This is a genomic window from Bradyrhizobium sp. (assembly GCF_030654605.1).
GTDB lineage: Bacteria > Pseudomonadota > Alphaproteobacteria > Rhizobiales > Xanthobacteraceae > Bradyrhizobium.
On record NZ_JAURXB010000295.1, the window covers coordinates 55,815 to 111,285 of the forward strand.

The 55,471-nt window shown below is 64.0% G+C and carries 58 protein-coding genes (2 of these 58 only partly in view); 28 read left to right on the forward strand and 30 right to left on the reverse strand.

Going from position 1 to position 55,471, the window contains the following annotated elements:
• From Q7U29_RS26995 to Q7U29_RS27010, 4 genes are all read right to left on the reverse strand, one after another.
• Positions 1–638, reverse strand: the 5' portion of a protein-coding gene (locus Q7U29_RS26995; RefSeq protein ID WP_304746568.1) for a MoxR family ATPase. Its footprint begins 271 nt before the window's first position; 638 of the gene's 909 nt are visible here — the first part of the coding sequence; its start codon is at positions 636–638; its stop codon lies off the left edge, out of view.
• Positions 639–674: 36 nt separating this feature from the next.
• Positions 675–1,496 (reverse strand): xanthine dehydrogenase family protein subunit M, encoded by an 822-nt coding sequence (locus Q7U29_RS27000; protein ID WP_304746570.1) that lies wholly within the window; start codon positions 1,494–1,496, stop codon positions 675–677.
• Between the two features lie 32 nt (positions 1,497–1,528).
• Entirely contained in the window at positions 1,529–2,014 is a 486-nt protein-coding gene (locus tag Q7U29_RS27005) for a (2Fe-2S)-binding protein (RefSeq protein ID WP_304746573.1), read from the reverse strand.
• A gap of 330 nt (positions 2,015–2,344) precedes the next feature.
• Positions 2,345–2,791, reverse strand: a complete 447-nt coding sequence (locus Q7U29_RS27010; protein ID WP_304746575.1) for a CoxG family protein — start codon at positions 2,789–2,791, stop codon at positions 2,345–2,347.
• Positions 2,792–2,985: 194 nt separating this feature from the next.
• On the opposite strand from Q7U29_RS27010, the gene pcaD reads away from it, so the two are divergent.
• Positions 2,986–3,768 carry a 3-oxoadipate enol-lactonase gene (gene pcaD / locus Q7U29_RS27015; protein WP_304746577.1) on the forward strand — a complete coding sequence of 261 codons (783 nt, stop codon included), beginning with the start codon at positions 2,986–2,988 and terminating at the stop codon, positions 3,766–3,768.
• 12 nt (positions 3,769–3,780) lie between these two features.
• On the opposite strand, the gene Q7U29_RS27020 is transcribed toward pcaD, so the two are convergent.
• A complete protein-coding gene (locus Q7U29_RS27020; protein WP_304746579.1) occupies positions 3,781–4,308 on the reverse strand; it encodes a hypothetical protein in 528 nt (175 codons plus the stop codon).
• 269 nt (positions 4,309–4,577) lie between these two features.
• Here Q7U29_RS27020 and Q7U29_RS27025 point away from each other — a divergent pair, with 269 nt between their 5' ends.
• The 6 genes from Q7U29_RS27025 (at position 4,578) to Q7U29_RS27050 (ending at position 10,251) form a co-directional block, all read left to right on the forward strand.
• Complete coding sequence (locus Q7U29_RS27025) at positions 4,578–4,769, forward strand: hypothetical protein (protein WP_304746678.1); 192 nt, start codon at positions 4,578–4,580, stop codon at positions 4,767–4,769.
• A gap of 251 nt (positions 4,770–5,020) precedes the next feature.
• Positions 5,021–5,938 carry a branched-chain amino acid ABC transporter permease LivH gene (locus Q7U29_RS27030; protein WP_304746581.1) on the forward strand — a complete coding sequence of 306 codons (918 nt, stop codon included), beginning with the start codon at positions 5,021–5,023 and terminating at the stop codon, positions 5,936–5,938.
• Positions 5,938–7,272 carry a high-affinity branched-chain amino acid ABC transporter permease LivM gene (gene livM, locus Q7U29_RS27035; RefSeq protein ID WP_304746583.1) on the forward strand — a complete coding sequence of 445 codons (1,335 nt, stop codon included), beginning with the start codon at positions 5,938–5,940 and terminating at the stop codon, positions 7,270–7,272. Before Q7U29_RS27030 ends, livM begins: the two co-directional genes overlap by 1 nt.
• Positions 7,269–8,102 carry an ABC transporter ATP-binding protein gene (locus tag Q7U29_RS27040; RefSeq protein ID WP_304746585.1) on the forward strand — a complete coding sequence of 278 codons (834 nt, stop codon included), beginning with the start codon at positions 7,269–7,271 and terminating at the stop codon, positions 8,100–8,102. The genes livM and Q7U29_RS27040 overlap by 4 nt, the downstream gene beginning before the upstream one ends.
• The gene (locus Q7U29_RS27045) at positions 8,102–8,845 is read left to right on the forward strand and encodes an ABC transporter ATP-binding protein (protein WP_304746673.1); all 744 of its coding nucleotides are present in this window, start codon (positions 8,102–8,104) and stop codon (positions 8,843–8,845) included. Before Q7U29_RS27040 ends, Q7U29_RS27045 begins: the two co-directional genes overlap by 1 nt.
• A 287-nt stretch (positions 8,846–9,132) precedes the next feature.
• Entirely contained in the window at positions 9,133–10,251 is a 1,119-nt protein-coding gene (locus Q7U29_RS27050) for a branched-chain amino acid ABC transporter substrate-binding protein (protein ID WP_304746587.1), read from the forward strand.
• Between the two features lie 221 nt (positions 10,252–10,472).
• On the opposite strand, the gene Q7U29_RS27055 is transcribed toward Q7U29_RS27050, so the two are convergent.
• Positions 10,473–10,868, reverse strand: coding sequence for a response regulator (locus Q7U29_RS27055; RefSeq protein WP_304746589.1), 396 nt, complete (start codon positions 10,866–10,868; stop codon positions 10,473–10,475).
• 415 nt (positions 10,869–11,283) lie between these two features.
• Here Q7U29_RS27055 and Q7U29_RS27060 point away from each other — a divergent pair, with 415 nt between their 5' ends.
• The gene (locus tag Q7U29_RS27060) at positions 11,284–12,279 is read left to right on the forward strand and encodes a P1 family peptidase (protein WP_304746591.1); all 996 of its coding nucleotides are present in this window, start codon (positions 11,284–11,286) and stop codon (positions 12,277–12,279) included.
• Between the two features lie 18 nt (positions 12,280–12,297).
• Here the strand turns inward: Q7U29_RS27060 and Q7U29_RS27065 are convergent, their stop codons facing one another.
• Together Q7U29_RS27065 and Q7U29_RS27070 are read right to left on the reverse strand one after the other, a co-directional pair.
• Positions 12,298–12,765, reverse strand: coding sequence for an EF-hand domain-containing protein (locus Q7U29_RS27065; protein ID WP_304746593.1), 468 nt, complete (start codon positions 12,763–12,765; stop codon positions 12,298–12,300).
• 76 nt (positions 12,766–12,841) lie between these two features.
• Positions 12,842–13,597: an EF-hand domain-containing protein gene (locus tag Q7U29_RS27070; protein WP_304746595.1), complete on the reverse strand. Its 756-nt coding sequence runs from the start codon at positions 13,595–13,597 to the stop codon at positions 12,842–12,844.
• A gap of 381 nt (positions 13,598–13,978) precedes the next feature.
• Here Q7U29_RS27070 and rpe point away from each other — a divergent pair, with 381 nt between their 5' ends.
• Positions 13,979–14,680 carry a ribulose-phosphate 3-epimerase gene (gene rpe, locus Q7U29_RS27075; protein WP_304746597.1) on the forward strand — a complete coding sequence of 234 codons (702 nt, stop codon included), beginning with the start codon at positions 13,979–13,981 and terminating at the stop codon, positions 14,678–14,680.
• Positions 14,681–14,744: 64 nt separating this feature from the next.
• On the forward strand, positions 14,745–15,323 hold the full coding sequence (locus Q7U29_RS27080; protein WP_304746599.1) for a hypothetical protein: 579 nt from the start codon (positions 14,745–14,747) through the stop codon (positions 15,321–15,323).
• Between the two features lie 100 nt (positions 15,324–15,423).
• On the opposite strand, the gene Q7U29_RS27085 is transcribed toward Q7U29_RS27080, so the two are convergent.
• The 3 genes from Q7U29_RS27085 to Q7U29_RS27095 form a co-directional block, all read right to left on the reverse strand.
• Positions 15,424–16,875: a bifunctional serine/threonine-protein kinase/universal stress protein gene (locus tag Q7U29_RS27085; RefSeq protein ID WP_304746601.1), complete on the reverse strand. Its 1,452-nt coding sequence runs from the start codon at positions 16,873–16,875 to the stop codon at positions 15,424–15,426.
• A gap of 3 nt (positions 16,876–16,878) precedes the next feature.
• Positions 16,879–17,619 (reverse strand): metallophosphoesterase, encoded by a 741-nt coding sequence (locus Q7U29_RS27090; RefSeq protein WP_304746603.1) that lies wholly within the window; start codon positions 17,617–17,619, stop codon positions 16,879–16,881.
• Between the two features lie 339 nt (positions 17,620–17,958).
• On the reverse strand, positions 17,959–18,555 hold the full coding sequence (locus Q7U29_RS27095; protein ID WP_304746605.1) for a TetR family transcriptional regulator: 597 nt from the start codon (positions 18,553–18,555) through the stop codon (positions 17,959–17,961).
• A gap of 443 nt (positions 18,556–18,998) precedes the next feature.
• Between Q7U29_RS27095 and purB the strand changes: the two genes are divergently transcribed.
• The 7 genes from purB to Q7U29_RS27130 all read left to right on the forward strand — a co-directional run bounded on the left by purB (position 18,999) and on the right by Q7U29_RS27130 (position 25,870).
• Positions 18,999–20,306 (forward strand): adenylosuccinate lyase, encoded by a 1,308-nt coding sequence (purB, locus tag Q7U29_RS27100; RefSeq protein WP_304746607.1) that lies wholly within the window; start codon positions 18,999–19,001, stop codon positions 20,304–20,306.
• Positions 20,307–20,320: 14 nt separating this feature from the next.
• Entirely contained in the window at positions 20,321–20,860 is a 540-nt protein-coding gene (locus tag Q7U29_RS27105; protein WP_304746609.1) for an MOSC domain-containing protein, read from the forward strand.
• 252 nt (positions 20,861–21,112) lie between these two features.
• Positions 21,113–21,910, forward strand: coding sequence for a glutamate racemase (gene murI / locus Q7U29_RS27110; RefSeq protein ID WP_304746611.1), 798 nt, complete (start codon positions 21,113–21,115; stop codon positions 21,908–21,910).
• Positions 21,911–21,935: 25 nt separating this feature from the next.
• A complete protein-coding gene (locus tag Q7U29_RS27115; RefSeq protein WP_304746613.1) occupies positions 21,936–22,715 on the forward strand; it encodes an HpcH/HpaI aldolase/citrate lyase family protein in 780 nt (259 codons plus the stop codon).
• Positions 22,716–22,930: 215 nt separating this feature from the next.
• Complete coding sequence (locus Q7U29_RS27120; protein WP_304746615.1) at positions 22,931–23,710, forward strand: acyltransferase; 780 nt, start codon at positions 22,931–22,933, stop codon at positions 23,708–23,710.
• Between the two features lie 297 nt (positions 23,711–24,007).
• The gene (gene rpsD / locus Q7U29_RS27125) at positions 24,008–24,625 is read left to right on the forward strand and encodes a 30S ribosomal protein S4 (RefSeq protein WP_304746616.1); all 618 of its coding nucleotides are present in this window, start codon (positions 24,008–24,010) and stop codon (positions 24,623–24,625) included.
• A gap of 174 nt (positions 24,626–24,799) precedes the next feature.
• Positions 24,800–25,870, forward strand: a complete 1,071-nt coding sequence (locus Q7U29_RS27130; protein WP_304746618.1) for a low specificity L-threonine aldolase — start codon at positions 24,800–24,802, stop codon at positions 25,868–25,870.
• Between the two features lie 160 nt (positions 25,871–26,030).
• On the opposite strand, the gene Q7U29_RS27135 is transcribed toward Q7U29_RS27130, so the two are convergent.
• The 4 genes from Q7U29_RS27135 to grxD all read right to left on the reverse strand — a co-directional run bounded on the left by Q7U29_RS27135 (position 26,031) and on the right by grxD (position 28,843).
• Positions 26,031–26,480 (reverse strand): cupin domain-containing protein, encoded by a 450-nt coding sequence (locus Q7U29_RS27135; RefSeq protein WP_304746620.1) that lies wholly within the window; start codon positions 26,478–26,480, stop codon positions 26,031–26,033.
• Between the two features lie 124 nt (positions 26,481–26,604).
• Positions 26,605–27,903, reverse strand: a complete 1,299-nt coding sequence (locus tag Q7U29_RS27140; protein WP_370691840.1) for a serine hydrolase domain-containing protein — start codon at positions 27,901–27,903, stop codon at positions 26,605–26,607.
• 50 nt (positions 27,904–27,953) lie between these two features.
• Entirely contained in the window at positions 27,954–28,508 is a 555-nt protein-coding gene (locus tag Q7U29_RS27145) for an O-acetyl-ADP-ribose deacetylase (protein ID WP_304746675.1), read from the reverse strand.
• Positions 28,505–28,843 (reverse strand): Grx4 family monothiol glutaredoxin, encoded by a 339-nt coding sequence (gene grxD, locus Q7U29_RS27150; RefSeq protein WP_304746624.1) that lies wholly within the window; start codon positions 28,841–28,843, stop codon positions 28,505–28,507. Before grxD ends, Q7U29_RS27145 begins: the two co-directional genes overlap by 4 nt.
• 288 nt (positions 28,844–29,131) lie before the next feature.
• Here grxD and egtB point away from each other — a divergent pair, with 288 nt between their 5' ends.
• Positions 29,132–30,436, forward strand: a complete 1,305-nt coding sequence (gene egtB, locus Q7U29_RS27155; RefSeq protein ID WP_304746626.1) for an ergothioneine biosynthesis protein EgtB — start codon at positions 29,132–29,134, stop codon at positions 30,434–30,436.
• A 45-nt stretch (positions 30,437–30,481) separates the two neighbouring features.
• Complete coding sequence (egtD, locus tag Q7U29_RS27160; protein WP_304746628.1) at positions 30,482–31,453, forward strand: L-histidine N(alpha)-methyltransferase; 972 nt, start codon at positions 30,482–30,484, stop codon at positions 31,451–31,453.
• On the opposite strand, the gene Q7U29_RS27165 is transcribed toward egtD, so the two are convergent.
• Entirely contained in the window at positions 31,429–32,634 is a 1,206-nt protein-coding gene (locus Q7U29_RS27165) for a low temperature requirement protein A (RefSeq protein ID WP_304746630.1), read from the reverse strand. The two genes, egtD and Q7U29_RS27165, sit on opposite strands and share 25 nt — an antisense overlap.
• Before the next feature lie 14 nt (positions 32,635–32,648).
• Entirely contained in the window at positions 32,649–32,885 is a 237-nt protein-coding gene (locus Q7U29_RS27170) for a BolA family protein (RefSeq protein WP_057838868.1), read from the reverse strand.
• Between the two features lie 197 nt (positions 32,886–33,082).
• Here Q7U29_RS27170 and Q7U29_RS27175 point away from each other — a divergent pair, with 197 nt between their 5' ends.
• Positions 33,083–33,442 carry a DUF427 domain-containing protein gene (locus tag Q7U29_RS27175; RefSeq protein WP_304746632.1) on the forward strand — a complete coding sequence of 120 codons (360 nt, stop codon included), beginning with the start codon at positions 33,083–33,085 and terminating at the stop codon, positions 33,440–33,442.
• 110 nt (positions 33,443–33,552) lie between these two features.
• Entirely contained in the window at positions 33,553–34,740 is a 1,188-nt protein-coding gene (locus tag Q7U29_RS27180) for an acyltransferase (RefSeq protein ID WP_304746633.1), read from the forward strand.
• A 100-nt stretch (positions 34,741–34,840) separates the two neighbouring features.
• On the opposite strand, the gene purL is transcribed toward Q7U29_RS27180, so the two are convergent.
• Positions 34,841–37,045, reverse strand: a complete 2,205-nt coding sequence (gene purL, locus Q7U29_RS27185) for a phosphoribosylformylglycinamidine synthase subunit PurL (RefSeq protein ID WP_304746635.1) — start codon at positions 37,043–37,045, stop codon at positions 34,841–34,843.
• A 180-nt stretch (positions 37,046–37,225) separates the two neighbouring features.
• On the opposite strand from purL, the gene Q7U29_RS27190 reads away from it, so the two are divergent.
• The 3 genes from Q7U29_RS27190 (at position 37,226) to Q7U29_RS27200 (ending at position 39,250) form a co-directional block, all read left to right on the forward strand.
• Positions 37,226–37,714 (forward strand): PaaI family thioesterase, encoded by a 489-nt coding sequence (locus Q7U29_RS27190; protein ID WP_304746637.1) that lies wholly within the window; start codon positions 37,226–37,228, stop codon positions 37,712–37,714.
• Between the two features lie 91 nt (positions 37,715–37,805).
• A complete protein-coding gene (locus Q7U29_RS27195; protein WP_304746677.1) occupies positions 37,806–38,693 on the forward strand; it encodes a DMT family transporter in 888 nt (295 codons plus the stop codon).
• A gap of 71 nt (positions 38,694–38,764) precedes the next feature.
• Positions 38,765–39,250 carry a GFA family protein gene (locus Q7U29_RS27200; RefSeq protein ID WP_304746639.1) on the forward strand — a complete coding sequence of 162 codons (486 nt, stop codon included), beginning with the start codon at positions 38,765–38,767 and terminating at the stop codon, positions 39,248–39,250.
• A 42-nt stretch (positions 39,251–39,292) separates the two neighbouring features.
• On the opposite strand, the gene purQ is transcribed toward Q7U29_RS27200, so the two are convergent.
• From purQ to purC, 3 genes are all read right to left on the reverse strand, one after another.
• On the reverse strand, positions 39,293–39,994 hold the full coding sequence (purQ, locus tag Q7U29_RS27205) for a phosphoribosylformylglycinamidine synthase subunit PurQ (protein WP_304746641.1): 702 nt from the start codon (positions 39,992–39,994) through the stop codon (positions 39,293–39,295).
• 7 nt (positions 39,995–40,001) lie between these two features.
• Positions 40,002–40,244 (reverse strand): phosphoribosylformylglycinamidine synthase subunit PurS, encoded by a 243-nt coding sequence (purS, locus tag Q7U29_RS27210; RefSeq protein ID WP_304746643.1) that lies wholly within the window; start codon positions 40,242–40,244, stop codon positions 40,002–40,004.
• 161 nt (positions 40,245–40,405) lie between these two features.
• Positions 40,406–41,173, reverse strand: coding sequence for a phosphoribosylaminoimidazolesuccinocarboxamide synthase (gene purC, locus Q7U29_RS27215; protein WP_291860075.1), 768 nt, complete (start codon positions 41,171–41,173; stop codon positions 40,406–40,408).
• A 308-nt stretch (positions 41,174–41,481) separates the two neighbouring features.
• Between purC and Q7U29_RS27220 the strand changes: the two genes are divergently transcribed.
• Positions 41,482–41,805: a DUF1476 domain-containing protein gene (locus tag Q7U29_RS27220; RefSeq protein ID WP_304746645.1), complete on the forward strand. Its 324-nt coding sequence runs from the start codon at positions 41,482–41,484 to the stop codon at positions 41,803–41,805.
• Positions 41,806–41,951: 146 nt separating this feature from the next.
• On the opposite strand, the gene cynS is transcribed toward Q7U29_RS27220, so the two are convergent.
• The 4 genes from cynS to Q7U29_RS27240 form a co-directional block, all read right to left on the reverse strand.
• Complete coding sequence (gene cynS, locus Q7U29_RS27225) at positions 41,952–42,440, reverse strand: cyanase (protein WP_304746647.1); 489 nt, start codon at positions 42,438–42,440, stop codon at positions 41,952–41,954.
• Positions 42,441–42,506: 66 nt separating this feature from the next.
• Positions 42,507–43,433 (reverse strand): ABC transporter ATP-binding protein, encoded by a 927-nt coding sequence (locus Q7U29_RS27230; protein WP_304746649.1) that lies wholly within the window; start codon positions 43,431–43,433, stop codon positions 42,507–42,509.
• A 4-nt stretch (positions 43,434–43,437) separates the two neighbouring features.
• Positions 43,438–44,277: a nitrate ABC transporter permease gene (gene ntrB, locus Q7U29_RS27235; protein WP_304746651.1), complete on the reverse strand. Its 840-nt coding sequence runs from the start codon at positions 44,275–44,277 to the stop codon at positions 43,438–43,440.
• 184 nt (positions 44,278–44,461) lie between these two features.
• Positions 44,462–45,850, reverse strand: a complete 1,389-nt coding sequence (locus Q7U29_RS27240) for a CmpA/NrtA family ABC transporter substrate-binding protein (RefSeq protein WP_304746653.1) — start codon at positions 45,848–45,850, stop codon at positions 44,462–44,464.
• A 167-nt stretch (positions 45,851–46,017) separates the two neighbouring features.
• Between Q7U29_RS27240 and Q7U29_RS27245 the strand changes: the two genes are divergently transcribed.
• Positions 46,018–47,970 carry a sigma 54-interacting transcriptional regulator gene (locus tag Q7U29_RS27245; RefSeq protein WP_304746655.1) on the forward strand — a complete coding sequence of 651 codons (1,953 nt, stop codon included), beginning with the start codon at positions 46,018–46,020 and terminating at the stop codon, positions 47,968–47,970.
• On the opposite strand, the gene Q7U29_RS27250 is transcribed toward Q7U29_RS27245, so the two are convergent.
• The 4 genes from Q7U29_RS27250 to Q7U29_RS27265 form a co-directional block, all read right to left on the reverse strand.
• Positions 47,948–49,333 carry a CmpA/NrtA family ABC transporter substrate-binding protein gene (locus tag Q7U29_RS27250; protein WP_304746657.1) on the reverse strand — a complete coding sequence of 462 codons (1,386 nt, stop codon included), beginning with the start codon at positions 49,331–49,333 and terminating at the stop codon, positions 47,948–47,950. The genes Q7U29_RS27245 and Q7U29_RS27250 overlap by 23 nt on opposite strands.
• A 110-nt stretch (positions 49,334–49,443) precedes the next feature.
• Positions 49,444–50,322, reverse strand: a complete 879-nt coding sequence (locus Q7U29_RS27255) for a sulfurtransferase (protein WP_304746659.1) — start codon at positions 50,320–50,322, stop codon at positions 49,444–49,446.
• Positions 50,323–50,435: 113 nt separating this feature from the next.
• A complete protein-coding gene (locus Q7U29_RS27260; protein WP_304746661.1) occupies positions 50,436–51,560 on the reverse strand; it encodes an acyl-CoA dehydrogenase family protein in 1,125 nt (374 codons plus the stop codon).
• Between the two features lie 48 nt (positions 51,561–51,608).
• Positions 51,609–52,151 (reverse strand): OsmC family protein, encoded by a 543-nt coding sequence (locus Q7U29_RS27265; protein WP_304746663.1) that lies wholly within the window; start codon positions 52,149–52,151, stop codon positions 51,609–51,611.
• Between the two features lie 229 nt (positions 52,152–52,380).
• On the opposite strand from Q7U29_RS27265, the gene Q7U29_RS27270 reads away from it, so the two are divergent.
• Positions 52,381–53,043, forward strand: coding sequence for a TetR/AcrR family transcriptional regulator (locus tag Q7U29_RS27270; RefSeq protein WP_304746665.1), 663 nt, complete (start codon positions 52,381–52,383; stop codon positions 53,041–53,043).
• A 97-nt stretch (positions 53,044–53,140) separates the two neighbouring features.
• Here the strand turns inward: Q7U29_RS27270 and Q7U29_RS27275 are convergent, their stop codons facing one another.
• The gene (locus Q7U29_RS27275) at positions 53,141–54,343 is read right to left on the reverse strand and encodes a TrmJ/YjtD family RNA methyltransferase (RefSeq protein WP_304746667.1); all 1,203 of its coding nucleotides are present in this window, start codon (positions 54,341–54,343) and stop codon (positions 53,141–53,143) included.
• Positions 54,344–54,619: 276 nt separating this feature from the next.
• Here Q7U29_RS27275 and Q7U29_RS27280 point away from each other — a divergent pair, with 276 nt between their 5' ends.
• A protein-coding gene (locus Q7U29_RS27280; protein ID WP_304746669.1) for a S9 family peptidase crosses the window boundary here: on the forward strand, positions 54,620–55,471 show its 5' end (the start). Its footprint extends 876 nt past the window's final position; the window shows 852 of its 1,728 coding nt (coding positions 1–852); its start codon is at positions 54,620–54,622; its stop codon lies off the right edge, out of view.

Here is a 55,471-nt window from a genome sequence, read left to right on the forward strand (position 1 = left end):
ACGATCGCGAGCTCCCGTTCGGCATTGGGATAATCCACCCAGTGATAGAGGCAGCGGCGCTTCAACGCGTCGTGAATTTCGCGGGTGCGGTTCGAGGTGATGATCACGATCGGCGGCTGCGGCGCCTTGATAGTGCCGAATTCGGGAATCGTCACCTGGAAGTCCGAGAGAATTTCCAGCAGATACGCCTCGAACGCCTCGTCGGCGCGGTCGAGCTCGTCGATCAGCAGCACCGGCGGGCCAGCCACGTCGGGCTCCAGCGCCTGCAACAGCGGCCGCTTGATCAGATAGCGTTCGGCGAAGATGTCGCTGGAAAGCTGGTCGCGGTCGGTATCCCCGGCCGCTTCGGCGAGCCGGATCGCGATCATCTGCGCGGCGCTGTTCCACTCATAGACCGAGGAAGCGACGTCGAGGCCTTCATAGCACTGCAGCCGGATCAGCTTGCGTCCCAGCGCCGAAGACAGCACTTTTGCGATTTCGGTCTTGCCGACGCCGGCCTCGCCTTCGAGGAACAGCGGCCGGCCCATCCGCAAGGACAGATAGGTCACCGTCGCCAGCGAACGCTCCGCGAGGTAGCCGCGCGAGGTCAGGAGTTCGAGCATCGCGTCGACGGAGGTTGGCAGCGCCGTTGCGGTCATGTGAGAACCAGCCTTTGCAAAGCCAGCCTGGATGCGTCAGGCAACGGAAACATCAGGCTTTGCGGTCGCGGCTTCGACAGCGCGACGCGCCAGCACCGCGATCAGATGGGCGCGATATTCGGCGCTGCCGTGCAGGTCGCTGTTCAAGCCGTCGGCCGGCACCGTCATGCCGTCGAGCGCCTTGTGCGAGAAGCGCTTCTTCAGGGCTTCCTCGAACGAGGTGACGCGGAACACGCCTTCGGAACCGGCGCCGGTGACGGCGACGCGGACATCCGACGGACGCTTGGCGACGAACACCCCGACCAGCGCGTAGCGCGAGGCCTGGTTGCGGAACTTGATGTAGGCGGCCTTCTTCGGCACCGGGAACATCACCTTGGTGATGATCTCGTCGCTCTCCAGCGAGGTCGTGAACAGGCCCTGGAAGAATTCTTCCGGCTTGAGCCGGCGCTTGTTGGTGACGATGGTGGCGCCGAGCGCGAGACACGCCGCGGGATAATCGGCGGTCGGATCGTTGTTGGCGAGCGATCCGCCGATGGTGCCCTTGTGACGCACCGCGGGATCGCCGATCAGGCCGGCCAGTTCGGCCAGCGCGGGGATCGCCTCCCCGACGATGGCGGACGTAGCCACCGTGTTGTGGGTGGCGGTGGCGCCGATCACCAGCGAGCGGCCCTTCATCTCGATGCCGTCAAGCCCCTCGATATGGCTGAGGTCGACCAGATGCGGCGGGCTGGCGAGCCGCTGCTTCATGACCGGCAGCAGCGTGTGGCCGCCGGCGATCACCTTGGCGTCTTCATTCTTCAGCAGCAGATTGGCGGCCTGCCGAACCGTCGCCGGACGATGATATCTAAATTCGTACATGAGAGTTTCCTGATCGCCGTGCGGGACGTGCGTTATGCGAGGTCGGACTTCGCCATCGCCTTGGCGCCGGCCGCGATCGACAGAACGATGTTCTGGTAACCGGTGCAGCGGCAGAGATTGCCTTCGAGTTCTTCGCGGATGGTGCGGTCGCTCAGGTCATTGCCCTTGCGGTGGACCAGGTCGACCGCGGTCATGATCATGCCGGGGGTACAGAAGCCGCATTGCAGGCCGTGGTGCTCGCGGAACGCCTCCTGCATCGGATGCAGCGGCGCGCCGTCGGCGGCAAGGCCCTCGATGGTCCTGACCTCATGGCCGTCGGCCATGACAGCCAGCGTGGTGCAGGCCTTCACCGCCTTGCCGTCGAGATGGACGACGCAGGCGCCGCATTGCGAGGTGTCGCAGCCGACATGGGTGCCGGTCAGGCGCAAATTCTCGCGCAGAAACTGCACCAGCAGGGTACGGGGGTCGATGTTGGCGTTGACGGGATTGCCGTTCACAACAAGGGAGATCTTGGCCATTCAGCACTCTCTTCATCTGCGCTGCTGCATTGCACAGCGGCGCAGTCATTAAAATCATTCCAAAACCATAATATGGGCCATCCCGGCAATGAGCAACCTCGGCAGTCCCTCATCTGAGACATGGCCGGATATGTCTTGAGGGGGCGCGTCGCGTGGCGATGCTCTCTGACTCCCCTCCTCCCGCGCGGCCCTTGCCGCGTGGTGGGGAGGGGTCGGGGGTGGGGGGTCTATCAGTGCATTCGACTGCCAGCGAGTTTGCTGAGGCACCCCCCACCCCCGACCCCTCCCCGCCACGCGCAAGGGCGCGTGGGAGGAGGGGAGAAGTAAGTTCTACCCCTGCACCGCCTTGGCGAAATTGACGAAAAATTCGTCCGCCAGCTTCTTGGCCGCACCATTGATCAGGCGCTGGCCGAGCTGGGCCAGCTTGCCGCCGATCTGCGCCTCGACATTATAGGTCAACAGCGTGCCGCCGTCCTTTTCGGTCAGCGCCACGGTGGCGCCACCCTTGGCGAAGCCGGCGACCCCGCCTTCGCCCTCGCCCGAGATCTTGTAGCCGTTCGGCGGGTCGAGATCGCTCAGCGTCACCCGGCCCTTGAAGCGGGCCGAGACCGGGCCGACCTTCATCTTGGCGACCGCCCGAAACCCGTTATCCTCGGTTTTCTCCAGTTCCTCGCAGCCGGGGATGCAGGCCTTCAGCACCTCCGGGTCGTTCAACTTGGTCCACACGGCCTCGCGCGGCGCCGCGAGCTGGACTTCGCCGTTCATCGTCATGGCCATGTGAGCCTCCCTGGATCGCTTCGTCCGTGATCCCCCAAGTAAAGCACGTCAGGCCCAAAAGGAAGGGCAGCTATCGACGACGGGCGATGCTTCGCAGCGCAGCACACCTGACACGGCGGACTTGCGCCAACGCTTTGGGATTGGCAGAGCAAGGCCGGAAATGGTTAGGTCGCGCAGGTGACGAGGAATTCAAGATGCCGATGATCGATGCCGATGGTTGCCTGCTCAACGTGTCCGTCGAGGGCCGCGATGGCGGTCCGACCCTGATGCTGTCGAATTCGCTGGGCTGTACCCTGCAGATGTGGGAGCCACAGATGAAGGCGCTCACCCAGCTGTTCCGGGTGATCCGCTATGACCGGCGCGGCCACGGCAAATCCGGCGTGCCGCCGGGCCCCTACTCCATCGAGCGTTTCGGCCGCGACGTGCTGGCAATCCTCGATGACCTCAACATCGACAAGGTGCACTGGTGCGGATTGTCGATGGGCGGCATGGTCGGACAATGGCTGGGCGCCAACGCCCCGGAGCGATTCGGCAAGATCATTCTCGCCAACACCGCCTGCTACTATCCCGATCCGACCAATTGGCTGAACCGCATCAAGGCCGTCCAGGAAGGCGGCATCGCAGGGATCGCCGACACCGTCATCGCGGCATGGCTGACCGCCGATTTCCGCGAGCGCGAGCCGCAGATTACCGCAAACCTGAAGGCCATGCTGATCGCGTCCCCGGTGCAGGGCTATATCGCCTGCTGCGAAGCGCTCAGCACGCTCGACCAGCGCGCGCTGTTGCCGAACATCAAGAGCCCGACGCTGGTCATCGCCGGGCGCCATGACACGTCGACTCCGATCGCGGCCGGCGAATTCATCCGCAGCCAGATTCCAGGCGCCAGCTTAACGATTCTCGACGCCGCGCATATTTCCAGCGTCGAACAGTCGCACGCCTTCACCGACGCCGTGGTCGGCTTCCTGACGCAACGCTAAGCTCCAACAACGTCAGGCATTGTCCAGAATTCGGGGATGCTGCAGCGACAGGTCCGCCGTCGTCGCGCTGCGCTCGACCTGCGGCAGAGCGGGACGTTCGACCACCAGCACGATGGCGGTGCCGAGCAGCAGCAACAGTTCGGTCGCATGCAGCCGAAGCGCCGCGCTCTCGCCGACCTGCGAGGCCAGCACCATGCTGGCGAAACTGATCAGGCTGCCGATCGCCAGCGCGATGCCGAGCGCCTCGTCGCAGCCGCCGGTCTTGCGGATCGAGGCGCGGGTGATGAGCACCACAAACAGCGCAAAAAAAGCAACCACGGTGAGCTTGCCCAGGGCCAGCAGCCAGGCGAAGCGAACCGTGTTCACCGCCGCCAGTTGCAGATAATCGCTGATGAACAGCGCGACCGAGATGTTCGGCCGCTCATAGAGGCCATGGATCGGCGAAATAATGATCTTGAAGGCGACGATGGTCCAGGTCGGGATGAAATAGGCCGCCAGCAGCGCGCCGTTGAATGAACTGATCCGCCAGTTTGTGGACATGTCGCTTCCCGCATTTCCGCATGCGCTCCGGGCCGGAGCGGCGGCTTGCGGCGAGGTAACCCCCTTAAACTGCGGCGGGCAATTTAAACCCTTTATTTACCTTAATGGCCGGATCGGCGGAGCCGGGTACCGGCGAGAACCGCAGCTTGTCGTCCCGGCGAACGCCGGGACGACAGCGGAGAATTTCTTCTCAAAAAAAGAAAAGTCCCGCCTTGCGGCGGGACCTTCCTGCTGCTCTCCCGAGCTCTCGCTTGATCAGGTCAGAACTAGTGACCCGCCCTTTGGTCCGGGTTCGGCTTCTGGCCCTGGCGGCCAGGATCCTGCTGCTGCTGGCCGGGCTTCTGGCCACCGCCCCGCTGTTGGCCGGGCTTCTGACCGGGGTTCTGATTCTGCTGACCCGGGGCCTGATTTTGCTGGCCCGGATTTGGGTTCTGTTTGGTCATCGGGATCTCCGTTGTTGACTCAACGGCGAGATAACCTGCAGAGCCCCGGTCCGGTTGCACGGGAAACCCGGTTCCGGCGGGATCATTACGTGGCGGAGGCTTGTCGCTGCCGTGGCGCAGGAACCCCGGCTTCAAAATGACCCATGTACAAGCCCCTTCAGCCCTTGCCCGCGCTGTTGCCGCACCCGGTTCCTTGCTGTTAGAAAATGCCACGACGCGGCGTACCGGCTGCCGGGGCCACCGCCGCGTCATCCAAACAACGGCAGCGCATGGATTATTTCGCCCAGCAACTGATCAACGGCCTCGTGCTCGGCTCGATCTATGGCCTGATCGCCATCGGCTACACCATGGTCTATGGCATCGTCGGCATGATCAATTTCGCCCATGGCGATATTTTCATGATCGGCGGCTTCATCGCGCTGATCTCGTTCCTGATCCTGGTCTCGTTCGGCCTCACCTTCGTTCCCGTCATCCTGCTGATCGTGCTGCTGGTCGCGATGCTGATCACGGCGCTGTACGGCTGGACGGTAGAGCGCATCGCCTACCGGCCGCTGCGGCACTCGTTCCGCCTCGCCCCGATGCTGTCGGCGATCGGCATGTCGTTCGTGCTGACCAATTATTCGCAGATCGCGCAGGGCGCGCGGGTCAAGCCGGTGCCGCCGATCATCACCGGCGGCTACACGCTGCATGAGGGCGTCGACGGCTTCGTGGTGCGGCTGTCCAATGTTCAGATCATCGTGGTGATCACCACCATCGTGCTGCTGGCGCTGTTCACCTGGCTGGTGGCGCGAACCCGGCTCGGCCGCGATATGCGCGCCTGCGAACAGGACCAGACCATGGCGTCGCTGCTCGGGGTCGATGTCGATCGCACCATCTCGATGACGTTCGTCATCGGCGCGGCGCTGGCCGCCGTCGCCGGCATGATGTACCTGCTCTATTACGGCCAGGTCGATTTCTTCATGGGCTTCGTCGCGGGCATCAAGGCCTTCACCGCCGCCGTGCTCGGCGGCATCGGCTCGTTGCCCGGCGCGATGCTCGGCGGACTATTGATCGGGCTGATCGAGACCCTGTGGTCGGCGTATTTCTCGGTCGAATACAAGGACGTCGCCGCATTCTCGATCCTGATCGTGGTGCTGATCTTCATGCCCACCGGCCTGCTCGGCCGTCCTGAAGTCGAAAAAGTCTGATGGCCGGCGTGAGCGCATCCGCGCGCGGTTCATCGGCCGCATCGCCCGCGCCCGGCGCAGCCTTCATCTTCAAGAAAGCCCTGATCAGCGCCCTGGTGGCGCTGGTGCTGTTTTCGCTGATGATCGGCGTCCGCACCGAAGCGGGCTCTGACGGCCAACTCACCTACATGACACGGTTCGGCGATCTCGCCGCCATGGTCGCCACCGTGTTCGGCGGCAGCATCGTGGTCGAGTTGCTGCGGCAGTGGTGGGGCCCGGTCGGCACCATCAGGATCGTGCCGCCGTCGGTGCAGAGCGGTCTCGCGCTCGCGCGGCGCGGCATCGCGCCGGTGCTGCTGGTGTTCACCTTTCTGGTGCCGGTGATCTTCTACAACGAACGCTACATTCTCGATCTCGGCATCCTGGTGCTGACCTATGTGATGCTGGGATGGGGACTGAACGTGGTGGTCGGTCTCGCCGGCCTGCTCGATCTCGGCTATGTCGCGTTCTATGCCGTCGGCGCCTATTCCTACGCGCTGCTGGCGACCAATTTCGGGTTTTCATTCTGGATCTGCCTGCCGCTGGCCGGGATTCTCGCGGCGTTCTGCGGCGTGCTGCTGGGATTTCCGGTGTTGCGGCTGCGCGGCGATTACCTCGCCATCGTCACGCTGGCGTTCGGCGAGATCATCCGGCTCGTCATCATCAACTGGCAAAGCCTGACCGGCGGCCCGAACGGCGTTACCGGAATTCCCCGGCCGTCCTTCTTCGGCATTCCCCTGACCCCTGGTGATGACGGGCTTGCGGCCAGGCTCGGCATCGAATTCTCCACCACCCACCGCATCGTGTTCCTGTTCTATCTCATCCTGGCGCTGGCGCTGCTCACCAACTGGGTGACGATCCGGCTGCGCCGCCTGCCGATCGGCCGCGCCTGGGAAGCCCTGCGCGAGGACGAGGTCGCCTGCCGCGCGCTCGGCATCAACACCACCACCACAAAACTCACGGCGTTCGCGACCGGCGCCATGTTCGGGGGTCTCGCCGGCGCGTTCTTCGCCACGCGGCAGGGTTTCATCAGCCCGGAATCATTCACCTTCCACGAATCGGCGCTGGTGCTGGCGATCGTCGTGCTCGGCGGCATGGGCTCGCAGCTCGGCGTCGCGCTCGCAGCACTCGTCATGATCGGCGGTTTTGAACTGTTTCGCGGGCTCGAACAGTTCCGCATGCTGGTATTCGGCCTCGCCATGGTGCTCCTGATGATCTGGCGGCCGCGCGGACTGATCGGTCACCGCGCCCCGACCGTATTCCTGCATCACAGCCAGGCGATCTCGTCCGACCTCGTCAAAGAGGGGCACGGATGAAAACGGATTGCATTCTCAACGTCGATCATCTGTCGATGCGCTTCGGCGGCATCGTCGCCGTCAACGACCTCACCTTCGGCGCCGAACGGCGCAAGATCACCGCCCTGATCGGACCGAACGGCGCCGGCAAGACCACGGTGTTCAACTGCATCACCGGCTTCTACAAGCCGAGCGGCGGCAGCCTGAAGATCACGCACGACAACGGCCGGCAAATCCAGCTCGAACGTCTGAACGATTTCCGGATCTCCAAGCAGGCACGGGTCGCGCGCACCTTCCAGAATATCCGGCTGTTTCCCGGCATGACCGCGCTGGAAAACCTGATGGTCGCCCAGCACAATGCGTTGATGCTGGCGTCCGGCCTGACCTTTCTCGGATTGATCGGCGCGCCGTCATGGCGGTCGGCGGAAAAGCGCGCGATCGACCTGTCGAAACTCTGGCTCGAGCGCATCGGTCTATTGGAGCGCGCCGACGACGCCGCCGGCAATCTGCCCTATGGCGACCAGCGCCGTCTCGAAATCGCCCGCGCGATGTGCACCGAACCGGCGCTGCTCTGCCTCGACGAGCCGGCCGCCGGCCTGAACGCGCGGGAAAGTGCCGCCTTGAGCGAATTGCTGCTCAGGATCCGCGCCGAGCAAGACACCTCGATCCTGTTGATCGAGCACGACATGTCCGTGGTGATGGAAATCTCCGATCAGGTCGTGGTGATGGATTACGGCGTCAAGATATCGGAGGGTACGCCACAGCAGATCCGCGACGATCCCAAGGTGATCGCCGCCTATCTCGGCGCCGACGAAGAGGAAGCGATCGCGGTGATGGAGAGCGAAGCGTGATCGCGTCGTCTGCCACTCCCCTGCTCGAAATCCGCGCCCTGCGCGCCGCCTATGGCAAGATCGAGGCGCTGAAAGGCGTCGACCTCGCCATCAATCCCGGCGAGATCGTTGCCCTGATCGGCGCCAATGGCGCCGGCAAGTCGACGCTGATGATGACGGTGTTCGGCCGCCCGCGCGCCCGCTCCGGGCAGATCCTGTTCGACGGCAACGATATCACCGACGTGCCGACCCACGAGATCGCGCGGATGCGAATCGCGCAATCGCCGGAAGGCCGCCGGATTTTTCCGCGCATGAGCGTGGCGGAGAACCTGCAGATGGGGGCCGACGCCACCGACTGCAGCGAGGCCGAGCGCGCCGCCGGGATGGAGCGGGTATTGACGCTGTTTCCGCGGCTCAAGGAACGCATGATGCAGCGCGGCGGCACGCTGTCGGGCGGCGAACAGCAGATGCTCGCGATCGGCCGCGCCTTGATGAGCCGCCCTCGCCTCCTGATGCTCGACGAGCCTTCGCTCGGGCTGGCGCCGCTGATCGCGCGACAGATTTTCGACGCCATCCGGACCCTGAACCGGCAGGACGGCCTCACCGTGCTGATCGTCGAGCAGAATGCCAATCACGCGCTGCGGCTGGCCCATCGCGGCTATGTCATGGTCAACGGCCTGATCACGCTGGAAGGCACCGGCGCCGAGCTGTTGCAGCGCCCGGAAATCCGCGCCGCCTATCTGGAAGGCGGCCGCCACGCTTAACTGGATACGTTCCCCGGACGCAGCGCAGCGCCGCCCTTGCGGTGGTGCGCTGCTGATCCGGGGTCCATCTGCCTTGCTGAAACGTGGATCCCGGCTCTGCGGTGCATCGCTGAAGGGCGCTGCACCGCGTCCGGGACGCCAAGCTGCGGCAAGATGCTGCGATTGAACCGTGGATTTGCCCGAAAATTGCCGATGACTTCACGACAAAATCAGTCGACAATGACCTCGATTTTCCAACCCGGCGGGCTGCCGGGCAAGTCCCCTAGAGATCACCGCGAGGACCACCTATGAAATCATTGAAACTCATCGGCCTGGCATTGGGCGCGTCACTGGCGCTGTCGACGACGGCGCTGGCGCAGGACATCAGCATCGCAGTGGCGGGCCCGATGACGGGCGGCGAATCCGCATTCGGCCGGCAGATGAAGAACGGCGCCGAACAGGCGGTGGCGGACATCAACGCCGCCGGCGGCGTGCTCGGCAAGAAGCTGGCGCTGCAGGTCGGCGACGATGCCTGCGATCCCAAGCAGGCCCGCTCGGTGGCGGAAAAGTTCGCCAGCGCGAAAATCCCGTTCGTCGCCGGTCACTTCTGCTCGTCGTCGTCGATCCCGGCGTCGGAAGCCTATGCCGACGGCAACGTGCTTCAGATCACGCCGGCCTCGACCAATCCGCTGTTCACCGAGCGCAAGCTCTGGAACGTGGCGCGGGTCTGCGGCCGTGACGACCAGCAGGGCCTGGTCGCCGCCGAATTCATCGCCAAGACCTACAAGGGCAAGAACGTCGCCATCCTCAACGACAAGACCACCTACGGCAAGGGTCTCGCCGACGAGACCAAGAAGGCGCTCAACAAGGCCGGCATGACCGAAAAGATGTTCGAGTCCTACAACAAGGGCGACAAGGACTTCAACTCGATCGTGTCGCGCCTGAAGCGCGACAATATCGATCTCGTCTTCGTCGGCGGCTACCATCAGGAGGCAGGCCTGATCCTGCGCCAGATGCGCGATCAGGGCCTCAAGACGGTGCTGATGGCGGGCGACGCCATGAACGACAAGGAATTCGCGTCGATCACCGGCCCGGCCGCGGAAGGCACCCTGTTCACCTTCGGTCCCGACCCGCGCAACAAGCCGACCGCGAAGGCCATCGTCGAGAAGTTCAAGGCCAAGAACATCGATCCCGAAGGCTACACGCTCTACACCTACGCCGCCATGCAGGTGTGGACGAAGGCGGTGGCCAAGGTCGGCTCGACCGATCCGAAAAAGGTGATGGAGGCGATCAAGGCCGGCGAATGGGACACCGTGCTCGGCAAGATGGGCTTTGACGCCAAGGGCGACATCAAGGCGATCGACTATGTCGTCTACAAGTGGGACGCCAAGGGCAACTACGCCGAGATCAATCCCAAGGGATCGTAGCAAGGCCTGCTGAGACTGGGTTCCTGGCACGCTTCCCCGCACCATCGAAATAGCAACGCCCCGGTTCGCCGGGGCGTTTCTATTTTGGGACCGTTCATCATGAGAAAATGAAACCCGAAAAAGCTCTCAGGCGACGTCGACACGGGCACCGACCCGCGTGAGCAAAATGCGCCGACAACGACCCGGGGCCCGGTTCTGATTCAACCAGAGCTGAAACCGTTCTAGGCGACGTCCGTGCTTTCGGCGATGTATCGCGCGGAGCGCTGATACGCCGCTTCGACCGCGCGGACCAGCTGATTGGGACGAAACGGCTTCTGCAGACATACGACGTCGGAGAGTTCCGGTGACGCCGAGACGTAGTCGAGCGCCGTCATTCCCGATATCGCGACTACAGGGAAACCCGGAACGCGCTCACGCATCAGCCCGATCACGTCCAGACCGTTGATTCCCTGCAAGAAGATATCGACGATCGCGAGGTCGAACTGGGCGCCCTCGAATTCCTTCAATCCGGCCTCTGCGCTGGCGGCTTCGACGACATTGAAATGATGGATACGCAATACGATGGAGATCATCGCGCGCACATCGGACTGGTCGTCGATCACGAGAATACGGAGCAATGGGGCGACTCCCGGAACGGCTCTAGGCCAGCCTACAACGGACCGTCGGGTTGGGATCGACGCCCTGCTCAATATTCCGGGTGTCAGTAAAGATGCGGTTACTGCTGCGCTCCGCCGACCTGCCGAATTAACACAAACGTAACCTTCGGGAGAGACGACCATTCGCCGGACAAGCGATCGCGCCATCCACCACCGCCCTCCCCGCGACAGCATTGCTCGCAAGCGGAATTGCGGTATCGGACGGATATCCTGCTTCCCGGAATGCGCCTAAGGTGATGCGATTCGATGCGATCAGTTCGGCGCGCGATGCCAGTTTGCGGGAGCCGGCTCGACTCCGGGTTAGGGCTACTCGCCAGGCCGTATCGCAAGTTCCATCTGGCGCGAATGATCAGGCTGACGCTGGACCGCTGAAGGCATGAAGAACCTCCTCACCGATATCCCGGGCGTCCGCGTCGGTCACGCCGATGACCGGCGACTTGCATCCGGAGTCACCGCTGTCATTTTCGATACGCCCGCGGTGGCGGCGATCGATATCCGCGGCGGCGGGCCCGGCATCCGCGAGGGCGCGGTGCTCGACCTCGAAAACACCGTCGAGCAAATTCACGGCATCGCGCTGGCGGGCGGCTCCGCGTTCGGGCTCGAGGCCGGCGGCGGGGTGCAGGCCTGGCTCGCCGAACACGGCCGCGGCTTTGCCATCGGCGGCGCGCTGATCCCGATCGTGCCCGGCGCGATCTGCTTCGACCTGCTCAACGGCGGCGACAAGGCCTGGGGCCGCTTCGCGCCCTACCGCGACCTCGGCTATGCCGCGGCCGCGGCAGCGTCCGCGGATTTCGCGCTCGGCAGCGTCGGCGCCGGGCTCGGCGCAACCACCGCGACTTTCAAGGGCGGCATCGGCTCGGCGTCGGCGGCGACGGCAGGCGGCATCAGGGTCGCCGCGCTGGCGGTGGTCAATGCGGTCGGCAGCGTCACCGTTGGCGACGGGCCGTGGTTCTGGGCGGCTCCGTTTGAAGCCGGGGAAGAGTTCGGCGGAGGCGGATTGCCGGAGGACTTCACACCGGACATGCTGGAGATGCGCATCAAGGGTGGCACATCAGCGACATCGGTGGAAAACACCACGCTGGCCGTGGTGGTGACCGACGCGGCCCTGACAAAGCCACAGGCCAGGCGGCTGGCGATGATGGCGCAGACCGGCTTTGCCCGCGCGATCTATCCGGTGCACGCGCCGCTCGATGGCGATGTGGTGTTCGCCGCTGCTACCGGCGAAAAGCCTGTCGATCCCTTGGCCGGTCTCACCGAACTCGGCATGGTCGCGGCCAATGTGATGGCCCGCGCCATCGCCCGCGGCGTCTATGAGGCGACTGCCCTGCCCTTCCCCGGCGCGCTGCCGGCGTGGAAGGATCGATTTGGGTAGAGCGTCTTGAGCGAACGTTCAGAAGCGCATCCAGGCGCTGGACGAGGTTGCAAACGCCTGCATCTGGCGCGCGATCATCTGGTTCATGACATTGTAGGATGACGTCGCAGCGCTGGTGGCCGTTGCCTCAAATTCCGATTTGCTGACCTGACCATCGCCGTCGGCATCGAGTTGCGAGAACGGGTCCTTGGGGACGTCAGGCTTGCCGGTCCCTGCCGACGGGAGTGACGCGGTCGATGGCCGGTTTTGCGCCGCAAGCAGCGCGTTGATCGTGGCCGACGATATCTGCGGAAACATCTGCTGAAACCCGTCGAGCCCGGAATACGGAGTCGATTTTCCGGACATCGCGGTGCCGCCGAAGATATCGTCGAAGGGTTCCGAAGATTCCCGGCCGGAGCCGGTGGCGTTGGCTGACGACGAATTCGATGAAGTCACTGATCGCAGCAACTCCAGGACGTACGATGCGGTGTAAGCCGAAAGCTGCATGACAGAACTCCAACAACTACCGCACAGGAAGGCTCTTCGCGAACGCATCCGGGCTACGAAGCTGACTATTGCGAGGTCAGGCGCTGACCGAAAGCGAACCCGTGGCGGATGAAATCGCGTCCGCCTGGCGCTGGATCATCTGTTCGATGAAATTATAGGAGGACGTCGCCGCACCGGATGCCGAACTGGCGGCGGCCGATGTCATCGTCACCTTGGAGCCGTCGGCATAGGTCAGCGACGTCGTGATCGAGCCGTCGCTGTTGGTCACCGAGGTCGATGATGCGCCCTCCAATGCCTGCATCAGCGGATCCTTGCCCGCCCCACCTGGTGCGCCGGAGCCGTCCGTGGCGGCGGCGTCATGGCGACGATGCCCCTTGCCTTTCAGCGCCGCCATCATTTCGTCGAGGCTGACCGCTCCGTCGCCGTCCTTGTCCAGCTTGCCGAATACGCTGTCGGCCTGCTTCAGGTTGGTCCCGCCGGCGCCGAGCGCGTTCTCGAATTCCGATTTGCTGAGCTTGCCATCGCTGTCGGCATCGATCTGCGCGAACAGGTCCTTCAGCGCGTCCGAGCGGCTGGTGGACGCCGATGCGGTCGATCCAGTCGTTGCCTGGCTTTGCGCATCCAGCAGCGCGCTCATCGTGGCCGGCGATATCTGCGAGCCGCCAGCCGTTCCGGACTTGGCCGGCGAGGTTTCCGAGGTGGCGGTGCTGCTACCGGAGAAATCGAACGGGCTCTTCTGTTCCTGCTTGTTGCTGGTGGATTGCGTTTTCGATGCTGTCAGCGACTTCAGAAGGTCCAGCGCGGACGTCGCGGCGCTAAGGGCTTGCAGCATGACTAAACTCCAGCAAATGCCGCACGGCGCGGCCTGTTACTTCCTCGCCGATGGATCAGCAAACTCCGTGCCATTGCAGAAAGCCAATAAAACCAGGGTTTTTGTACCGGTCATGCCCGCATCTTCCCGGCAATAGATGCCGCAGCGGCAGATTTTTCCTGCTTCGTTCCCCGGACGCAGCGCAGCGCGCTCCCGGCGATGCGCAGCATCGTCCGGCGCGGTGCGCTGCAGATCCGGGGTCCATCTTATCTTGCAGCGAGTGGGTCCCGGCTCTGCGGAGCACCGAGTCCGGGACACGAGAATGCCCCGCATTGCCCCCGGACTTGGCGCATGTTACGCGGAGCCGTTCCGCCACGCCTTGCAACTGCCCGGGAAGCGCACATGTCGGCCCAATTTGTGTCACGCCCCCTCGTCATCGCGCCGTCGATCCTGGCGTCGGATTTCGCCAGGCTGGGCGAAGAGGTCCGCGCCGTCGATGCGGCCGGCGCCGACTGGATTCATCTCGACGTGATGGACGGACATTTCGTGCCCAACATTTCCTATGGCCCCGACGTCATCAAGGCGATGCGCCCGCACACCAAAAAGATCTTCGACGCGCATTTGATGATTTCGCCCTGCGATCCCTACCTCGAGGCTTTTGCAAAAGCCGGCTGCGACCAGATCACGGTGCATGCCGAGGCAGGTCCCCATCTGCATCGCTCGTTGCAGGCGATCCGCGCGCTCGGCAAGAAGGCCGGCGTCTCGCTCAATCCGGGCACCCCGATCTCGGCAATCGAATACGTCATCGACCTGATCGACCTGGTGCTGGTGATGTCGGTCAATCCCGGCTTCGGCGGCCAGGCCTTTATTCCGTCCGCGCTGGGCAAGATCCGCGACCTCCGCGCGATGACCGCGGGCCGCCCGATCGATATCGAGGTCGATGGCGGTGTCGGCCCGGATGTATCAGGCGCACTCGCCGCCGCCGGCGCCAATGCCATGGTCGCGGGCTCGGCGGTGTTCAAGGGCGGCACCATGGAAAGCTACAAGGCCAATATTTCCGCGATCCGTAATGCTGCGGCGCTGGCGCGCGGCGAAGCGATTTAGCCCTCCTCAGGCTATCCTTGGAATCGAACAATTTCCTGCGCTGCCGCGACCAACGGCCATGAGCATGGACGAAATCCGATCGATGCTGTTTTCGGCAGGCCTGCGGCGGCTGCTGATCGCAACGCTGCAACCCGGCGAGCGCGTGCTTTGGCAGGGTCAGCCCGACGCCATCGCCGATTTCATGATGTGGCGAGGTCTGTGGTGGGTCGGATTTCCCTGGCTCGTTCTCAGCGCCGTCGCGATTTCCAGAGGCTGGATCGATCAATCCGCGACGTTCTTCCTGATGTCCGGCGCCATCATGATCGCGGCGCCCCTGGTGATGGCGCTGTACGATATGCAGACGCTGTGCGTGATCACCGACCGCCGCGCGCTGATCCTGCGCACGGCCTGGGGCAAGCGGACCGCGACCGGAACCGCATTCGCGGATATGGACGCCACCTTCGAAATTCTCGACATCAGCCGCGGCGCCGGCCACCTGAATTTCGCGTCCGGGGTTTCGACCCGTTCTCCCGATGCCGATTACACCGGCCGCTACGGCTTTCGCTGCATTCCCAATGCGGACCGGGTCCGCGATATCCTCGAACGCGCGCGCGGTGACATTGCGCCACGCAAATCCCGCAAGCCGGCGAAGGCGCGCCGGTAGTCCTTCTCCCCTCCCGCCACGCGCAAGAGCGCGTGGAGGGAGGGGAGCGATAAGCATCGCAAGGCGGTGCACTTTGAAGCGCAGCATTGCAAAAAATGCTCTAACCGCTCTCCGCCTCGCCCCCCTTGCCTTGTCCCTCCAGCTCCGGCACCGCCGCCAGTCGCGGCGGCCGCACCACGGTCACGCTGCAGTCCGCTTCGGCCGCCACCTTCGCGGAGACGCTGCCGAGCAGCGTGCGCACCAGCGAACTGCGGCGTGCGCCGATCACGATATGATCGACGTGATTGACGGCGGCGAACTCCAGGATCGCCGACGCGGGATCCATCGCCTCCAGCACATGGACGGTGAGCCTGTCATCGTCGAGCTTCAGCGGCGACGCCCAATGCCGCAAGCTCACCATCCGGTCGATGTGCTTGTTGTTGCCCTGCTCGTCGAGCGTCTTGTCGATGGTGACGCGGCTGAGCTTCAGCACGTTGAGGCATGCCAGCCGTGCGGAGGGAAGCGTCGCCAGGATTCGCCCGGCGGTGACGCGCAACGCCTCGTTCAACTCGTCCGCCCCCTCCGCGGTATCGAGCGCCACCGCCACGATCGGACACGACGCCAGTTGCGCGGCGACGTCCGCTTTCGGCCTCGGCTGCGTCAGTTCGCGGTTGAAGCGGCGGCGCATCACCGTGCGGAAGGGATCGCGGTCCCGCCGCTCCGATCGCGCGGTCAGCTTGACCTGGTCGGGATGCGCGAGTTCGAACGCCAGTTGCGACGCGGTGGGATAACGCCAGACCGGTTCGATCTCGAGGCAGCGCAGCACCACTTCCTGCAGCCAGGGCGGATAGTCCGGTTTCAGTTTGAGCGGCGGATAGGGATCGCGCCACAGCCGCCGCCGCATGCCGCGCAGGGTCTCGCTCTCGCCGAACGGCCGCACCCCCGTCGTGAAGAAGTACAGCAGCACGCCGAGCGAAAACAGGTCGCTGCGCGGATCGTCGCGCACGCCGAGCAGGCGCTCGGGCGCCATGTACGGCGCGGTGCCGTAGGGCAGCCGGAATTCTTCCTGCAGCAGATCCGGCAGCTGGTTGTGATGCGACAATCCGAAATCGATCAGCACGGCTTCGCCGGAGGGGCGAAACATGATGCTGCTCGGCTTGATGTCGTGATGGATGACGTTCTGGGTATGCAGGTCGGCCAGCGCCGTGGCGATCTTGCCGACGATCGCCCTCGCCTCTTCGTACGAAATCGGCAACTCGCGGATACGCTTGTAAAGCGTCTCGCCCGGAATCTGCTCCATCACGACATAGGGCTGCCGCGCGAAATCGCCTGCCCCGAAGCAGGCAGGCACGTGCGGCCCCGACAGCCGCGGCATGATCATCTGCTCCATCTCGAAACCGACGATGGCGGCGGGATCCTCGCCCTCGGAAACCCTCGGCACCTTCATCAGCATCGGGGTGTCGCTGTCGGGCCAGGTCACGCTCCACAGCGTCGCCATGCCGCCGCGATGGACGCACTCCCCGATGGTAAAGCCGTCGATGACGGCGCCCGGCTCAACCAGTGTCTTGACCATTGCTTACCTTCCGACCATGAGCCGGTCGGCCAGCCAGAGCGGCAGGCCGTTGTCGCGAATCCGCTGCGCCGCCACCTCGACATCGTAGGGCACCCGGCAATAGGTGATCTCCCGGGTTTCGGTGTCGAACATCGCGAACGAGGCCGCCGGATTGCGATCACGCGGCTGCCCGACCGAGCCGAGAACGGCAAGCCAGCGCCGCCCCCCCAGCAACGGCACCGGCACGCCCGGGGCCGGCACGAAGCTCGTCATCTTCGCGGCCGCGGACATCGAATAGAGCGACGGCAGGTGGATATGTCCGCACAGGGTGATCCGGGCATCGCTCGCCACAATGCTGCGCGCGGCGTCCGCCGTGCTCTGGACGTAGCGCCATCGCTCGGGAGAGCTTGCTTCGGAATGCACATAGAGGCGATCGTCCTCCTGCAGCGTCATCGGCAACTCGCTGAGAAAGCGCCGCTGCGCCGCGCTCAGCCGCCCGCGCGTCCATTCGATCACGGCCTGGGCTTCGGCATTCATGCTTTCGGAGGATGTGCTGACGGCATTGTCGTGGTTGCCGCGCACCGCCATCGCGCCACCGTTGACGAGATCCATCACCGTCTCGACCGTCCATTCCGGATCGGCGCCATAGCCGACATAATCGCCGAGGAAGATGAATCGCTGCGCGCCGCGCGCCCGTGCGAAGTCGAGGCAGGCTGAAAACGCCTGCCGGTTGGCATGGATATCAGTGAAGATAGCCAGCAGCACGATTTCCTCCGTGTCCACGATATCGGCCGGACCTGCGCCGCGCTTGATGGATATCAAACAACAGAGCGCGGCGCGCTTGCAATCGAGCTGAGCAGGGGGTCAGGGGTGCTGCGGAAATCTGCGCACGGTTGCGGGTGCACGACGATCGTCCGCGGAGACGATTAGTACTGACTATCCGGGATCGGTGAGTCGCTTGCTGCCCATGCTTCGAGTCGCTCGCGCCGCTCGCTCCTCAGCATGAGGTTGTGGTGTTTCAACGAGTTAACCTCATCCTGAGGAGCCGAGCGCAGCGAGGCGTCTCGAAGGATGGGCTGCAATATCAACTCATGATTCCAGATGCTAACGCTTGCGCGGCGCTTCCAGTCCCCGCAGCAGCAGCGCCAGCACGGCGTCGATCCGCGCGGCGAAGGCCGGGTCGCTCCATTCCTCGGCATGGGCGGGATGATGGAAACGGATGGTGGCGTCGAACACCGCGCGCGAGGTCGCCTTGACGTCGGCGATCTCGAACGCGCCCTGCTTCACGCCGTCGGACAGGATGGTCTCGACCTGGTCGCAGAGGCATTCCTTGTGCGAACTCACCGCCTGGCAGGCTTCCTGCGCCAGCGCCAGATAGGTCGCGAACATCTCGGGGTCGTCGGACAATTTCTTGTGCTTGGCCGCAAACAGCGTACGCAGCCAGCGCTCCAGCCGGGCCGGCGCCGGTCCGGGCCCTTCCACGATCTGCTGCAGCGGCGCCTTGAAGCGGTCGAGCCAGCGTTTCGCGACGGCCTGGCGCAACGAGGCCTTGCTCGGAAAATGCCGGTAGACGCTGCCATGGCTGACATCGAGCGCACGGGCGACGTCCACCACGGTGGCTTTCGCCAGCCCGAAACGGCGCAGCACGTCCTCGGTGACTTCGAGGATCCGCTCGGGGGTCAGAACTACGTTCTCGTTCATGCGCGCACGTCCGCTTCCGGTCGTTGTGGCGAGCGGCTTTTCGCCGCCCTCTGTTAACGGGCTAAACGGGTGGCCTGCGCTTCGAGATGGCGGGCAACCTGGGCGTCGAGCCAGCGGTGGATTTGTTGGAAAAAATCAAAGATCTCGATCGTCATGGCTAGGTCCTCTGCAATTCCGCGGGCCCGCGGTCGATCGGCCGGCGGGCCCAAGGTGACACCCACAAATAGCGTCACCGACAATATAGCCTATCTCGCTGACAGATTACAATATCTGTCAGTCAATATTTCGTGATCGAGGACGGCGCCGGGCTGCCCGCAGCCGGCCTCTGGCGTCCGGCCGCGCCGAGGTTTGTCTCACCGGGGCGGCTCTGCTAAAGCGCGGCGTAAAAAACAATCGGCCGGGAGTCGCATGCGATCCCCCGCTTTGCTGGTCCGGAGTCCTCGATGATCCCCCGCTATACCCGCCCGGAAATGGCCGCCATCTGGGAGCCGCTGACCCGTTTCAAGATCTGGTTCGAGATCGAGGCCCATGCCTCGGATGCCCAGGCCGAGCTCGGCGTGATCCCGAAAGAGGCCGCCAAGACCATCTGGGCCAGGGGCAAGGACGCCCAGTTCGACGTCGCGCGGATCGACGAGATCGAACGCGAGGTCAAGCACGACGTCATCGCCTTCCTTACCCACCTCGCCGAATTCGTCGGTCCCGATTCGCGCTTCGTGCACCAGGGAATGACCTCGTCCGATGTGCTCGACACCTGTTTCAACGTCCAGCTCACCCGCGCCGCGGACATGCTCATCGCCGACCTCGACAAGGTGCTGGCCGCGCTGAAGAAGCGCGCCTTCGAGCACAAGATGACGCCGAGCATCGGCCGCTCCCACGGCATCCATGCCGAGCCCGTCACCTTTGGCTTGAAGCTCGCTTACGCCTATGCCGAATTTACGCGCGCGAGGGAGCGGCTGGTCGCCGCGCGCAAGGAAGTCGCGACTTGCGCGATCTCGGGCTCGGTCGGAACGTTTGCGCATATCGATCCGCGGGTCGAGGAGCACGTCGCCAGGGCGATGGGCCTCGCGGTCGAACCGATCTCGACGCAAATCATCCCGCGCGACCGCCACGCCATGTATTTTGCGACGCTCGGCGTGATCGCCGCGTCGGTCGAACGCCTCGCCACCGAGATCCGGCATCTGCAGCGCACCGAAGTGCTGGAAGCCGAGGAATTCTTCTCAGAGGGCCAGAAGGGCTCCTCCTCGATGCCGCACAAGCGCAACCCGGTGCTGACGGAAAACCTCACCGGCCTGTCGCGGATGGTGCGCGCCTATGTGACGCCGGCGATGGAGAACGTCGTGCTGTGGCACGAGCGCGATATCTCGCACTCCTCGGCCGAACGCATGCTGGCGCCCGACGCCACGGTCACGCTCGACTTCGCGCTGAACCGGCTGGCCGGCCTGGTCGAGAAGCTGGTGATCTATCCCGAAAACATGCGCAAGAATCTCGACCGCCTCGGTGGGCTCATTCATTCGCAGCGGCTGTTGACGGCGCTGACGCAGAAGGGCTGTTCGCGCGAGGATTCCTATCGCCTCGTGCAGCGCAACGCGATGCCGGTGTGGCGCGGCGAAGGCGACTTCGAGACGCTGCTGAAGAAGGATGCCGAGCTGAAGAAGTATCTCAGCGATGCCGAGATCTCCGAGCAGTTCGACCTCGGCTATCACTTCAAGCATGTCGATACGATCTTCAGGCGGGTGTTCGGCGAAGCGTGACACGGGACGGAATCATGGGCAGCGTCCTCGCCGTCAGCGCCCGCAGCGGCCATCATTTCAGCAAGACGCCGAGCCTGAGCATTCGCCTGCTCAAGGGATTGGGCGTCGCCGGCGACGCCCATATGGGCGAGACGGTCAAGCACCGCTCCCGCGTGCGAAGGGATCCGACCCAGCCCAATCTGCGCCAGGTGCACCTGATCCACGCCGAACTGTTCGAGGAATTGCGCGCGAAAGGTTTTGTCGTGCAGCCGGCCGACCTCGGCGAGAACGTCACCACCGAAGGCATCGATCTGCTGGCGCTGCCATCGGGCACGCGGCTGCATCTGGGGGCAAGCGGGGTGGTCGAGATCACCGGGCTGCGCAATCCCTGCATCCAGATCGACGACTTCCAGAAAGGCCTGATGGCGGCAACGCTGGACCGGGACGCCGACGGCAATCTGGTTCGCAAGGCCGGCGTCATGGGCATCGTGCTGTCGGATGGCGATGTGCGGCCGGGGGATGCGATCCGCGTCGAAATGCCGGCAGGGGCGCAACGGCCCTTGCAGCCGGTGTAACGCCAAGCAGTCCGCCGGAGCAGCGCACTGGCAATGGCACTCGTCAAGCTTAGTCGGTGTCTAATTACCACTTCGGAAGCCATTGTGATCACAGGCCTATCCGTACGCTGCGATCAGCCTGTTTCTGTGCATGGGGTTGTTTTCGACATTTTGGTCGGGAGCGACAACCGGATCGATCCGCGTCGACCCTACGTGGCGCAATCAGACGTCATAACAACTGAATGATCATGCGAGATCGGCTAGACTGCCGGTGTGACAGCACCTCCGACGATTCTTGTTTTCGATTCCGGCCTTGGCGGGCTCACGGTCTTGCGTGAGATCGTCAGGGCACGGCCCGACGCGCATTATGCCTATGTCGCCGACGACGCCTTCTTTCCCTACGGCCACCATGGCGAGGACGAGATCATCGCGCGCGTCGTGCCGCTGGTCGGCGAACTGATCGCCGCGCATGCGCCCGACCTGGTCGTGATCGCCTGCAACACCGCGTCCACGCTGGTCATGTCGTATCTGCGCGAGCAGTACAAACTCCCCTTTGTCGGAACGGTGCCCGCGATCAAGCCGGCCTGCGCCAGCTCCAGGACCAAGCGGGTGTCGGTGCTGGGCACCAAGGGCACCGTCAAGCGCGAATACACCAGGGCGCTGATCCGGGATTTCTCGCAAGGCTGCGACGTGACGCTGGTGGGTTCGGCGGATCTCGCCTCGCTGGCGGAAAAGGCCTTGAGCGGCGAAGCGGTCGGCGACGACGCGATCTCGGACGAACTCGCGCCATGCTTCATCGGCAGCGGCGAAAGCGATCCGCATCGAACCGACACCGTCGTGCTGGCCTGCACCCATTATCCGCTGCTGATGGATCGCCTGGTCAGGCTGGCGCCGTGGCCGGTGGACTGGATCGATCCGGCGCCGGCGATTGCGCGGCGGGTTTCGGATTTGCTCGGCCCCCCCGGCAGCGAGGCCGACCACACCGGCGCGGAAATGATCTTCACCTCGAAGCGCCCGCATACGCTGAGCCAGGCCCTGACGCCGTTTTTCGGCGGCCGCGTCCCGGCGTGAAAGCCAGCCCCATGGAGCTTCGAGTTTGACGCAATCCGCGCCTGCACCGCTGAACCGTCTCCGCAGACTGTGGCAAGAGAAGCGCCCGACATTCGGCGCGATTGCGACCATTCCCTCGATCCAGACCGTGCAGATCATGGCCCGCTCCGGGCTCGACTGGATCATCGTCGACCTCGAGCACGGGCCGATCGATCTCGGCTCCGCGCATGCGATGATCACGGCCACCGCGGGCACGCCCTGCATCCCCTTGGCGCGGATTGCCGCCAACGAGCCGTGGCTGGCGAAAGCGCCGATGGACATCGGCGCGCTCGGCATCAATTTTCCGATGATCTGCAGCGCCGCGGATGCCGAAAAAGCCGTGCGCAGCGTGCGCTACCCGCCGCGCGGCGACCGGCTGTGGGGACCGTTCCATGCCCCGTTCCGCTGGGGCGTCTCGATGCCCGACTACATGGCGACCGCCGACGACGACATGATCTGCATGATCACGATCGAGCATGTCGATGCGGTCGAGCGCATCGACGAGATCATGGCGACGCCCGGCATCGACATCGCGGTGATCGGCCCCGGCGATCTCGCCACCTCCATCAACAAGCGCGGCCGCATCGACGACCCCGACGTGCAGGCGCTGATGGCGCGCGCCGAAGCCGGCATCCTCAACAGCGGCGTGCCGATCGGCGGCGTGGCGCGCAGCGCCGAACAGGCCAACGCGATGATCGATCGCGGCTACCTGGCGCTGGCGCTCGGCTTCGACTGGTCGCTGTTTCAGCGCGGCATCGCGGCGAGCTTTGAGGGCATCCGGCGCTGAAACTCGGATGCTTCTAAAGTACCCCCGTGCGCTGCCCTTGGCGGACCGCGACAAAATTCAAGCATATTCAAGGCGGTGTGATAAAATACGGTAGCGTCCCGCCGGACGGCGTGCAGCAAGGCTGGCGTCAGGCCGGTCGGTTCGTGCTAGATGAAGTGCAGGTGGACGGGGCAATCCGGCCGCCCGGTTTGATGTTGCGGGACTTGAGTGGAACGATGCGCGGAACGGTTCGAAAAATCTCAATGCCGCGCCGACTCGTCGCCGACCTCATGCATGCCTCGATCGGCGTGCCCTTTGTTTCGCTGACCCGCGCCCTCAATATCCGTCCACTGCTGGAAGCCCGCGCGCTCGCGGCCGGGCCGCCCGGCTGGGCGGCGATCTTCGTCAAGGCGTTCGCGCTGGTGGCGAAGGACGAGCCGGTGCTGCGCACGCTCTATGCCAAATGGCCGTGGCCAAGTTTCTACGAGCTGCCGCGCAGCATTGCGATGGTTGCGATCGCGCGCGTCGAGGATGGCCAGGATTGCGTGCTGCCGCAAAAGGTCCCCGCGGCGGATATGCTGGCGCTGACCGAGGTCGATGCGCAGATCCGGCAGGCCAAGGATGCGCCGATCGGCGAGGTGCCGGCGTTTCGCAAGATATTGCGGGTGACGCGGCTGCCGCTGCCGCTGCGCCGGCTGATGTGGCTGATCGGCCTGAATTTCGGACGGCAGCGCGCCAACTGGTTCGGCAGCTTCGGCGTGACCTCGGTGGCCGCCTACGGCGCCGGGGAACTGCATGCGCTGAGCCCGGGGCCGTTCATCCTCAGTTACGGCGTGGTGGCGCCGGACCAGACCATCGACGTGGTGATCCGCTGGGACCACCGGATCACCGACGCCGCCCTGATCGCCAAGGCCCTGACCCGGCTGGAACAGGTGCTGAACGGCGAGATCGCGGCCGAATTGCGCGGCCAAAGGCAGCAAACGGAGCCCAAGCCGGTCCGGGCGGTCGCCACCTGAGAGCTCTTTTGGCCCCAATCCGGTCATTCCGGGGCGATGCGAAGCATCGAACCCGGAATCCTAGGATTCCGGGTTCGTCGCTGGCGCGACGCCCCGGAATGACGGTCTTTTCATTGACATACCAGCGGATTCTCCCTAGAAACCGCCTGCTCGCGGGCCGTTTTCGGCCCGCGTTGCGTTTCGCGACCCGTGGCCCGTCCCTTTCAAGCTTTAGGGGACAGGCCTGTCGGCACCGGGAAATTCCCGGCGCACAGGAGGGCGCGTTTCCTCAAAACTCAAACCTTTAAAGAGGACGCGATGACTAAGCGCAGTGAGGCGAAATACAAGATCGATCGCCGTATGGGCCAGAACATCTGGGGCCGCCCGAAGAGCCCCGTCAACCGCCGCGAATACGGCCCCGGCCAGCACGGCCAGCGCCGCAAGGGCAAGCTCTCCGACTTCGGCGTGCAGCTGCGCGCCAAGCAGAAGCTGAAGGGCTACTACGCCAACATTTCCGAGCGCCAGTTTCACGGCATCTACGTCGAAGCCGGCCGCATGAAGGGTGACACCGGTGAAAACCTGATCGGCCTGCTGGAACGCCGTCTCGACACCGTGGTCTATCGCGCCAAGTTCGTCGCCACCATGTTCGCCGCGCGCCAGTTCATCAATCACGGCCACATCAAGGTCAACGGCCGCCGCGTCAACATCGCGAGCTACAAGGTCAAGGTCGGCGACCTCATCGAAATCAAGGAAAGCTCGAAGCAGCTCGCCGTGGTGATCGAAGCCAGCCAGCTCGGCGAGCGCGACGTGCCGGACTTCCTCGAAGTCGATCACGGCAAGTTCACGGCGAAGTTCGCCCGCATCCCGCATCTGTCCGACGTGCCGTTCGCGGTGCAGATGGAGCCGCATCTGATCGTCGAATTCTATTCGCGCTGATTTTTTCGTCGGCGTTTTCAGGAGATCAAAAGGCCCCGGCTCTGCCGGGGCCTTTTTCTTTCGTCATGGCCGGGCTTGTCCCGGCCATCCACGGCTTTATGGTCGCATCGAAAGCAAGACGTGGATGGCCAGGACGACGCCCGGCCATGACGTCATCAAGTGATGGATCTCGCCATGACCCACTACACCCCTGCCCCGCCCGATCCGAAAGCGCCACCGGTCCGCATCAACCTGTTGTCCGACACGCAGACCCGCCCGACGCCTGCGATGCGCGAGGCGATCGCGCGCGCCGAGGTCGGCGACGAGCAGATCGGCGACGATCCGACTGTGAATGTGCTGTGCGAGCGGGTGGCCGATCTGCTCGGCAAGCAGGCCGCCGTGTTCATGCCCTCCGGCACCATGTGCAATGTCGCGGCGACCCTGGTGCATTGCCGGCCCGGCGACGAGATCCTGGCGCATGAAACCGCGCATATCATCGCGCGCGAAGGCGGCGCCCACGCCGCCCTCGGCGGCTTCCAGATCACGCCGCTGTCCGGCGCCGACGGACAGTTTTCGCCGGATACCTTTCGCAGGGCCATTCACCCACGCAGCCGTTACCAGCCGCCCCAGACGGTGGTCAGCGTCGAGCAGACCGCCAATATCGGCGGCGGCACGATCTGGAGGAAGGCCGCGCTCGACGATGTGGTGCAGACCGCCAAACAAAGCGGCATGGCTACCCACATGGACGGCGCGCGGCTGCTGAACGCCTGTGTCGCGACAGGCATCAGCGCCCGCGACATGGCGGCGGGCTGGGACTCGGCCTGGATCGATTTTTCAAAGGGCCTCGGCGCGCCGATCGGCGGCGTGATTGCCGGCAGCAGCGATTTCATCGACGAGGTCTGGCGCTGGAAGCAGCGCCTCGGCGGATCGATGCGCCAGGCCGGCGTTTGCGCCGCGGCCTGCATCTATGCCCTCGACCACCATGTCGATCGCCTCGCGGACGATCACGCCAACGCCCGCGCGCTGGCGCGGGGCTTGTCGCAGATCCAGGGCATCGAGGTGCAGCAGCCCGAGACCAATCTGGTGTTCTTCAAGCCGGACGGCGCCGGTGTCAGCGGCGACGACATGATCAAGGCGCTGCGCCAGCGCGGCGTGCTGCTCGCCATGATGGACGGCCGCATCAGGGCCTGCACCCATCTCGACGTTTCCGCCGGCATGATCGAGGAGACGATCGGGCTGGTGCGCGAGATCGTGCGCGGGGCGTGAACACAGCTTAACCGGGCGTCATTGCGAGGAGCGCTTGCGACGAAGCAATCCAGCTTTCTTGCTTGCCGCAACGTGGATTGCTTCGCTTCGCTCGCAATGACGCTGTGAGAGCCGCGCCGAGCGCCAGTGGCTACCTCGCGTCAAAGGTGACGAACCGCCCTCACCCCTTGCGGGTGTGCCCCCAGGTCTCGTCCCAGTCCTGGCCGGCGGCGTCGATGACGCGGCCGTCGGCCTCGAAGAACTTGTTGGGGACCTGGAAGATCGCCAGCATCAGCCCACCCTGGGGACACCATGCGACGTGGCGGCTGCCCTGTTCGCGCCAGATGAATTCGCCGGCCTTGCATTCGATGCCCTGCGCCGGGCCTTCCTTGTCGACCAGGCTGCCTTCGAGCACGTAGGTCTGCTCGATGTTGACGTGCTCGTGGTCGGGCAGCACCGCACCCGGTTCAAACCGCATCAGCGCGGTCATCAGGCCGGTCTTGTGATCGAACAGCAGCGTCTTGGCCTCGCAGCCGGGAAAGCGGGTCTTCTGCCACTCCATGGTGTGGGGGCGGACGAGGTGGGAATGCGTTTCGGTGGTCTGCGGGCCCTTCGGCGTCACGGCGTCCATGGCGTTGCTTCCTTCCATTTTTTTATGGCAGGAATGATAGCAGCTTTGGCCGCGCCTGCCAGCCGACGCGAAGCAAACGGTCTCGCTTCGCATCGCAGCAAAGACGCTGCCGCCTCAATCGCCATCAGCGATCCAGCGCCTCGTAGATCAGCGTCTTCAGTTCCAATTGAATTCGTCCGCGCTGCGACGGCGTCTGGATCATGCAGATCGCGAACATATCGTGGGTCGGGTCGACGAAAAAGAATGTGCCGGCGACGCCGTCCCAGCGATATTCACCCAGCGGCCACGACGTATTCGGTGGCGTCGAGGTGCGCACGGCGAAGCCGAGACCGAACCCGCTGCTGGTGCCCGGAAAATAGAACTGGTCGCGCGCGATCCCGGTCTCCGGCCCGATATGATCCGACGTCATCAGGGCTATGGTCTCGGGCTTGAGGTAGCGCCGGCCGTCGAGCGTTCCGCCATTCAGCAGCATCTGTGCAAAACGCGCATAATCCCCGATGGTCCCGACCAGGCCCGCCCCGCCGGATTGCCAGCGCCGCGGCGTCATGGGATCCCTGATCCCGGCGACCGGCGTGATGAAGCGGTCGGCCGGCATCGGCTCGGCGACGCGCGGCTGTTTCGCGGCATCGGCAACGAAATACGCGGTTTCGGTCATGCCGAGCGGATCGAACAGCCGCTCCTTCTCGAACTGAAACAGCGACGTCCCCGACACCACCTCGATGACGCGGCCGAGCACGTCCGTCGAATGGCCGTAATCCCACAGCGTTCCCGGCTGTTCGGCCAGCGGCAGTTTCGCAATGCGCGCGACGAATTCGGCATTGTCGGCGTCGCCGTCGAACAGATTGGCCTGGGCATAGAGTTTTCGCACCGCGCTGTCGCCATAGAAGCCGTAGGTCAGGCCCGAGGTGTGGCTCAGCAGGTCCCTGATCGTGATCGGGCGGTTGAGCGGCTCGAGCAGCAGCGCCGGGGCTTCGCCTGATTTCTCGACACCGACCTTCAAATCCGCAAAGGCCGGAATGTATTTTGCCACGGGATCGTCGAGCGATAGCTTGCCGTCGTCGACCAGCATCATGGCCGCGGCAGAGGTAACCGGCTTCGACATCGAATACAGCCGAAAGATGCTGTCGGCGGTCATCGGCAGCTGGGTCGCGACGTCGCGCACGCCAAAATTCTCGAGATAGACCGGTCTGCCGTGCTGCTGGATCAGCAGGACGGCGCCGGGTATTTTTCCGGACGCAATCTCGTTGCGGATGTAATCACCGACGCGCCCGAGTTTGTCGGGCGAGAAGCTCGACGCAGTGGCTGTCCTGGATTCGGTGTGGCCGCGGTCTGGCCAGCCTGCGGCGAGAACGGCGATGAGCAGCGCAGTCGCAGCGGCGAAGCCGTGACGCCGCGTCAAGCCCACGGTTCTCCATCGCTTCATCGATCAGCTTCTCGCCACAGGCCGCATGCACGCGGAGTTTACCGTCCGACTCAATCGGCACAAGGGCTGCCGACCTCCGCCAGCGCGTCGGCATGAAGCCGCGCGGCCTCGTCAGAGAAGCAGCAGAAGATGACATGGCGGATGGCCGGAGCTGCCGGCAGCGCGGCGGCCGTCGCCGCTATCGCGATGCGCGCCGCACGAGCAGCGGGGAATTCATAGATGCCGGTGGAAATCGCGGGAAAGGCAATCGAAGCGAGGCCATGGGTCTGACAAAGGCCGATGGCACTGATGTAGCACGACGCCAGCGCCTTATCTTCGCCTGCGCTGCCGCCGTACCAGACCGGGCCGACGGCATGAATGACGTGCCGAGCGGGCAGCCCGTATCCCAAAGTGATTTTGGCGCCGCCGGTCTCGCAGCCATGGAGGGTGCGGCATTCCGCGAGAAGCTCAGGCCCAGCCGCCCGGTGGATGGCGCCATCGACGCCGCCCCCGCCGAGCAGGAACGAATTGGCCGCGTTGACGATGGCGTCAACGCGTAACGTGGTGATATCGGCGACGACGGTTTCGAGACGCGCCGCGCCGAGCTGGCGCGCCGCCAGGCTCAGGCGGAGGCCGCCGCGTTGACGGTGACGCCCTTGTCGGTCAGCAGCTGCTGCAGCTCGCCAGCCTGGAACATCTCGCGGATGATGTCGCAGCCGCCGACGAACTCGCCCTTGACGTAGAGCTGCGGGATGGTCGGCCAGTTCGAATAGGTCTTGATGCCGTTACGCAGATCGGCGGATTCCAGCACGTTCAGGCCCTTGTAGCCGACCCCGACGTGGTCGAGAATCTGGACCACCTGGCCGGAAAAACCACATTGCGGAAACTGCGGCGTCCCCTTCATGAACAGTACGACGTCGTTCGACTTCACTTCATTGTCGATAAATTGCTCGATGCTCATTTTCGCGTCCTTTGCGGCTCAGCCTTTCGGGCCGGCATCAGCCCGTTAACCCGACATTGCCCATATATGTACCCCAAACCGTTGTGCATCCAAAGTAAAATGGCGGGGAGCTGGCATGCAGAAGCTTTCCGGCCGGGGGATATCCCGCTGCCGGTCCATAGCCTGACGGCAGCAATATCATAGCCTCGGGAGGCTTTTATCCCGCGCGGAACCCCCTATCTAGGACAGACTGATGTCGGGGAACCCAAGCGCCGGTGCAACGTTTCTCTCCCCCGACCGGAGATTCCAGTGACGAAACCAGCATCCGCTGCGGCCACGACTGCCGCCCCTTGCCCGTCATTATTCTCCGATTCCGGCGGTCTCGCCCGAGATCTGCTCACCCAAGATCTGCTCGCCCAAAAGCTGGCGGAAGCCTATCTGACGGTCCGCAACGAGACCGAACGCCGCGCCGCTCCCCTGACTCCGGAAGATCAGGTGATCCAGTCGATGCCGGACGCCAGCCCGGCGAAATGGCACCGCGCCCACACCACCTGGTTCTTCGAGCAATTCCTGCTCGGCGAACACTGCGCGGGGTACGAGCCGTTCCATCCCGATTACGCCTTCCTGTTCAATTCCTATTATGTCAGCGCCGGACCGCGGCACGCCCGTCACCAGCGCGGCCATCTGACCCGCCCCGGCGCCGAGGAAATCACCGCCTACCGCAGGCATGTCGACGCCGCGGTGGTGAAACTCTTTCACGAAGCCGGCGAGGACGCGCTGAAGGCGATCGCGCCGCTGGTCGAAGTCGGCCTCAACCATGAACAGCAGCACCAGGAATTGATGCTGACCGACATCCTGCACGCCTTCGCGCAGAACCCGATTCCACCCGCCTACGATCCGGCCTGGACCTTTCCGGCTGCCACCCGGACCGGCGACGAAATTCGCGCCGGCGAGGAATGGGTCACCCTCAACGAGGGCATCCACACCGTCGGGCATGTCGACGACAGCTTCCATTTCGACAATGAAAAACCCGCCCATCGCGCGCTGGTCGGTCCGGTCAAACTGGCGCGCAATCTCGTCACCAATGCCGATTGGCTCGCCTTCATGCGGGACGGTGGCTACACCACGCCGACGCTGTGGCTGATGGACGGTTTTGCCACCGTCGAAAAGGAAGGCTGGCAGGCGCCGGGTCATTGGCGCGAGATCGACGGGCAATGGCGAATCATGACGCTGGCCGGGCTCAAGCCGGTCGATCCGTCAGCCCCGGTGTGCCATGTCAGCTATTACGAGGCCGACGCGTTCGCGCGCTGGAGCGGCAGGCATCTGCCGACCGAAATGGAATGGGAGGTTGCGGCCAGGACCGGGCAGCTCAACGACGCCTACGGCATCGTGTGGCAATGGACCCGCAGCGCCTACTCCCCCTATCCCGGCTACCGCGCCATCGAGGGCGCGCTCGGCGAATATAACGGCAAATTCATGGTCAACCAGCTGGTGCTGCGCGGCTCTTCGCTTGCAACTCCTGAAGGCCACAGCCGTATTACCTATCGCAACTTCTTTTTTCCGCATCATCGCTGGCAATTCACGGGACTTCGACTTGCCGATTACGCGACCTGATTTTTCAGATTCAATCGCGCCGAAAGTCGCGAGCAGGAGATTGTCATGAACGTGCACGCCCCCGCCTTGGCCAAAGCGCATGATCTCGACGAGCAGGCCTCGGCATTTGCCGGCGACGTCATCGAAGGTCTGTCGCAGCACCCCAAGCGGCTGTCGCCGAAATATTTCTATGACGCCGCCGGCTCCGAACTGTTCGAGCAGATCACGGTGTTGCCGGAATATTACCCGACGCGCACCGAGCTCGGCATCCTGCGCGAGCGGGCCGGCGAGATTGCGGCCATGCTTCCCGAAGGCGCGGCCCTGGTGGAATTCGGTGCCGGCGCCACCACCAAGGTCCGGCTGCTGCTGAAGCAATGCGCGTTCGGCGCCTATGTCCCCGTCGACATTTCAGGCGATTTCCTGAAAGGCCAGGCGGACGCACTGCGCCGGGATTTCCCTGATCTCGACGTCTATCCGGTTGCCGCTGATTTCACCGCGCCGTTCGCGCTGCCCGACGCCGTCAGCGCGATGCCGAAGGTCGGATTTTTCCCGGGCTCGACGCTCGGCAATTTCGAACCGCATGAAGCCAGCGCCTTCATGCGCAGCGCCCGCGAGATTCTCGGGCGCGGCGCGCAGATGGTGATCGGCGTCGACCTCGAGAAAGACGAGCGCGTGCTGTATGACGCCTATAACGACGCCGCCGGCGTCACCGCGCGCTTCAATCTCAATGTGATGGTGCGGATCAACCGCGAACTCGGCGGCAATTTCGACATCTCCGGGTTCACCCATCGCTCGATCTACAACCGCGAGCGTCACCGCATCGAAATGCACCTGATCAGCCGCAAGGCCCAGACCGTGCGGGTACTCGGCCACAGTTTTTCGTTCCGCCCCGGCGAAACCATTCATACCGAGAACAGCTACAAATACAGCCTCGACCGCTTCACCGCGCTGGCGCGCGGCTCGGGCTGGACGGTGCGCCAGTCATGGACCGACGCGGCAAAGATGTTTTCGGTTCACGTGCTGGCGGCGTCGGAGTGAGATCCGGGCCCTGCTGATTTCAGCGAGATCGATTCCCACGCCGCGACGATGACCATGATCGCGGTGGTGAGGATCGAGAGCAGCAGCGGCGACATGTCGCCCGCGAACCCGGCCAGGATGCCGAGCGCGATGATACCGGCGCCGTGTGACAGCTGAAGAAATCCGCGAATGATGTGCTTGAACAGGATGGTTCCGAGCAGGAACAACAGCGGCCCGCCGATCGCGCTCAGAACCGTCTTGAGGTCGGAATGGCCGCCGGGATGCTTGAGCACGAGTTCGTCGGCGACCGCCGCGACGATGATGCCGGCCACGATCGGCATATGCAGGTAGGTATAGGCGATCCGCGCCAGCCGCCCCGGTTCGCTGGATCTTGAAATCTGTTCGGAGCCGGCTTCCGCGCCCTTGTGGAAATAGATCCACCACATCGCCAGCGCGCCGACGAAGCTCGATGCGAAGGCGCCGACCGTCTCGACGGTCCAGGTCAGTTCGGCAAAGGTCGCACCGGTCACGACGATGGATTCGCCGAGCGCGATGATGACGAACAGCGCGAAGCGCTCCGCCATGTGGCCGCCCTCGACCACCCAGTCGGCGACCTGAGACGCGCCGTATTTCGGGATCCAGAACCGCGCCGCCGCCGAGCAGTATTCGATACCGAGCGCCACCGCCCACAGCAGCAGCCGCGACTGCCCCTCCGTAAAGCCGCCGGCGATCCAGAACACCGCCGACAGCGACAGCCATGCCGTAATGCGAATCGCATTCATGCGCGCCGCCGGCCGCGAGGGGGGCGTCGACAGCCACAGGAAGACGGTCTTGCCGACCTGCATCGAGGCGTAGGCGACTGCAAACCACAGTCCGCGCGATTCAAAGGCCTGCGGGATCGAGGTGGAGACCACGAGTCCGCCGAGCATCAGCGCAAACAGCAGGATCCGGACCGGCGTCTTTTCCGGATTGAGCCAGTTGGTGACCCAGGAGGTGTAGACCCAGACCCACCACACCGCGAGGAACAGCAGGGTGGTCTGCAACACGCCAAGCGGGGTGAAGTGCGCGAGCAGCGTGTGCGAGATCTGCGTGACCGCGAAAACGAACACCAGGTCGAAAAACAGCTCGGCATAGGTGACGCGGCTGTGCTGGTGCGGCGCGTTCACCCGATACAGCGCGCCGCCATGCTGGTCCGCCGCCATCGCCCTGCTCCGCGCTAGCCCTCCGGCACTCCGGTTTGCAGCGCCAGCGCGTGCAGTACCCCGCCCATCTGGCCCTTCAGCGACTGATAGACGATCTGGTGCTGCTGGACCCGGGATTTGCCGCGGAACGACTCCGAGATCACGGTCGCGGCATAATGGTCGCCGTCGCCGGCCAGATCGCGGATCGTCACCTCGGCGTCGGGGATCGCTGCCTTGATCATCGATTCGATATCGTGGGCGTCCATCGGCATCCAACAGGTCTCCAATCCAGCGTTTCGAATCGCAGCCAGCTTCGCTGCGGCGCGGCAGAACTTAGCCCGGCCACCCTTCTACGTCACGCTCCCTCGCACTATATTTCAGGTCTAATCCTTACAAAGTCCAATCCCTGCAAATCCCCTGACATCGTAGCCCGCGATCACAACGGGCTGACCGAAGAGGCTGTACCCCCATGAAACTCCCCGGCCCCGACCACCCCATCACCATCACGGCGAACCCGAAGCGGGTCCGCGTCTCCGCCGGCGGTGTGGTGATCGCCGACACCACCCATGCCCTGACCCTGAAGGAAGCGAGCTATCCCGCCGTGCAGTATGTGCCGCGCGGTGACGCCAATATGGCGCTGTTGACGCGCTCCGACCGGGTGACGCACTGCCCCTACAAGGGCGATGCGAATTATTTCAGCGTCAACGCCGGCGGCAGGACGCTGGAAAATGCGATCTGGAGCTATGAAACGCCGTTTCCGGCGATGGCGGAGATATCAGGCCATCTGGCGTTCTATCCGGACAAGGTCACGATCGAGGAAGTGGGCTGACCCCCATCGCGAGCCAGCGCGCCGCCCTGCCCCACGGCTGCGGTTGGAGCTTGCTCAATCCGGTTCCCGGTTGCAACATCACCCCATAATCCTGGGTTGGGGAGGCGCGCGTGTCATCGATATCCCAAACGGCAGCGGCCGCTGACATCGGCGCCGCGCCAAAGGCGAAAACGCGCAATCCGTCGCTCGACCGCGCCCGCACCTTTCTGACGCTGATCGTGCTGCTGCACCACGCCGTCATCCCCTATACATATTACGGTCACACCGATCCGACGTCGTTCTTCGGCTTCGACATGATCGTGCTCGCCACCGACAGTTTCTTCATGGCGATGTTCTTTTTCCTGTCGGGCCTGTTCGTGTGGCCGGGCATCGCCCGGAAGGGACCGCTGAACTATCTGTCCGATCGCCTGCTCCGGCTCGGCCTGCCCTTCGTGATCTGTGCGTTCACGGTGATTCCGCTGGCCTACTACTCGTTTTCGCTGCGGAACCATCCCGAAATCGGCTTTTCGGAATTCTGGTGGAATATGATCACGAAGGGCCCGTGGCCGAGCGGGCCGATCTGGTTCCTCTGGGTGTTGCTCAGCTTCGACGTGGTCGCCTGCATCCTGTATCGGCTGTCACCGAACATGCTCGATCCGATCAATCGCCTCTCGCTGCACGGTCGCCGCCGGCCGGCGGTGTTCTTCCTGGTCATGCTCGCGGTCACCGCCGCGTTCTATATCCCCGGGCGGATTCACTACGGCGCCGGCAGCTGGTTCGAATTCGGTCCGTTCTCGGTCCAGCACGGCCGCGTGATGCTGTACGCCACCTATTTCTTTTTCGGCGCCGGGATCGGCGTCATGAATATGGATCGGGGACTGCTGTCGGCGGACGGCCGGATGGCGAAGGTCAGCTGGGACTGGTTGGTGCTGGCGCTCGTTCCGTATTACCTGATGTGGGTGCTGATCACCATCAAGCGCGACATACTGGGCAATCCGGCGGACTTGCCGGACTGGTATGAGGGCGCCTATGCCATCTGCTTCACTGCGTTCAGCGTGGCCATCCTGTTTTTGATCCTGGCCTATTTCCTGAGGTTCGCCAGTTCAGGCAAGAGCGTATTCGATGCGATGCAGGCTGATGCCTACGGCATATTCCTGGTGCACTATCCGATCGCGCTGTGGCTGCAGTACTGGCTGTTCGACTTCAATCTGCTGCCGGCGACCGTGAAAGCACCGATCGGATTCGTGCTGACGGTCGCGTTCAGCTGGGCGCTGACGCGCGCGTTGCGGATGATTCCGGGTGCGAAGCGGGTATTGTGAGCACAAGCCTCTCAACGTCATTGCGAGCGCAGCGAAGCAATCCATCTGACAGCTTGCAGGCTGCCGCATGGATTGCTTCGCTGCGCTCGCAATGACGTTGCTAGACCTTCGCGTTCATGTAGGCCGGAAACCAACTCTCGAATCCGGTCGTCAGCGCGGTCACCGTCACCGGCGCCTCGCCTGCGATCGCGATCGCGCCGCCGCCCGTGGTTCCGATCCGCGCGCAGGGCACGCCGGCGCCTTTCATCTTGGCCAGCACCAGGCCGGCCTGCGCTTCCGGCACCGTCACGATGTAGCGCGCCTGATCCTCGCCGAACCACCAGGCATGCGGCACGATCGCGGCAGGCGCCGCCAGCAGCCGCGCGCCGATGCCGCTGGCAATCGCCATTTCGGCGACCGCGATCAACAGCCCGCCGTCGGACAGATCGTGCGCCGCGGTCGCGGTGCCGGCGTGGATCATGCCGCGCACCACGTCGCCGTTGCGCTTTTCGGCCGCGAGGTCGACCGGCGGCGGCGCGCCCTCTTCGCGGCCGCAGATCTCGCGCAGATAAACCGATTGCCCGAGCCAGCCATGGGTTTCGCCGATCAGCAGGATCGCCTCATCAGCGGCCTTGAACGCCAGCGTCGCGGATTTGGTGAAATCGTCGAGCAGCCCGACGCCGCCGATCGACGGCGTCGGCAGTATGCCGCGGCCGTTGGTCTCGTTGTAGAGCGAGACATTGCCGGACACGACCGGGAAGTCGAGCGTGCGGCAGGCTTCGGCAATGCCCTTCAGGCAGCCGACGAACTGGCCCATGATCTCGGGCCGCTCCGGATTGCCGAAATTGAGATTGTCGGTGATCGCCAGCGGCCGGCCGCCGACTGCGGTGATGTTGCGCCAGGCTTCCGCCACCGCCTGCTTGCCGCCTTCGAACGGATCAGCCTCGCAATAGCGCGGCGTCACATCGACGGTCAGCGCCAGTCCCTTCGGCCCGTCCTGCACCCGCACCACGGCGGCATCGCCGCCGGGGCGCTGCACGGTATTGCCGAGGATGACGTGATCGTATTGTTCCCAGACCCAACGCTTCGAGCACAGCTCGGGCGTGGCGATCAGCTTTTGCAATGCCGCCGCCACGCCGACCGGCGGCGTGACATCGCGCGCATGAATCACCGGCAGCGACGGCGACGGCACATGCGGCCGGTCGTACAGCGGCGCCTCGTCGCCGAGTTCCTTGATCGGCAGATCGACCATGGTCTCGCCGCCATGCCTGACCACAAAACGCTTGCTCGGCGTGGTGTAGCCGACCACGGCGAAATCCAGTCCCCACTTCCTGAAGATCGCCTCGGCCTGCTTTTCCTTCTCGGGCTTCAGAACCATGAGCATGCGCTCCTGGCTTTCCGACAGCATCATCTCATAGGCGCTCATGCCGGTTTCGCGGGTCGGCACCGCGTCGAGATCGAGATCGACACCGAGGTTGCCCTTGGCGCCCATCTCGACCGCCGACGATGTCAGGCCCGCCGCGCCCATGTCCTGGATCGCGATCACGCAATCGGCGGCCATGATTTCGAGGCAGGCTTCCAGCAACAGCTTTTCCGCGAAGGGATCGCCGACCTGAACCGTCGGCCGCTTGTCGGCGGAGTCCTCGTCGAATTCGGCGGACGCCATCGAAGCGCCGTGAATACCGTCGCGCCCGGTCTTGGACCCGAGATAGACGATCGGCATGTTCACGCCGGATGCGGCGGCATAGAAAATCTTGTCGGAGTCGGCGAGGCCGACCGCCATCGCGTTGACCAGGATGTTGCCGTCATAGCGGGTGTGGAAACGCACCTGTCCGCCGACGGTCGGTACCCCGAACGAATTGCCGTAGCCGCCGACGCCAGCGACCACGCCTGAGACCAGATGGCGGGTCTTCGGATGTTCCGGCGCACCAAAGCTCAGCGCGTTGAGGCAGGCGATGGGGCGTGCGCCCATCGTGAACACATCGCGCAAAATGCCGCCGACGCCGGTGGCCGCGCCCTGATAGGGCTCGATATAGCTCGGGTGGTTGTGGCTCTCCATCTTGAACACGACGGCCTGGCCGTCGCCGATGTCGATCACGCCGGCATTCTCGCCCGGCCCCTGGATCACCCACGGCGCCTTGGTCGGCAGGCCCCGAAGATGCAGCCGCGAGGATTTGTACGAGCAGTGCTCGTTCCACATCGCCGAGAAGATCCCAAGCTCCGTAAAACTCGGCACCCGGCCGATCAGCTTGAGGATGCGCTCGTATTCGTCGGGCTTGAGGCCATGGCTGGCGACGAGTTCGGGGGTGATCTGAGGCTGGTTCATGGGGCTCTTTGGGCGATTGAGGTCCCTTATTAGGGAGATCGAGGGGGGTGGAAAAGGCCTTTTATGGCGCATTTTCCCGCTGTCCATAGATTTGCGGGCGGTCCATGCGTTGTGCGCGTTTGCACATCAGGTGTGGATCGGATTTAAGGACTGAAATTCCCAAATGAAGGGCATATTTCGTTGGACGACCTGACCAAATCCGCATTCCTCAACCGCCCCGATCTCCACGTCGAAACCGAGGGTGAATTCGCCGGCTGGCGCACCTGGACCCGCGACCACTACGAATCCCACAACGGCCCGTTCTGGCACCGTATGGAGGACGACGGCAGCGTGCGATGCGCGTTCCGGGTCGAGAAGAAACACCTTAACGGCATGCGCAACGTCCATGGCGGCTGCTTCATGACATTTGCGGACTATTGCCTGTTCGCGTTTGCCACCCCGATGCTGCAGGGTCCGGGGGTGACGGTGTCGTTCGGCTGCGAGTTCATCGACGGCGCGCGCGAGGGTGAACTGGTCGAAGGCACAGGCGAAGTCATGCGGGCCGGCGGCTCGATGATCTTCCTGCGCGGCGTGCTGAAATCCGGCGAACGCTCGCTGTTCACGTTCTCAGGCACCATCAAGCGGGTGAAGTGGAAGCCGCCGGCCAAAGCAGGTGCCGTTGCCACCTAGCAATGCAGAGACCGAAGGTGGCGCCAGACCGGCGCCGCCGGCCGATCCAGCCGGTTCTCCCCGGGCCCGGCGCGGCTGGCGCGATTATGCGCTGCTGCTGGCGCTGGCCTGCTGCTGGAGTTCGACCTATCCGTTGACAAAAATCGGGCTCGGCTCGATCCCGCCGGTCACCTTCATCTCGGCGCGCTCGCTGATCGCGGCATTTTTCCTGATCGCCATTCTCTATGCGCGGGGCAAGCGAATCCCCGGCGATGCCAGGGCCTGGAAGCTGTTCGCGCAGCAGCAGACCATCAATTCGACGATCCCGTTCCTGATGATCACCTGGGCGCAGCAATATGTGGCGGCGGCGCCGACCGTGGTGCTGGCCTCGACCACGCCGATCTTCGCCTTCCTGATCACCTGGGGCATCACGCGGCACGAGCCGGCCACGCTGTTGAAGCTCGCCGGCGCCGTGCTGGGGCTCGCCGGCACCGCCGTGATCATCGGCCTCGATGCGCTGGGCGGGCTCGGCGGCAATATCCTTGCCGAAATGGTGATCCTGCTCGCCACGGTCTCCTTTGCCTGCGCCACGATCTTCGGGCTGCGGCTGACCGAATACGACCCGATGGTGGTGGCGGCGGGCTCGCTGCTGTTCGGCGGCCTGCTGCTGTTGCCGGTGTCGATGATCGTCGATCATCCCTGGACCTTGCGGCCGACCACGGAAGCGCTGGTCGCCACCGTCACCATGGGGATTTTTTCCAGCGCATTCGGGCTGATGCTGTTCTACATGTGCCTGTCGCGGCTCGGCACGCTGACCACCAACGCGCAAGGCTATCTGCGCATTCCGATCGGCGTCGGCCTGTCGGTGCTGCTGCTCGGCGAAACCGTGCCGTCCAATCTGGCGCTTGGCCTCGTCCTGGTCATGGCCGGGGTCGCCGCCATGACCATCCCCGGCGACAGCTACCGCCGCTGGATCAACCGTTTTCGCGCCAGACTCTGAAGGCGTGATCGGGCGAAACGGTTGCCGTCCTGACCGTAGATCCCTATTTTCCCTGGTTGGAGAAAACACCGATGATCTCATTCCCGATCGAGGGGGGCTGCACCTGCGGGGGTGTACGCTACCGCATGACGTCGCCTCCCCTCATCGTCCACTGCTGCCACTGCCGCTGGTGCCAGCGCGGCGGCGGCGCATCGTTTGCGCTCAATGCCATGATCGAGGCCGATCGGGTCGAACTAGTGTGCGGCGAGCCTGAGATCATCGTGACGCCTTCGCTCAGCGGCAAGGGCCAGAAGATCGCGCGATGTCCCAAATGCCGTATCGCGGTCTGGAGCAATTACGCGGGTTCAGGCGACCGCTTCCGCTTCGTTCGCGTCGGCACGCTCGATATGCCGGATGCGCTGCCGCCGGACGTGCACATTTTCACGATGTCGAAGCAGCCCTGGGTCGTGCTGCCCCCCGATGTGCCCGCCGTTGAAGAGTTTTATGACAGGGAAAAGTTGTGGCCCGCGGCGAGCCTCGCGCGGTGGCGGGCGGCACGCAGCGCACCGGGCGATTGACGTTTCAACCAGTCGATCCGTTCGGCGCCAGTAGCCGCGCTCTTACGCCGCGCGCTCCAGATGCGCCACCAGCCCGGCGAACAGGCCACGGCCGTCGGTGCAGCCCATGATGTCTTCGACGTGGTTTTCCGGATGCGGCATCATGCCGAGCACGTTGCCGCGCGCGTTGACGATACCGGCGATCGACTGCGCCGCGCCGTTGATGTTGGACTGCTCGTCGACCACGCCTTCGGCGGAGCAGTAGCGATAGAGCACCCGCCCCTCGCCCTCGAGCCGCTTCAGCGTCTCCTCGTCCGCCTCGTAATTGCCCTCGCCATGAGCGACCGGCACGCGGATCACCTGGCCGGCATTGTAGCCGCGGGTGAACGGCGTATCCGAACGTTCGACCCGCAGATGCACGTCATGGCAGATGAATTTCAGCTGCGCATTGCGCATCAGAACGCCGGGCAACAGGCCGGCCTCGCAGAGGATCTGAAAACCGTTGCAGACCCCCAGCACGAGACCGCCGCCGGCGGCAAAATCGCGCACCGCGTCCATGACCGGCGCGCGCGCGGCAATGGCGCCGCAGCGCAGGTAGTCGCCGTAAGAGAAACCGCCGGGCACCACCACGAGGTCGGTGCCTTTGGGCAAAGCGGTCTCGGCATGCCAGACCATCGCGGCTTCCTGCCCCGATGCGAGTTTCAGCGCCCGCGCCATGTCGCACTCGCGATTGATTCCGGGAAAGACGAGAATTGCGGATTTCATTGGCGACCTAGCTCAGAACTTCAACCCGGTAATTCTCGATCACGGTGTTCGCCAGCAGCTTGTCGGCGGCATCCTTCAGCGCCGCTTCGGCCGTGGCCTTGTCGGAGCCCGAGATCTCGATGTCGAACACCTTGCCCTGGCGCACGCTGGCGACGCCATCGACGCCGAGCGATTTCAGCGCTCCCTCGATGGCCTTGCCCTGCGGATCCAGAATGCCGGATTTCAGTGTAACGGTGACGCGTGCTTTCATATTTCCAACCCAGTATTCTACTGCGACACCCCTGCGTAACGGCTTCGCCGTTATCACCTGAGGTGCTCGGGCAAGGCCCGAGCCTCGAAGGGCGACATTGGAGTCCATGTCTCATCCTTCGAGGCTCGCCCAAGCGGGCTCGCACCTCAGGATGACGGCAATCAGCTCTTGACCAGCACCGGACCCGAGCCGATCGGCCGCTCGTTCTCGGTCAGGATGCCCAGACGCTTGGCGACCTCGGTATAGGCCTCCAGCACGCCGCCGAGATCCCGGCGAAAACGGTCCTTGTCGAGCTTCTCGTTCGACTTGACGTCCCAGAGCCGGCACGAATCGGGCGAGATCTCGTCGGCGACGATGATTCGCATCATGTCGTTTTCGAACAGCCGGCCGCATTCCATCTTGAAGTCGACCAGGCGGATGCCGATGCCCAGAAACAGCCCGGTAAGGAAGTCGTTGACGCGGATCGCCAGCGCCATGATGTCGTCGATTTCCTGCGGCGTGGCCCAGCCGAACGCCGTGATGTGCTCCTCGGAGACCATGGGGTCGTTGAGCTGGTCGTTCTTGTAGTAGAATTCGATGATCGAGCGCGGCAACTGGGTGCCTTCCTCGATGCCGAGGCGCTGCGACAGCGATCCCGCCGCCACATTCCGCACCACGACCTCCAGCGGCACGATCTCGACCTCGCGAATCAGCTGTTCGCGCATGTTGAGCCGGCGGATGAAATGGGTCGGCACCCCGATGTCGTTGAGGTGCTGGAACAAGTACTCCGAAATCCGGTTGTTGAGGACGCCCTTGCCCTCGATCACCTGGTGTTTCTTGGCATTGAACGCGGTCGCATCGTCCTTGAAGTGCTGGATCAGGGTTCCCGGCTCCGGACCTTCGTAAAGGACCTTGGCCTTGCCTTCATAAATGCGGCGTCGGCGGCTCATTGGGATGTACCGTGTGTTGTTGAAATCCATGAATTTGGTGTGCTCCGGATGACAAGGGATTGCGACCCACGACGGAGCTGCCGTGAAGGCCAGGAACAGGAAACAGAACGAGAACCGGGCCTCATGCCCAACCTATCTGATTGGCCTATCGAGCACAATCGATCCGGTCCCCTGGGGCCAAGTTTTACCCCTGCCGCCTGCGGCTTAAAGCCGGTTGTCTTAACCATTGGCTGACGTTATCTAAGCGCGCGAGAGGGCGGCCGCAACGAGGCCGCCGCACCAATTTGGCAGGGATCGGAACCCGGATAATGAGCACATTCGACAAGCGTGAAGAAGGCTTCGAGAAGAAGTTCGCCATGGACGCGGACCAGAAGTTCAAGGCCGAGGCCCGCCGCAACCGGCTGCTTGGGATGTGGGTGGCGGAAAAGCTCGGAATGTCCGGCGACGCTGTCGCGGCTTACGCCAAGGAAGTCGTTGCCTCGGATTTCGAGGAATCCGGCGACGCCGACGTGGTCCGCAAGGTGCTGGGCGACCTCACCGCCAAGGGCGTGGCTGTGACGGAGCAGGAGCTTCGGGTGAAGATGGACGAGCTGATGGCCGTGGCCGTCATGCAGGTGAAGGCGGGAACTTAAGATTCGGTCCCGCCACCGTCATTGCGAGGAGCGCTTGCGACGAAGCAATCCAGCGGCTTGCGTGCGGCAAGATGGATTGCTTCGCGGAGCCTGTCATCGGGCGCGCATTCGCGCGACCCGTTGGCTCGCAATGACGGCCAAAAGCCCTACCCTTCCTTGAATCCATATTCCGGCACATTGCCGCTGGCGCCGTAATATTTGTACGGCAGGAATTTGCCCGACATCGTGATCTTGACGCGGTCGCCCTTGGGGTTGGGCAGGCGTTCCATCACCATGTCGAAATCGATCGCCGACATGATGCCGTCGCCGTATTCCTCTTCTATCAGCGCCTTCCAGGCCGGGCCGTTGATCATCACCAGTTCGTAGAAACGGTAGATCAGGGGATCGGTCGGCGGCATCGCCGTGCCCTCGCCGCGCATCGGCGTCTCGTTCAGCATCGCTACTTCCGATTTTGAAAGTCCGAACAGTTCGCCGGCGTTGGCGGCCTGCGGTTTCGTCAGTTTCATCTGGCCGAGGATGGCGCCGACGATCAGGACCTCGGAATAGCCGCCGATCTTTTCGCAGATGTGCTTCCAGCTCCATTCCTTCTCGCGCTTGATATCGAGCAGCTTTTCCGTGAGGTCGGATCGTTTCATTTCAGTCTCCTGCTTATTCGTCATGCCCGGGCTTGTCCCGGGCATCCACGTCTTTCTCGCTTGGTCTCATGAAGACGTGGATGGCCGGGACAGGCCCGGCCATGACGCCTGGTTTAATTCCTCTGGTCCTGATGCAACGACCAGCTCTGGCTTTCCGATCTTCACCACCGGCACGTTGCGCGGGTCATGCCCCGGGAAATCCGTCGCAAAGGTCTTGCTGCGGCTGACCAGGAAGTCGACGATGTGGTTGCGCACCGCGTAGTAATAGGGATGGCGGTGCAGGTCAGTGCGGCCGCGATCTTTCGGCAGCGGATTTTCCACAATCTCGGCGAGCACGGCGCCGGGGCCATTGGTCATCAGGAAAATCTTGTCGGCTAAATAGATCGCCTCATCGACGTCATGGGTGATCATGAACGCGGTCTGCCCGGTCTCGAGACAGATCCGGCGCACCTCGTCCTGCAGCGTGCCGCGGGTCAGCGCATCGAGCGCCGAGAACGGCTCGTCCATCAGCATGATCTTCGGCGTGATCGACAGCGCGCGGGCAATGCCGACACGCTGCTTCATGCCGCCGGAGAGTTCCGACGGCCGCTTGTGCTCGGAGCCGGTGAGACCCACGAGATCGATGAAGGTCTGCGCGTGGGCTTTCACTTTGGCGCGGTCCCAGTCGCGCCATTTCGAGGTCACGGCATAGGCGACGTTGCCGAGCACGGTGCGCCACGGCAGCAGCGCATGGCTCTGGAAGATCACGGCGCGGTCGAGGCTGGTGCCCTCGATCGCCTGGCCGTCGACGATCACGGCGCCTTCGCTGGGCTCATCGAGCCCGGCCAGGATGTTCAGCACCGTGGTCTTGCCGCAGCCGGAGTGCCCGATCACGCAGCCGAACTCGCCGCGCGCCATCGACAGCCAGAGATTTTCGAACACCGCGATCTCGCCGCCGGAAGCACCGGGATAGCGTTTTGCGATGGCCTCGATGGAGATGAATTTGTCGGTCATCGCATCACTCCGGGAACGTGACCATGCGCGTGAACCGCGCGAGGACCTGGTCGAGCAGCATGCCGACCACGCCGATCAGCAGGATGGCGATGATGACGTTGGTGATCGAAAGGTTGTTCCACTCGTTCCAGACGAAGTAGCCAATGCCGGTACCGCCGACCAGCATCTCGGCGGCGACGATCACCAGCCAGGCGATGCCGATCGAAATCCGCATACCCGTCAGAATCGTCGGCGCCGCCGCCGGCAGGATCACCGTGAAGGCGCGCCTGACGGTGCCGACTTCCAGCGTGCGCGCGACGTTGATCCATTCCTTGCGCACCGCGGCCACACCAAACGCGGTGTTGAGCAGCATCGGCCACACCGAGCAGATGAAAATGACGAAGATCGCCGACAGCCCGGAATCCTTGATGGTGTAGAGCGCCAGCGGCATCCAGGCCAGCGGCGAGATCGGCTTCAGGATCTGGATGAACGGGTCGAGCGCCTTGTTGATCAGGGGCGACATGCCGATCAGGAAGCCGAGCGGGATCGCGACGATCACGGCAAGAAAATAGCCCAGCCCGACGCGGGCGATGGAATAGCCGAGCTGGATGCCGAGGCCCTTGTCGTTCGGGCCGTTGTCGTAGAACGGCCTTCTCACATGTTCCCACAGTTTGGCGCCGACATCGAGCGGGCCGGGCATCGCCGATTTGCCGGCGGTCGCGGTCAGCCCCATCAGCTTGGCGTATTCCGGCGTCATGGTGGCGACGGTACCGGTGCCGCGGGTGGCGATATGCCAGATGCCGATGAAGGCGAGAAACAGCGCGATCGACACGATCGCCGCGCGAAGGCGGAGGGAAGGGTTCATCGGACACGCCCTCTCGGCATGTCGTCCCGGCGAACGCCGGGACCCATAACCCCCGGTATTGCGGATTGCGGAAGGTGTCTGACATCATGCCGCAACGAGACGTCACGGCGCCGCGATGAACGCAATTTGCGTTCACGCTGGGGTCCCGGCGTTCGCCGGGACGACGGACGAGAATGCATCTCCCTCACGACGCCTTCCTGATCTTGAAGCTGTTGAGATACTCCTCGGGCTTGGCCGGATCGAACGGCTTGCCCATTACCGAAAAACTCTTGGTGGTGGTGGTCGGCGGCGTCAGCCCGGCTTCCTTCATCAGCCTGGTGGCATCGGTGGCGAGATAGACCTGGGAGGCGATGCCGGCATAGTCGATGTCACCCTTGACCTGACCCCAGCGCTTCATCTGCGTCATGATCCAGATCGCGAAGGACTGCCACGGGAACGGATCGAAATCGACGCGGTTGGGCTGCTTGACGATATTGCCGAGGCCGTCGGCAAAGGTGCCGGTGAGGATCTGCTCGAGTACGATTGGCGGCTGGTTCAGGTAATTCGCCGGCGCGATCGCTTCCGCGATCTGCTTGCGGTTCTCGGCCTTGTGGGCGAACGCGGTGGCCTCGATGATCGACTTGAGCAGCGCGCCGTAGGTGTTCGGCATCGAGGTGACGAATTCCTTCGACGCTGCGAAGGCGCAGCACGGATGCCCCTCCCAGATGTCCTTGGTGAGGATGTGAATGAAGCCGACGCCGTCATAGACCGCGCGCTGGTTCATCGGGTCGGGGCCGAGGAAGCCGTCGATGTTGTCGGCGCGCAGATTGGCGACCATTTCCGGCGGCGGCACCGCGCGGATCTGCACGTCGGCGTCGGGATCGATGCCGTGCTCGGCGAGATAATAGCGCAGCAGATAATTGTGCATCGAGAAGTCGAACGGAACGGCGAACTTGAAGCCTTTCCAGTCCTTCGGATTGCGCTTGTCCTTGTGCTTGACCGACAGCGTGATGGCCTGGCCGTGGATGTTCTCGACTGCCGGCATGGTGTAGGGCTGCGGATTGGAGCCGACGCCCATGGTGATGGCGAGCGGCATCGGCGACAGCATGTGGGCTGCGTCGTATTCCTTGTTGATGGTCTTGTCGCGGATGACGGCCCAGCCGGCGGTCTTGATGACTTCGACGTTGAGGCCGTTCTTGGCGTAAAATCCCATCGGCGCCGCCATGATGATCGGCGTCGCGCAGGTGATCGGAATGAAGCCGACCTTGAGGTCCTTCTTTTCCAGCGGCCCGCCTTGCGCGAACGCCTCGGTCGCGGTTTTCAGCGGGAAGAATTGCGACACCGCGGCAACGGCGGTGGCGACACCCACCGATTTCAGGAAGGCGCGTCGCGCGACATCCTGCGGAAACATCGCGCGCATGACGGCGGAAGCCACCACGCCCTCGAAGCGGGCCTCCTCGGACGAAGCGACAACCGGCTGCAGCGACAGCCGAGCGGCGGTGTCGTGTTCGGCTTCGTTGACGTGCTGACCGCAGCTGCAGCCCTGGGAATGGAGACGGCGGGCCGGATCGAACGGATTGTCGAACGTGGACATGAAACCTCCTGCGCTTCGTTGCCCTTGCATTAGGCAAAGAGCGTGCCAGCCTGCGCCACACGCACTTGTTCAATGGACGCAGTGTTTTCGACGGATGTTGGCAATTACGAAAATTCGTGATACACGATAATTCGTAGTCAAATTACGATTTTTCGGAGTTCTGAGTGATGGAACTGGCGCCGCTCGCTTCGGCCATAACGGGGCGCGACCTCGATCTGCGTACCCTCACCTTCGACTATCTGACCGAGCCGACGCTGCTGCTCGACCCCCATGCCGATGAGATCGTCGATGCCAACCCGGCCGCCTGCGCGCTGCTCGGCTACGACCGCGCGCTGCTGCGGGAGACACGAATCAGCGCGCTACATGCCGGGCAATTGCCGGCACTGATCGTGTTCACCCAGGCCGTGCTCGCCAAGGGCAGCTACTGGACCAACGCGTTGACGCCGCGCCATGCCACCAGCCAGCCGCTGCGGCTGGAATATACGGGATCGCGGGTGCCGCATGACGGGCGCGCGCTGATGCTGCTGACCATGAGCGATCTCGAAGCGCGCCGCCGCCGCTCTGTCGATGCCACTGCCGAGGACCACATGCGCAGCGGGCTCGCCGCCTGGCAGCGGGTCGAGCGGGTGTTTCAGGACATCGAGCGGGAAAACCAGCTGATCCTGCGCGCCGCGGGCGAAGGCATCTACGGCGTCAACGCCGAGGGCAAGACCACCTTCGTCAATCCCGCGGCCGAGCGGATGCTGGGCTGGGCCGCCGAGGAACTGGTCGGCAAGGCGATCCATCCGATCGTCCACCACAGCCACCACGACGGCAGCCATTACCCGGACGAGGATTGCCCGATCTATGCCGCGTTCCGCGACGGCGCCGTGCACAATGTCGGCGGCGAGGTGTTCTGGCGCAAGGATGGCTCCCCGGTCTGGGTCGAGTACACATCGACGCCGATCCGCGACCGCGGCATGGTGGTCGGCGCCGTGATCGTGTTTCGCGACGTCAGCCAGCGCCGCGACGCCGACGAGAAATTGCACGCGGCACTCGCCGAAGTCGACCGCCTGCGCGAGCGGCTGGAGCTGGAAAACGCTTATCTGCAGGAAGAAATCCGGATCGAGACCAACCCGCGCGGCATCATCGGCCAGAGCGGGGCGATCCAGAAGACCTTGCGCCAGGTCAAGCTGGTGGCGCCGACCACCGCGGCCGTCATGATCACCGGCGAATCCGGCACCGGCAAGGAGCTGATCGCGCGCGCCATTCACGAGGCCTCGGCCCGACGCGACCGGCCGCTGATCCGCGTCAACTGCGCCGCGATCCCGCGCGAATTGTTCGAGAGCGAGTTCTTCGGTCACGTCAAGGGCGCCTTCACCGGTGCGGTGCGCGACCGCATCGGCCGTTTCGAGCTCGCCGACGGCGGCACGCTGTTTCTCGACGAGGTCGGGGAAATTCCGCTGGAGTTGCAGGGCAAGCTGCTGCGCGTGCTGCAGGAAGGCAATTTCGAGCGCGTCGGCGAAGAGCGCACCCGCGCCGTCGACGTCCGGCTGATCGCGGCCACCAACCGAAACCTGAAGCAGGAAGTGGCGCGCGGCCGGTTTCGCGAGGATCTGTATTTCCGGCTCAACGTGTTTCCGGTGGAGTCAGTCCCGCTGCGCGACCGCCGCGAGGATATTCCGCTATTGGCCCAGCACTTCCTGATGAGCGAAAGCAAGGAGCTGAAATCCGACCTGCGGCTGTCGGAGGGCGATGCGCGGCGGCTGCAGCGCTACGACTGGCCCGGCAACGTCCGCGAACTGCAGAACGTGATCGAGCGCGCCGCGATCCTGTCGCAGAACGGACGGTTGCGCATCGATCTGCCGGACACATCAGCACCGCACGCGCCGTCCGGTGCCGGCCGGCAAAAGGCGGAAGCGCGGCCTGCGGTCATGACCTCGGCCGAGTTGCGCGACCATGAGCGCGGCAATATCCTGGCAGCCCTCGCCGCCTGCAACGGCAAGGTGTTCGGCCCCGGCGGCGCCGCAGCATTGCTGGACATCAAGCCGACCACGCTGGCCTCGCGCATGAAGGCGCTGGGCCTTGCACCCGTTCGCGCCGCCAGGCCTTACGCCTTCACGACGACTTCCGGATCTTGAAGCTGTTGAGATATTCCTCGGGTTTTGCGGCGTCGAAGGTCTTGCCCATCACCGCGAACGACTTGTAGGCGGTTGCGGGCGGCGTCAGCCCCATCTCCTTCATCACCTTGGCGGTATCGGTCGCGAGGAACACCTGTTCGGCCACCGACTTGTAATCGACATCGCCCTTGATCTGGCCCCAGCGCTTCATCTGGGTCAGCATCCATACTGCGAAGGATTGCCAGGGGAACGGATCGAAGTCGACGCGCCTGGGATCCGTCTTGATGCCGCCGAGTCCGTCGGCATAGGTCCCGGTGAGAACCTGCTCCAGCACCGTGACCGGCGCATTGATATAGTTCGCCGGCGCGATCGCCTCGGCGATCTGCTTGCGGTTCTCCGCTTTCGCGGCGTAGGCGGTGGCATCGACGATCGCCCGCGTCAGCGCCGCAAAGCTGTTCGGCGACGTCGTGATGAACTCCCGGCTCGCCGCGAAGGTGCAGCAGGGATGGCCGTCCCAGATTTCATTGGACAGGATGTGCAGGAAGCCGACGCCGTCATAGATCGCGCGCTGGCAGATATTGTCGGGCGCGAGGAAACCGTCGATGTTGTCGGCGCGCAGATTGGCGACCATTTCCGGCGGCGGCACCGACCGCAATTGCACGTCGGTGTCGGGATCGATGCCGTGCTCGGCGAGATAATAGCGCAGCAGGTAATTGTGCATCGAGTAATCGAACGGAATGGCGAACTTCATGCCTTTCCAATCCCTGGGGTCGCGCCGGTCCTTGTGCTTCATGGCAAGGGTAATGCCCTGCCCGTTGATGTTCTCGATCGCCGGCACCGTGAAGGGAATCGCGTTGGCCCCCAGCCCCAGCGAAATCGCGATCGGCATCGGCGCCAGCATGTGCGCGGCGTCGTATTCCTTGTTGATGGTCTTGTCGCGGATCACGGCCCAGCCGGCGGTCTTCACCACCTCGACGTTGAGGCCGTATTTGGCATAGAAGCCGAGCGGCGCCGCCATGATGATCGGCGTCGCGCAGGTGATCGGGATGAAGCCGACCTTGAGGTCCTTCTTCTCGGGTACGCCGCCCTGCGCAAATACCTCGGTCGCCGTCTTGATCGGAAAGAACTGCGAGACGGCGGCCAGCGCGGTCGACGCCCCGACCGATTTCAGAAACGCGCGGCGCGCGGCATCCTTCGGAAACATCGCCCGCATCACGGCGGAGGCAACCACCCCCTCGTAACGATGCTGCTCGGTCGGCGCCGGCTCGCAGCGCAGCGTCAGCGCCGCCTGTTCGTGTTCCCTGGCGGAGCCATGCTGGCCGCAGACGCAGCCTGATCGTGACAGCTTGCGATCGGCATCGAACGCATCGTCGAAGGTGGACATGCCCCATTCCTCTGTGTGGTGTCGGATGATTGAACGGCCAACCGCGCCGCTTTCAGCGGTTCATCGCCGGCCGCCTCAGTGCGGCCGGACGATGCAGACCTTGCGGGCTCTTATGCCGCCTTCTCCGTCAGCCTGGCGTCGGTGGGCAGCCCTTCCTCGATCGGCAACGACGGATCGCGCGACCATTCGTTCCAGGACCCGAAATACATCCGCACGTCCTTCACCCCGGCGTTTTTCAGCGCGAGGAAGGTGTTGGAGGCCCGGGCGCCCTTGAAGCAATAGAGATAGACCGGGGTATTCGGCGTGATGCCGACGGTGGCGCATTCGGCCAGGATCTCGTCCTTGGACTTGAAGCGCGGTCCCTCCGAGGTCGGCTTCATCATGCGGTACCATTCGAGCCACACCGCGCCGGGAATCCGTCCCTTGCGCGGGCAGAAATCCTTGCCGTAGGGCGAGGAGCTGTCGCCGATCCATTCATCGACGTCGCGGACGTCGAGCAGCGCGACGCCGGGCTTGCCGACGGCGGCCAGCATGGTCTTGGCATCGATCAGGATGTCGCCGGCTTCCGGAACGATCGAGAACGAGGCCGGCGCCGGCGTCGGAACGTCCGTCGTTACCGGCAGGCCCGCGGCGGCCCAGGCGTCGAACCCGCCATGCAGCACCTTGATCCTGGGATAGCCGAGCATGGTCAGGAGAAAATATCCGCGGCAGGACTGCCCGAAACCGGAATTCATCGACTGCTCGTAGATGACGGCGGTTTCCTTGCCCGACAGCCCGGCCTTGCCGAAGGCGTCGGCGAATTTTGTCTTCAGCTCCTGCATGCCCTCCGGCGTCGAGGTCGCGAGGAAGGTGAAGATTTCATGCACGTTGACGGCGTTGGGGAGATGCCCCGCGCCGTAGGCATCCGGGTTGCGCGTGTCGATGATGACGCACGGCTCTTTAGTGATGAATTCGGCGAGTTCGCCGGCGGAAATCAAAACATCCGTCATGTCAGGCCTCTCCTGTTTTCGTCGTTGAAAGTTAGGGTCGATCCGATGTTCTCGAGAAATCTGTCTGCTCACCTCTCCTGCAAAAACGCCCGCCAATTCTCCCCCTGCAAGACTCACGCCTCTGCCAGCATTTTGCGCAGCTGCTTGGTGGCGGGCGTGACGATGGCGACGAAGTAGGCCTCGCGCAGCCGGCGCTGCGCGCGGTGGCTTTTCAGGTAACCGCGCGCGCCGCAATGGAGCATCGCCGCATGCGCGGCCGCGACACTGGCCTCGCCCGCCCGCAGCCGAAGCGCCACGACCTGACGCCAGTAGCTGTCGTCCGCGTTGTAGGGGTCGCGCGCCAGCTCCATGGTTTCGGTTTCGAGTTCGGTCAGCAGATCCTGGAAATTGACCGGCTGCTGCGGCAGATAGCGGTTGACGTGGCCGAGCGGCCCGGCGACCTCGTTCATGATCGCGATGCAATCCCGGATCAGGCCGGTCGCCATGCCCGCCTGCAGCAGGATGAAGCCGGCGCGGATTTTCTTGACGAACGGCCCGGCCGGCGCGGCGAGGACGTGATCGTCCGCTATGAAGGCATCGCGGAACTGGACGCCGTAGGTGCCGGTGCCGTCCATCGCCAGAAACGGCTGGCACGGCGTCAGCGTGATGGCGGGATCGGAACAGTCGGCGAGAAACATCACGATCTCGTTCGGCTTGTCCTCGATCTCGAAGATCGTGCCGAACAAATGATCGGGACCGAGATTGGACACCCAGGGCAGCGCGCCGCGCACGACGTAGCCGCCCTCGACCCTGCGCCCCCTGAGCTTGAACTTCTCGATTCCGTAAAACGTCTTCATCGGATTGGACAGGCCGGTGCCGCCGAGGATCTTTCCCGCGGAGACGCCGTCGGCGAACCGCGCCGTCAGCGCCGCATTGCCGGAATTCGTCACGTACCAGGCCAGCGTGTTCTGGCACCACGCCATGAAGGCGGTGGCGCCGCAGACCTCGCCGAGCGCCGAGATCGACTGAATGGCGCAGCACAGATCGGCCGCGCCATTCGCCGGTCGATGCGTACCCCACGCCCCGGCATCGCCGAGACGCCGGAGCAGTTCGGCCGGATAGACCGTGCCGTCGTCGATGCCGGCCGCGAGCGGCGCGAGATCCTTGCGTGCCATCGCCGCCACCCCGGCGACGACGGATGCCTGTGAAACACCGCCGACATCGTCGACCGGCAGACGCGATACAGCCACTTGACCCATCAGACTCTCCGTAGCGGTTTTCGGGGACGCGATTGCACGCTTGACGCTCTAGGCGCTGACCTCGAGATTGACGGGCCGCGTAAAGGTATTGGCAACCGGCGACCACTTCTTGACGTGGGTCACCAGCGCGTCGATCTCGGCCTGGGCAATGCCTTCGCAGACCATGTCGACCTTGACCCGCACGTCGGTGAAGCCGACCGGCTTCTCGCTGACGTCGCCGGTGCCCCACACCGCCGTGATGTTGAGGTCGCCTTCGAGCTGCAGCTCGAGCTTGTTGACGATCCAGCCGCGATGCACCGCGTTGGCGTGCAGCCCGACCGCGAGGCAGGAACCCAGCGCCGCCAATGATGCTTCCGACGGATTCGGCGCGGTGTCGTCGCCGAGCAGGCCCGGCGGCTCGTCGACGATGTAGGGCGGCAGGTTGCGGATGTAGTTGGCGTGGCGGAACTTGCCTTCGGCCACCGTCTTGCACTTCAAGGTCTTGATCACCTTGGGGTTGGCCTTGCTGGTGACGATGAGTTGTTGCAGCCCGTCCTTGTCGATCGGAGCAAGGCAGCCTGTCAGCACTGTTTTCTGGGCGACCGCGGTCATTTGTTTCTCCCTGGGAGGTAGGATACCGAACGGTCTGTTTCCTGCATGAAGCGTGCCAGAGACCGCCCGGCCGAAAACCCGAACGCCTGAAGCCGCTTAGGCCGGATTGCCCGAAAACCGATCGGTAGCCTCCTGCCTAAACCAGGTGCAATCGCTGCTTCATCGCGGAGATCTTGAGCACTGCAAGATGCGACTTGATGCGTGCGTCGCATTTCGATTAACTGAGCGCATGCGCAAACCTGCTTCGAAGAAGCGTTCCTCCGCCGCACGTCCCGCTGCCGGCGACGACGAGTCCGCGCACGGACGCCTGCTCGGCGCCGCGACGCGGCTGTTCTGCAAGGACGGCATCAACGCCACCGGCATCGACGCCATCATCAACGAGGCCGGCACCGCCAAGACCACGCTCTACAAGCTGTTCGGTTCGAAAACCAATCTGGTGCATGCCGTGCTGGAGACCGAGGGCAGGCAGTGGCGCGAATGGTTCATCGATTCGATCGAGACCGGCGGCGGCAGCGCGCAGACCAAGCTGGCGCGAATCTTTCCCGCGCTGAAGAGCTGGTTCGGCGAGGAACGGTTCTACGGATGTCCCTTCATCAATGCGGTCGCCGAGCACGACAAGGACCAGAAGCAATTCCGCGCCATCGCCATGAAACACAAGAAGGTGGTGCTGGCGCACATCGAGAAGCTGGCCGGCGAGATGGGCGCGGCGGAGCCGGAAGTGCTGGCGCACCAGCTCGCGCTATTGATCGACGGCGCCATCGTCGCGGCCATGGTCTCGCGCAATCCCGATGTCGCCGACACCGCGGGATTGGCCGCGGGCTCGCTGTTCGGACCGTCGAAGCTGAAGAAACCGAAACGCGCGGGCGAGACGCCACAGTTGATGGCGGTGTAGCAACTGGCCGTCATTGCGAGCGAAGCGAAGCAATCCATTCTTTCTTTGCTCGGCAGCATGGATTGCTTCGCTTCGCTCGCAATGACGAACCCTTTTCCTACCGTGCCTCCAGCACGCGCGTCTCCAGCCGGTCGAGCTGTCCGCCGATATCGGCTTCGACCTCTGCCGACACCATCGCGACCACGCGATAGCCTCGCGCCTCCAGCCATGCTTGCCGCGCCGCACGGTCCTTGACGATCACCTCGGTCTCATCGGGATTGATCAGCTCGATCGCGATCCGGTGCACGAAACTGACAAAATCCGGAATGTGGCGGCCAACCGGGGTCTGGCGTTTGAACTGCCCGGCAAAACGGCGGTCGGTTCGCAAGCCCTCCCACAGGATGCGCTCGGCGTCGGTCGGGTTGCGCCGCAACAGCCGCGCCAGCCCGCGCACGGTGCCGCTTTCCGACGGCAGCGCGTGCTGCCCGTGCTCGGCGAGCAGCGCGCGCAGGCGGGTGGCCTGTTCGCCGTCGAGCACGCCGCCCTTGGCAGGGCCCTTGCGCCCTTCCGCGATCGCCATCACCACGCCGTGCAGCGTGTGCATGTCCTGCTTGGTCGGCTCCATCCGGGTAAAGATGTTGCGCAGATTGACCAGCATGGTCTCGCGCTTTTCCGCCGGCCGCAGGAATTCGACCTTGTCGAGTTCGCGGATCAGATTGTCGAAGAACGCCTGCATCTGGTGCTGCGAGGCGGGCTCGGAATGCTCCGGCATCGCGAACGGCAGCGCCCCCGCGGTCGAGAGCTTGAACCATTCATAGCCGATCAGCAGCACCGCCTGCGCCAGATTGAGCGAGGCAAAACCCGGATTGACCGGAAAGGTGATGATGCGGTTGGCCAGCGCCACCTCCTCGTTCTGCAAGCCGTAGCGCTCGCGGCCGAACAGGATTCCGACCGTGCCGCCGCCGGCGACGCCGGCCACGATCTCCCGCGCCGCGGCTTCCGGGGCGACCACCGGCTTGGCCTGGTCGTGGGCGCGCGCGGTGGTGGCGAACAGCAGCGTGCAGTCGGCCACTGCCTGCTCGACGGTGTCGAACAGCTCGACCGCATCCAGGATATGGTCGGCGCCGGAGGCGGCGCGCTGGGCGCTGATGTTCGGCCAGCCGTCACGCGGATTGACGATTCTTAAACGGGTTAGGCCGAAATTGCCCATCGCGCGCGCGGCCATGCCGATGTTCTCGCCGAGCTGCGGCTCGACCAGAATGATGACGGGCCCCGCCAGCGTGACGCTCGATTTGGTTTTGTCGGTGCCCGATCCGGACATTCGCTTCACTTTCTGAATCAACGTCTGAAGGATGTGAATCAAGTTCCGAAGAACCTGATTCAACGGCTCACGGGCCAGCCGTAGTGGATTGCCCAGCGGGCAGGATTTCTCAAGCCAAATAACAGGGTTAGGGGCGCCATCTAACGCTCAGCCAAAGCCTCGGCCGGCTTTGGATACCTTCTGCTTGCGCGCATTATACTTTCGGATAGGCTATCAAGCACAAGCAAAGCGAACCCGATAGCCGGTTCAACGGCTGGGGACTCAGGGGAGGCGTTGATGCGCGGCAGATGGTCATTGGCGATTGCCGGAGTGATCCTGATCCTGGCCGGCGGGCTGCTCGCCCACTTCACCCAAACCGCAGGCGGCATCCGGATCCAGGATATCCGCTTCAAGGGCGCCAAGGGCAACACCATGAGCGCCCTGCTCTACATCCCCGCCAATGCCACCGCGCAGACCCCGGCCCCCGGCATTCTCGCGGTCCACGGCTACATCAATTCGCGCGAGACCCAGGACGGCTTTGCCATCGAATTCGCCCGCCGCGGTTACGTAGTGCTGGCGCTCGACCAGACCGGCCACGGCTACAGCGACCCGCCGGCTTTCGCCAACGGCTTTGGCGGCCCCGATGGACTGGCGCATCTGCGCAGCCTCGACATCGTCGACAAGAACAATATCGGACTCGAGGGTCATTCGATGGGCGGCTGGACCGTGCTGGCGGCGGCCACCGCGATGCCTGGCGATTACAAATCGATGGTGCTGGAGGGATCCTCCACCGGCAAGCCGTTCGCCGCCGACGGCACCGCCGGTTGGCCGCGCAACGTCGCCTTGGTGTTCGCGCAATATGAGGAATTTTCCACCCTGATGTGGGGCGTCGACCTCGCCCGCGACGTCGCCAAGAGCCCGAAGCTCTGGACCCTGTTCGGCACGCAAGGCGCCGTCGTATCAGGCAAGGTCTATGGCGACATCGCGCAAGGCACGGCGCGGGTGCTGTACACGCCGGCGATCACCCATCCGGCCGAACATATTTCGCATCAAGCGATCGGCTACAGCCTCGACTGGTTCGCCAAAACGCTGCAGGGCGGCACCCCAAAACCGGCCGACGACCAGATCTGGCTGCGCAAGGAGATCGGC

Coding starts and splice junctions, on each gene's coding strand:
- Q7U29_RS27020 (WP_304746579.1), bottom strand. CDS start 4,308: ATGTCCACAAACTGGCGGATCAGTTCATTCAACGGCGCGCTGCTGGCG.
- Q7U29_RS27140 (WP_370691840.1), bottom strand. CDS start 27,903: ATGAAGCGATGGAGAACCGTGGGCTTGACGCGGCGTCACGGCTTCGCC.
- purC (WP_291860075.1), bottom strand. CDS start 41,173: ATGAGCCGCCGACGCCGCATTTATGAAGGCAAGGCCAAGGTCCTTTAC.
- Q7U29_RS27005 (WP_304746573.1), bottom strand. CDS start 2,014: ATGGCCAAGATCTCCCTTGTTGTGAACGGCAATCCCGTCAACGCCAAC.
- Q7U29_RS27070 (WP_304746595.1), bottom strand. CDS start 13,597: ATGCTGCAAGCCCTTAGCGCCGCGACGTCCGCGCTGGACCTTCTGAAG.
- Q7U29_RS27245 (WP_304746655.1), top strand. CDS start 46,018: ATGGAACTGGCGCCGCTCGCTTCGGCCATAACGGGGCGCGACCTCGAT.
- purB (WP_304746607.1), top strand. CDS start 18,999: ATGATCCCCCGCTATACCCGCCCGGAAATGGCCGCCATCTGGGAGCCG.
- livM (WP_304746583.1), top strand. CDS start 5,938: ATGGCCGGCGTGAGCGCATCCGCGCGCGGTTCATCGGCCGCATCGCCC.
- rpsD (WP_304746616.1), top strand. CDS start 24,008: ATGACTAAGCGCAGTGAGGCGAAATACAAGATCGATCGCCGTATGGGC.
- Q7U29_RS27050 (WP_304746587.1), top strand. CDS start 9,133: ATGAAATCATTGAAACTCATCGGCCTGGCATTGGGCGCGTCACTGGCG.
- Q7U29_RS27170 (WP_057838868.1), bottom strand. CDS start 32,885: ATGCCGATGGACGCCCACGATATCGAATCGATGATCAAGGCAGCGATC.
- Q7U29_RS27165 (WP_304746630.1), bottom strand. CDS start 32,634: ATGGCGGCGGACCAGCATGGCGGCGCGCTGTATCGGGTGAACGCGCCG.
- purL (WP_304746635.1), bottom strand. CDS start 37,045: ATGAACCAGCCTCAGATCACCCCCGAACTCGTCGCCAGCCATGGCCTC.
- cynS (WP_304746647.1), bottom strand. CDS start 42,440: ATGAAACGATCCGACCTCACGGAAAAGCTGCTCGATATCAAGCGCGAG.
- Q7U29_RS27255 (WP_304746659.1), bottom strand. CDS start 50,322: ATGACGGATGTTTTGATTTCCGCCGGCGAACTCGCCGAATTCATCACT.
- Q7U29_RS27265 (WP_304746663.1), bottom strand. CDS start 52,151: ATGACCGCGGTCGCCCAGAAAACAGTGCTGACAGGCTGCCTTGCTCCG.
- Q7U29_RS27095 (WP_304746605.1), bottom strand. CDS start 18,555: ATGAACGAGAACGTAGTTCTGACCCCCGAGCGGATCCTCGAAGTCACC.
- purQ (WP_304746641.1), bottom strand. CDS start 39,994: ATGAAATCCGCAATTCTCGTCTTTCCCGGAATCAATCGCGAGTGCGAC.
- Q7U29_RS27040 (WP_304746585.1), top strand. CDS start 7,269: ATGAAAACGGATTGCATTCTCAACGTCGATCATCTGTCGATGCGCTTC.
- Q7U29_RS27030 (WP_304746581.1), top strand. CDS start 5,021: ATGGATTATTTCGCCCAGCAACTGATCAACGGCCTCGTGCTCGGCTCG.
- grxD (WP_304746624.1), bottom strand. CDS start 28,843: ATGAGCATCGAGCAATTTATCGACAATGAAGTGAAGTCGAACGACGTC.
- Q7U29_RS27230 (WP_304746649.1), bottom strand. CDS start 43,433: ATGACCGACAAATTCATCTCCATCGAGGCCATCGCAAAACGCTATCCC.
- egtD (WP_304746628.1), top strand. CDS start 30,482: ATGAACGTGCACGCCCCCGCCTTGGCCAAAGCGCATGATCTCGACGAG.
- Q7U29_RS27175 (WP_304746632.1), top strand. CDS start 33,083: ATGAAACTCCCCGGCCCCGACCACCCCATCACCATCACGGCGAACCCG.
- purS (WP_304746643.1), bottom strand. CDS start 40,244: ATGAAAGCACGCGTCACCGTTACACTGAAATCCGGCATTCTGGATCCG.
- ntrB (WP_304746651.1), bottom strand. CDS start 44,277: ATGAACCCTTCCCTCCGCCTTCGCGCGGCGATCGTGTCGATCGCGCTG.
- Q7U29_RS27105 (WP_304746609.1), top strand. CDS start 20,321: ATGGGCAGCGTCCTCGCCGTCAGCGCCCGCAGCGGCCATCATTTCAGC.
- Q7U29_RS27080 (WP_304746599.1), top strand. CDS start 14,745: ATGGACGAAATCCGATCGATGCTGTTTTCGGCAGGCCTGCGGCGGCTG.
- Q7U29_RS27260 (WP_304746661.1), bottom strand. CDS start 51,560: ATGGGTCAAGTGGCTGTATCGCGTCTGCCGGTCGACGATGTCGGCGGT.
- Q7U29_RS27130 (WP_304746618.1), top strand. CDS start 24,800: ATGACCCACTACACCCCTGCCCCGCCCGATCCGAAAGCGCCACCGGTC.
- Q7U29_RS27010 (WP_304746575.1), bottom strand. CDS start 2,791: ATGGCCATGACGATGAACGGCGAAGTCCAGCTCGCGGCGCCGCGCGAG.
- Q7U29_RS27000 (WP_304746570.1), bottom strand. CDS start 1,496: ATGTACGAATTTAGATATCATCGTCCGGCGACGGTTCGGCAGGCCGCC.
- Q7U29_RS27060 (WP_304746591.1), top strand. CDS start 11,284: ATGAAGAACCTCCTCACCGATATCCCGGGCGTCCGCGTCGGTCACGCC.
- Q7U29_RS27250 (WP_304746657.1), bottom strand. CDS start 49,333: ATGTCCACCTTCGACGATGCGTTCGATGCCGATCGCAAGCTGTCACGA.
- Q7U29_RS27120 (WP_304746615.1), top strand. CDS start 22,931: ATGCGCGGAACGGTTCGAAAAATCTCAATGCCGCGCCGACTCGTCGCC.
- Q7U29_RS27275 (WP_304746667.1), bottom strand. CDS start 54,343: ATGTCCGGATCGGGCACCGACAAAACCAAATCGAGCGTCACGCTGGCG.
- Q7U29_RS27200 (WP_304746639.1), top strand. CDS start 38,765: ATGATCTCATTCCCGATCGAGGGGGGCTGCACCTGCGGGGGTGTACGC.
- pcaD (WP_304746577.1), top strand. CDS start 2,986: ATGCCGATGATCGATGCCGATGGTTGCCTGCTCAACGTGTCCGTCGAG.
- Q7U29_RS27085 (WP_304746601.1), bottom strand. CDS start 16,875: ATGGTCAAGACACTGGTTGAGCCGGGCGCCGTCATCGACGGCTTTACC.
- Q7U29_RS27220 (WP_304746645.1), top strand. CDS start 41,482: ATGAGCACATTCGACAAGCGTGAAGAAGGCTTCGAGAAGAAGTTCGCC.
- rpe (WP_304746597.1), top strand. CDS start 13,979: ATGTCGGCCCAATTTGTGTCACGCCCCCTCGTCATCGCGCCGTCGATC.
- Q7U29_RS27135 (WP_304746620.1), bottom strand. CDS start 26,480: ATGGACGCCGTGACGCCGAAGGGCCCGCAGACCACCGAAACGCATTCC.
- Q7U29_RS27065 (WP_304746593.1), bottom strand. CDS start 12,765: ATGCAGCTTTCGGCTTACACCGCATCGTACGTCCTGGAGTTGCTGCGA.
- Q7U29_RS27270 (WP_304746665.1), top strand. CDS start 52,381: ATGCGCAAACCTGCTTCGAAGAAGCGTTCCTCCGCCGCACGTCCCGCT.
- Q7U29_RS27240 (WP_304746653.1), bottom strand. CDS start 45,850: ATGTCCACGTTCGACAATCCGTTCGATCCGGCCCGCCGTCTCCATTCC.